We start from the raw sequence: 57,671 nt of genomic DNA, 5'->3' as shown, positions 1-57,671 counted from the left end.
ACTTATGGTTCATTTCGAGATTGGCCCGCCTATCAATACTCAATTGAACATTCTATTTATGTTAATAAACACCATAGAGGTAAAGGAATTGCTTCTCAATTACTCTCAGAAATCATTCAACAGGCACACAGCAATGGCTATAAAACATTAGTTGCGGGTATTGATGCTACAAATGATTATAGTATTTATTTACATAAGAAATTTAACTTTACGCATTCCGGCACCATACATAATGTAGGTTATAAATTTGATACGTGGCTTGATTTAGCCTTTTACCAATTAGATTTAAGTGCGCTTCCGTTGAAATAATACTATACATTTCAAATATTTGTTTTCGGCAACTTCATAAATAAAATTTAAATCTAACATATTATTTTTGTTTGAAAAGTCACATTGATTTGGGCCGACTCCTGACTAGTTAATAAAGCATCAGTTGAAGTATACAGGCTGAGGCTGTGATTGCAAAAGTCTGTACAAAATAATGCCGACAAAATCGTAAACTTTGCCGACACTCTGAACAGCCCTAAAATTTAGGGCTGTTTTATTATTATATTTATTTATTCATTTCTAACCATTTTGCCATTTCATTTAAATTATTCACTGTAATAGTTGGCGACTGACCGTTATTATCATATTGTTCACCTTTACGGTTTACCCATACGGTATCAAAACCAAAATTAGCTGCACCTGTTACATCCCAGGAGTTTGAAGACACAAACAAAATATCTTCTCTAGTCATTTTATAATATTCTAATATTAGCGCATAGCTTGCAGGACTTGGCTTATATTGTTTAATCTCATCTACACTAATTACAGTGTTTATATAGTCACTGATTTTGGAATTGTCGACTAATGGCATTAACATACTATCATTGCCATTGGATAGTACACCTATATCAAAACCTTTGGCATTCAAACTAGAAAGTACACGTGGTATTTCATTAAAATAATTTAAATCTAAAAAGGCATCAAATAATTGATTTACATCATCTCTATTATACTGTATTTTATGTTCATCCAGTACATATCGTAAAGCATCTTTAGTTAAATCATCAAATGGAATATAGCGCTGCATAATTTGTCTTAAAAACATATGGTTTAATTGTGTCTTTCGCCATAGCTTTGAAATTGATGCAGCTAATTCATCATCAAATTGAGTCATATCATTTTCTAAAGATGACATATCAAAGATTGTTCCATATACATCAAAGATAATAGCTTTATACATAGTGAACCTCCCCTTCTTGATAAAATCCAACTACTTACTCTTTAGCACAATATTGGTATGTTAAACAGTTTTGACCTAAAATTTAAAGTTATTTTATTAAATTCTCACTTTTTCTTATACGGCATTTATATTGTTCACTATGACTCGCTTTATTATCCTTTTTGTAAAGTTTTGGTAAATTTATACATATTACTATTATTTATTGTTTAATCGGCTATAGAGAAATAAGAGAGGAGCTTGGTGACTATGAAAAAAATATTTGTATCTGATATATTAAATCTTTTTGTCATAGCTTTAATATACATGATCTTTATCACGTTAATACTGTTCTCCCTTGATTTGTTTGAAATCAAGACAAGTGGCTCCATATTTTTAGAAAAACTCAGTTCTATCACTATCTTTCAAATTTTCAGAAACACTTTATTTAATGGCTTATTCACTTTGTTTTTATTTATTACTTTTTCACTTTTACTTTTTAAATCTATAGACTTATATGCTAAGCAAAAATGATTCCACTAAAAATTTATTTCTCTCTCTTTATTTAGTGCTAACTTATTTTAATTTCAAAAAAGTTAAAGCATTTTAATCAATCCACTTTAAATTGTGCAATTTTTTATTGTTCATGCATTTTATATTGTAAGACTACATTATTAGTTATATAATATTTATAGAGAATGTGTTTGCGTTTTATATAAAGGCCCATAACCGTGCCGTTTATCATCATAGTTATATTCCATTCCCAGAATTAAACTTTATGCACCCGTTTTAATAAAGCGTATAAACATGATTCTCAGCAAATGAGCATATACTTCAATATAGGCCCTTTGCAAAGAGATCTAAAATCACTTTCAGGCTGTGGTTTTAGATCTTCTTATATTGTTCACGCTTCCCCTTACTATCCTTTTAAATAAATCATAAAGTTAGTACGTCATCTTTCTTCCTAATTGCAAGAAGCTCATTACTTTTTCATTATTTAATACTTTCTCTCACATTAATTTACAACACAAACCCTTATATCCTCACTTTTATGTTTATTGCATATATTTAGCTTATATTTAAAAATTATATACAAACCTATTTATTTTCAACTCATCTAGATTTTTTCTTTTTAAATGAAGTACCTTATTTGTTAATTTAGAACACAATAAATTTAATGAATTCCCACGCTTCTTTAAGAAGTCATTTATCTAAATGACTAATTATTACTTTAAGATATCCTTTTATTAATCTTATTTGATATTCGAACATTTTTTCATGTCACAGTTGTACAATAGCGTTATTACTATAAAGCAATCGGTTTATATTTAGGCAAAGGTGATATTTGTGATAAGTTCTTTATCTATTAGAAGTCATTACACAACTGAATTAACACGCTGTATAAATAAAGTAATTATACTTCTTCCATTAGGAAAGCCATGTAAAATTAATTTGAATGGCTCAATTATAACGATAGAAAATGGCGTTATAATTAACAATGCTGATTTATATCAAATGATTGATGTTCAAGATCTTCTTGAACTAAATATCCCATTACCTTTATTTATTGAAAAGGATACGTGTTTATCCCATGCATTTTTTGACTTTAATCAAATACGTTATGTCGAGCAATTCAAAAACTTAATTTTACAAAAGCTCCAAAATAATTTTCAAGACAAAAATGCAATGAATTATTATATTTCTAATATAATTGAGTTTTTACTAAGAGAAGCAAAAGTGACATTACAATATAATTATTTACCACCCCTATACACAAAGCACCCACTAGTTTATCGCCTAACGCAATATATCCATAAAAATATCTATGATGCTTTAACTACTAAACAAGTATCCAAAACATTTTTCATTTCGCAATCCTATATCTCTATTTTATTCTCAAAAATATTAACTATGAATTTTAAACACTATATAAGTTCATTAAAAATCGCTTTATCCATATTTGATTTAATACAGGGTAATAAAGCGATTCATGATGTAGCAACAAAATATAAGTTTATGAATGTAAGTACTTATTCAAAACATTTCAAACATTATATTGGTGTACCTCCTAAAAGATATATTTATCAATTTAGAAAAGGTTATTTCAACGATCCTTATCAAATAGCAATCAATGAGCCTAATTTGTCTAAATATTTTTCAGATATTTATAACTTTTCTCGTAATCAAACAGAAGTGCCCTATACTTTAAATCTATCTAGACTATCTTTTGACCAACACTTCGAAGATACTTTTATGGTTATTCGGTTAGATAATTTACAAGACTTATTAAAATTTAATTACCATGCTATACAAAATGATATTTATTCCAACTTCTCTAAAGTAAATTTTTTAATTAAAAATACAGACTTTGTGTACTTAAATGATTTAGATACTCAACAGTTATTCGATACAATTAAATATTTAATTACTCAAGGGTATGATTTAACATTTAAAATCACTACTTTAAATTTAGTAGAAACATTTGATTATCATGTACTTAAAGTATTGAAAGAAACCCTTAATACTAAAAATTTCTTAGAACAAATAACGCTATTGTTTGAACTTGAAACCAGTTCTATTAAAGATATGCCATTGCTCATCAAAAGATTAAATCACCAGTTTCCTTTGTTAAAAACAGGAATTGTTATAGATCCTTTTATTGAATATGGTCATAATCTCACTCACATCATTAAGAAAATTAATACATTACACGTAGATTATTTTTACGTTAATTATGACTTGATTACATTTGGAAATTTAATTTCAAAAAAATTAACTTATTCTAAATCAGAAAATACTTTAAAACAAAATATAGCGCTATTTCTTCATCAAATGGGAAGAAAACAATCAAAAAAATTAATCTTCAGTAAAATAACGCATAACGCATTGAAAGTTTATTTCAATAATGAGACTGATGACACACATATATTATTGACTGAACTATTGATTGAACTGAATCAACAAATCGCTGGCTTTGGCTATGCATATTATACAGATGATAAAACACACTTTATGCTTATCAATCACCACCAAAGCGCAATGCCTATCGTTCATGTTTATAGTTTATTAAAGCCTTTTCTCAACAATCAAGTTGTATTACTTTCTTATGGCATCATAGCTAAAACAAAAAACCATTATCATTTTTTACTGTTTAATAATCAAAGTAATAAGACTCATAGATCCGTAGAAGTCAATATTAGCCATAACTTCTCTAATGATTTCCCTGTATTTACACGGCTACTCAACCGTGATCATGGTATAGTTTCACACTTGGTACCTCACAAGCTCAACCAAAAATATATTAATCCTGCAATACTGAAACAGATAAATAATACCAACTATCCATTAGCAAAATTAAATATGCATGCTCATAAAGGACCTATGGTATTAACAGTTTCTAATTCTTCAATTTTATATTTCATGATCCCCATAAAATAATTATATTGTTAAATAAAAAATGACTGTTAGATTTCCGTAGAATTCTAACAGTCATCTATTCAATTTTGAGTTTATGCTTAGATATCTTTAAAGATAGACTAATATATAATTAATACTTTAAAATTAAGTGCGGCGTTTCAATTCTAAAATTCTTTTGAAGTTCATTTGCTTTTACTTTCTCTTGAATAGTTAAATGATATGTCATCTTATCATTTGTTGCTAGACTGTTTAAATAACCATACGTGAAGCGTTTAGACAACATAAGTGCTGTCATACCTTCTGATAATAAGTAATTGAATTTTAAGCTACGTAATTGTATTGTTTTACTGTCTTTAGAAGTAACTTCTAACATGTCATAAAGTTTATTGTTAGTTACATAGAATGACAGGTTATCAAAATCTTTTGTAAAGTATGGCGTAAAGCGATAATATTTATTATTATTTTCTGCAATTGTACTTGTCTCTACCTCATAAGGGTATTTTGCACGTTTACTACCAATACGTTTTTCAACAATCATGTTATCTACTCTCATCTCTAAAAAGGCATCCCAAACTTTTTCTTTCACCAAGTATGGGATTATATCATTCATCGACGCACTAAATTTAAAGTGAGATTGATCATTAATTGCTAATGGTACATAAATCAGCTCTTTTTTATTTCGAGAAACAAGTTTTAATTGAATCATTGTCGCAACATGATTAGGATTAATAATTGATTTTAAGAATTCTAGTTCTATTTCAAATCCTTTATCATTAAATTTAAACTGTGACATTCTTAAATCAGGTTTAATCAATTGTTTGAATGTGAAAAACGGCTCATTTTCACCAAATTGTATTTCTAGCTCTCCTTGATGTGCATTATAGTTATAAAAGCGACCATTTTTATAACTTTCTTCAACCTTTTGGTAATGTTTCATATCTTTTAGACGTGCATAATACAACAATGGTTTCAACGCATCGTTTACTAATTCATCTACTTCAGAAGGTACTTTTTGAATAAAGTCACCTAATGCATCCATCCATACTTCTTTTTTATCATCTGCTATTTTTAGAGAAAAATTATTAGTTCTTGAGAAAGAGAAATGACGATCTATAAAATAACCTAGCACCTTATGTTTATTATCTAAAGGACTGTCTAAAATTGCTTCTGTTATCAATGACATGACCTTGTAAAAATCTTCTGGTGAAACATAAGCTGAACTCATATGTTCGCCTTCACGTTTTGTAGCATAGTAATAAGGTTTATCAGCTAATACGGCTATTTTATCTGCATTGAGATAAGCTTTCATTGTAAATAGTTGGTCTTCAGCGCTACGCAAATCTTCTGGAAAATTAATATTATTATTGCGTAATAATGAGGTTCTATAAAACTTAGTAGGACCTAGTGTATATATGATCCTCGAATTTTCCAGTGTCACAGAGTCGCTCGTTTCTTTAAACATAGACCTTGGAACACCACGACCATTTACACCTTCCATTCTTACTAATACCACATCTGCATTATTGTTATCTACAAATTTAGACACATCTTTTAACGTATCGTTATTAATATAATCATCAGAGTCTACAAAAAATACATATTCTCCTTGAGCAATTTGTAGTGCTGTATTTCTTGGTTTACCTGGACCACCTGAATTTGCATCAAGTTTTTTCACAATCAAATTCATTTTGTCTTTATATGGTTCTACAATTTTTAGAGTGTCATCTGTTGAACAATCGTCAACAAGTATCACTTCAAAATCTTTTTTATCATACTTTTGATTTTTTAAACTGTTTAATAACTCTTCAATATATTTTTCTGAGTTATAGCTTGGTACTATAATTGAAAATTTCACTTTATTTCACCTCATAAAAAGTGAGTTAAGATACAATGCAATATACTTAGTTTAATAGCAATTAAAATATACGCTATATCTTACCATCAGTCTATTTATCATTGTACTTAACTCACTATATTCACCTTATTATTTTAGTTGTTCTATAAGTTAACTTCCAAATACATTTCTTACTAAACGTTCACTTGATCGCCCATCTTGATATTTAAAGTGTTTGTCTAAGAAAGGTGATACTTTTTCTACTTCGTAATCGTTATTATCTAATGCTGTAATTAAATCATCAAATGATTCAATAATTTTACCTGGAACAAAAGTTTCATATGGTTCATAAAAATCACGTGAAGTAATATAGTCTTCAAGGTCGAATGCATAAAAGAGCATTGGACGTTTAAATACTGCAAATTCATATACTAGAGAAGAATAATCACTAATCAATATATCTGTAACAAATAGAATGTCGTTAACTTCTCTAAAATCTGATACATCTACAAAATATTGTTCATATTCTCTAGGTATATTCAATCTGTTTTTTACAAATGGATGCATTTTGAACAGTACAACAGCATTATTTTCACGACAATAGCGAGCAAATCTCGCAAAGTCTATTTTAAAGAATGGGTAATGTGCTGTGTGGTGGCCGCTGCCTCTAAATGTTGGTGCAAATAGAATAACTTTTTTACCTTTAATGATAGGTAAATCTTGCTCCATTTCAGCTACAATTTCTCTTTCATAATTTTCATCGAAAAGAATGTCTGTTCTAGGCACGCCTGTTGGTATAATATTCTGTTCTTTAATGCCAAATGCTTCCCCATAAAAAGGGATGTCTGTTTCAGAGGATACAAAAGCTTTTGTATAGTTTCTGTGATTAACGGAGTTAAAGAACGGACCGCCTTTTTTACCAGTACGGCTATATCCAACTGTTTTAAATGCCCCAACTGCATGCCAAACCTGTATAATTTCTTGGCTTTTTCTAAACTTCACTGTATATAGTAGTGGATGAAAATCATCTACGAAAATATAATCTGCTTTACCTAATAAAAACGGAAACTTAAATTTATCAATGAAATTTCTTCTAGCTGAAATATTAGATTTAAACAAGGCATGAATTTTATAATTTTCATCTAAATTTTGACGCAGCATTTCGTTATATACATATTCAAAGTTACCTGACATATATTCTCTTGAATCAGAAGTGAATAATACTGTTTTCCCTTTTTTCAAGTGGAAAAATTTAGTAACTTTAAATATAGATTGAAATACAAAATTACGCACATTAAAAGAGTATCTATTGTATTTTAAACGCAAATCCATCATTTTTTTCTTAATTGGATTTACTTTCGGTTCAGGCGCTTTAAAATCAATATTTAATACAAATTCATTTACTTCACTCGAAATCATGGGCTGAACGGCATATTCTGTTTTCTTAGAATTGCCACCTTTTTTAAATACAAACTCATAATGGGTCAAAAGGTAATTATTTTTTCCATTTTGTGTTTCTTCTGCTTCATATTCTTCTAGTTGGATATCATCTAATTCATAACTATTAGGATTCAGTAACGCTTCATTGATATGGGCAATATAATCAAAATCATCTTTGTAGACAATGAGATATTCACCAGATGGAAGATAGTTTCCATCATCTAAAATCGCCACATTAAAACGTGCTTTAAATTTATTCCCTTCAATTTTCACATCATTTGCTGCTAATTCTTTAGTTTCAGTCAAATTTCGCAAAACAAAATTTTTCTTGTTAAGCTCAATATCATTAACGTGACCTTCAATAAACAATTGAATTCGCTCCCAATAGATGTCATCAATTATTATTTTAGATTTGCTCAATTTTAAAAACCCTCTCTTGTTCAATTAATTAGATTTAAAACCGTAAAATCGATATTAATAACTAATTTAAAATAATTGAAAATAAATATAAATTGAATTTTCAGTTATCTTTATATATATAACTGTTCTTTACATTGTCCATTTAAGCACAGTCTTACCCCATGATGTGGATAAATCTGTTTCAAATGCCTTTACAGCATCATTAATGGTTTTAATATCAACTTCATTACCTTTTAGAAGTGCTAATTTTTCAACGACATCAGGATTGTCTTTATAAAATTGAGCGACGTCTCTGAAATCTTGTACACCACTTCTACTACTACCAAACATCGTTATGCCTTTTTCTAGTACAAGACGTGTATTTACTTCTATTGGATATTCACTTACACCTAACAAACTAATTGTCCCTTCTGGGGAGATCAAATCAATAATCTGATTCACTGCTGACTGGCTTCCTTTACCGCCTACACATTCGAAACCATGGTCAAATGAGACATCTTCTGGAACTTCATGAATATGATATATATGTTCTACAAATGAAAAATGACTTAATTTGTAATCCGTTTTACCAAAAACATAAATTTTAGCGTCTGGATATAGTTTATGGAGTAAAATAGCTGTTATATAACCTAAATTCCCATCTCCCCATACGCCAAAACTATTTTTATATGAAATTGATTTACGTTCAAAACGTTGAATTGCATGCCAGGCTACGCTCACTAATTCTGAATAAGCAATTGTACTTAAATCTTCGATACTATCATCTATTTCAACGACTCTATCGTGATCCATAAATACATAATCTTGCATAAACCCATCAAATCCACTCGATCTAAATTTACTGCTTGGTAAATAATTTTCAGCTATAACATCATCTTTTTCCACAGGTGTATTAGGCACCATAATGACTCTCGTACCAATCTCAAACACACCTTTATTGTCATAAACAACTTCACCAACACCTTCATGAATCAATGACATTGGCAATTTGTTTTTCAGCACTTTTTCATTTCTGCTACCTGTGTAATATCTTTGATCTGCAGCGCAAATTGACAAATACAATGGTCTTATAATAACTTTATCGCTTTTAATGTCTTCATTATTATATGTTACTTCAAATTGTCTCGGAGCAACGAGCTGATATACTTGATTAATCACTCGACATCCCACCTTTTATGATTGAGTTAGCAACTTTAAGATCATAAGGTGTCGTTATTTTTATATTGTATAATTCTCCCATAACTAGTCTTACAGATTTGTTTGCTACAACTAGTATCTTACAGGCATCTGTCATAATTTTCTTATCATCGCTTGAGAGCTCATTATAACTATTTCTTAACAAATTAATATTAAATGATTGAGGCGTTTGACCTTGATACATTTCACTTCTAACTGGTATAGACTTTATAGACTCACCATCTTCTGATGTGATGATTGTGTCAGTCGCAGTTATTACAGTATCTACTGCACCATATTTTAAAACACTTGCTATGTTCTCTTTAATAATGCGATGTGTTAAAAATGGTCTAACTGCATCATGTGTAACGATAACATCTTCATCAGTAATACCATTTTCGACTTCTGCTGCTTCTATAATACTCATAATCGTTTCATTACGGTCCTCGCCGCCTCGAACAACTTTAATTCTATCATCATTAATATTATGTTTACGTAAAGTATCTTTTGTATGAGAAATCCATTTTTGAGGTGTAGCAATATAGATTTTATCGAATTCACTTGTTAATAAGAATTTCTCTACTGTATGAATAAGAATAGGTTTCCCATCTAAATCTAAAAATTGTTTTGGTAATGGAACATTTCCCATTCTTGATCCAATACCTCCAGCCAAAATACCAGCATATATCATATATTTCCCTCCTATATAATTGTTGTTGTTACTTTTTCATTTTTATTTTATTATTAAATATCTTGCTATATAAACATATTTTATAAGCCCATTTTTATATTGCACTCATAAAATGCATTATATAAACATTATATTACCAACTATTATGGTCTTTTTCTACTTATACCCATCCCCGTACAAGTTAATACAGTTTTTTTCTAATTTCAAACCATATCTTTACTTTTATAATAAATATTACAGAACTTTATAAAATTTATTTCCGACTAACATCTTAAACTTATTTAATATTGATATGACAAAAAAGCAGACTTCCTTAAATTGGAAATCTACCTTTTCACTTTTTGTCATCAAATTTGTGTTGTTTCCTAGACTCATCAATTTAGCTTGCGCCTTATGTTATCTATTACCAACATCGTGTCCTATTTCTACAGTCTTATCATTTTTATTGTAAAGTGCTGCTTGCACACTACCAAAGTTAGGATCATTTCGTTTTTCTTCTACTTTAAAACCTAAACTTTTGAAAATAGCAACATCTGCCTTACTCATAGCATTTTCATAAAACACTGTACCGCCATCATTGTAAAAGCGTGGCTTATCTATTGACTCTTGAAGCGTGCCATTACCTTTTAAGTAATCTATCAGGACTTCATTGGTTGTGGTAGGAATCTTATTACCTCCTGGCGTCCCAATACCCATATAATAATCAGGACCCACGACTATACTTGGAGCTGTATATGATCTAGGTGTTTTATGTTTTCCGCCATGGTTAGGGCTTAACGGATCAGAAGAAAAGTTTGATAAAGAGTTGTTCATATAGAAACCTTCCTTCATAAATTCACCTGAACCAAAGAAACTTGATAATGTATTAGTCGTACTTGTTACTTTGCCCTCTTTATCAACTACAACAAAGTGTGTTGTACTTGTATTATCTACATTATTTGTATTGAAATTACTTTCAAAGTTCACTTCATTTAGTTTGCCTAGTAAATAATCTTGAGATAAGTATTCATCATAATCTTCATCTTGGCCATTGACTATATCTCTATTTCGATACATAAGTGCTCTCGATTTTAAAATACCAGTAATATAATCTAAACGGTTATTAGGGGTAGTTTGATTATTTGGATCTATTTGATCATTTGCTGGCGCAGACTGGGTATTTTGTGGCACTTGATTGTTTGTTGCTTCATCTATTTCTAAACCTTGAAGCATCAATGTGCCACCTAATGGATTAGATGCAGAATATACTTTAGTATTTAAATAATCTGTGCTAACCGGTTCTTTTTTCGTGGTTTTATAACTATTAAAATCTTTTTCAGTTATTTCTTCATCTACTTGATCAGAAACACTTTCGCCCACTTTATCATAGAAATAGTCTGGCCCATGATCTCTAATTCCTTTAATTGTTTTAGCTAATTCTGGCTGTTTAACTACTTCGCCTTCTCTTTTAGTTTTATCACCTTCAAAGAATGGTGAGTTTCTATCAACATCAGAACCATATAATTTTAAACTGCGTTCTAATTCCGAATCCACTTCAAATCCATCTTCTGCTAAAGGAATCACATAGTTTAAGATTTTCTCTTCATCCATTTTACCCGCTTCTTTATGGGCATCATGTATCCCTCGTACAAAACCTGGTGTGCCTATTTCGTCTTTCTCATCATATTTAAACGATGAAATATCTTTGTATTGCCATTGCTTTGGCGCAACATTCGGTTTGCCATCATAGGATAACATCGCACCTCCTCCACCTAAGCCAGAGGAGTGAGGCTCGGTTATTGCCAATGCATATGAAACACCCATGGAAGCATCTACAGCATTCCCTCCATCTTTAATAATTTTCTCACCAACACGGCTTGCTATTGGGTTATTAGACGCAACACCATAATTTTCATCAGATGGGTTTTGATCATGATCAGCAATCTTATTTTCATATAATTCATCTTTATTATAATTATCTTCTTTGGTTGCTATAAAAAAGATAAAAGAAATGATTATAGTAAGGAGTAAGATTACGATGAGTGTTTTTTTATTATAAATACTCATACTTAAGCTCCTTTAGACAAATATTGGTGATGCGATGTTTTAAGTTCATTTTGTTCATATTGTTCTAAGCCTTCATTCGCACGAGCAAATACAATTAATAAAAAGATGACTAATACTATTGAAACTACTGTAATACTCACCCATTGTGTTTTAATGTTCATATACGTAACCTCCATTCTCTTTTTTAAGGTCTACACTCTTACTTTCAATATTGTTCAATAATTTAATTTCTTCCACTTTGTTAGGATTGGATTCTGTAATTTTTCCACCTTGTGATTTAATTGGTGTTACCATAAATTCTGAATCTTTACCATTCCAATTTTGCTGAACAGCTAAGCCTTGTTTATTTTTAGATAAAAAATCTTCAGAAGTTACGTTACCAAGGCTATAAAAAATACTCGTATCTTTGTATTTTTCTATCTGTTGAGTAACTGAGTTATGACCGATAATGACATCTGCACCAGCATCAACAAGTGAATGTGCATATTTCTTTTGTCTTGTTGTAACAGCGCGTTCATCCGTTATTCCCCAATCAACATTAGCCACAACGTAATCATTTTCCTCTTTTAACTTTTTAATTAATGGAATATAGATATTCGGTTCTAAACTCACCGATGTTGTGTTTTTCAAGGTGTCCGTGTAATCAGATTCAACGTCTGTAAACGAAACGTTGGCAATTTTTTTACCTTTAACTGTTTGCTGTACTGTTTTACTATTAATAGGATTCGAACCATTTCCAGTTAAATAATTATAACCAGCCTGCCCTTCTACCGCTCTACTGAACTCTCTCGCTGTTATATTATCGGTGACTTTGTTGATAATATTTAAACTTTTAATATTTAAACCCTTCAAAAACATGACGTTCTCTAAATTCATATTAATATTTGTCTTTCTATCATCTGAAAAATTGGTGAGTTTTAAACTTGCTGTTGAGTAATCACTCGCATTTAAAACACTTTCTATCGGACTAAAGGTGTCATTAATATTATTTTTCCTTATATGCTTATTCATTTCTATATTGCCTAAATAAGTCATCCTTATATCATCCTTGGCTTTCTTCATAGCTTGAACTGGTTCAACTTTTTGTGATGACATAGTGAATATTAAAAGTGCAATTGCCCCTATTAAAATAATGCCGGTGTATATAGAGTTGCGTTTTTTGTGACGTTTCGTCCATTTTAATACCCGTTCCTCTATAGTAAATCGTTTAGATTGTTTCATATTTATGCTCCTTACTAATTGATAAAGCTATAAAAGAATAAGATGACATAAGTAATACATGTTAATAACATACATGTAGATAAAGTAATAATGACACCTTGTTTTTGAATTGTATTTGCTATGATACCTGGAATAACAACGCCAATCCCTGACATCTCCACCATTTCAAAAGGAGTTAAGGGATAAATGATGTCAAATACAAACTTTAATACCATACCAGTAAGTATCATTGCCGCAAATTTTCTACGACCATATAAAATTACGATTTTGCTTACACCATGATTAACAATGAAATATGTAATGCAACTAATAATGAGTACAGATAGTAACATAATTGGCTGATCAAAAATCAGTGCTAAATATCCTGGTACTACTAATCCAGCTGGACTAATACCAAATTTTTCGGCAAAGATGAGACTTAGTACAATGCCCACAAATAATGAAAAATATAACTCTGAACCTATCATATTATTTGATCCCTTCTATATATTGCGCTATTTCTTTACCTGGTCCGTGAATGTTACCAACACAGAAAATCAAGGCATTTTGAGATTCTTTATATAATGCGCGCTCAACTTCTTTTATATCTTTACCTTCGAAGTTTAAATACTTCTTATTCGGCTGGCCTTTCATTACATCGTTGACCATTTGAGTACTTTTACCAGTACAAATTAATGTATCGAATTCGACATCCTTTAAAAAATCTTCACAAAATTGTCTCGTTCTGTCGATCCTGTCAGAACGACAATTTAATATAAGTACAATTTTTTTATATGGATAATTATAGGTTTCAACTTTGTCTAATATTGCTTTTGAAGATTTTGGCTCATTTGCAGCAAATGCATTAACATAAACGTTAGTTGAATTGTTAGCGTTAAAGTATTTAACTTCAACCGCTCCAACATCAGGTGGCGCATTTAACATGCCACTCAGAGCTGTATCTCGATCTATGCCCATTGCTTCGGCAACGCCCATAGCAATTGCAACATTATCTGGGAATACAATGTAACCGAACTTTCTGAGATAGGATTCAGGCACCTCTTCTTTATCAACAACAATTAATTTTGTTTTACGTTTTTTAGCAACTTTAGCAAAAAATTTAGTATAATCATCTTTCATCACTACAAGATGTCCTTTGTATGGAATAGTCGCGGTAAATGCTTCGGCTACCTCATCTAACGTTGGACCTAACACATCCATATGATCTTCCATCACATTCACAATCACACCAATATTTGCTTTCACTAAGTCTTTTTGGAATGTAATTTGATAATCTGGATTAACTGCCATACATTCATTTACTAACGCATTGGCTTTTTGTTTTACAACTTTGCGAATAATGTCACGTTGTTCGCCGATATTTGCTCCTTGAGGCTTCCTATAAACTGGATACTCTCTTGGTGTAAACCAATACAGCATACGTGCATCTGTCCCTGTTGTTTTACCTATAACTCGGTAGTTATCCTCACGCAGTGTACTGTAAATCAATCTAGTTATAGTAGATTTACCTCTTATACCATTTATATTTATGCGTATTGGTACTTTTTCTAATCTGTAGGAATGTTGTTTTTTCTCAACAATACCTAGCCAAAGAATGAGACCTACACATATGATGATGAGTAGCAAATTTTATCCCTCTTTTCAGCAGCGTATTTAATTTTATGTATATATCAAAGCAGGTTAATCATGTTCTTAATACATAGTGAAGATGTATCAACTAAAAATAGCATTCACAACGTTTAAACAATTCCTACCTATCAATACCGTTATGCTACCATGCAGTTATTGATTTAATATAAATTGTTTGAATTATTGATTAATATTTCGTAAATTCAAATTTACAATACATGTAATATTCATCTTTTATCTTTATAAACCCTTATTTAATGGCATTTATATTTTTAGAAAAAATAAATATTTTTTATTGAAAAATTTAAATTTAATTTAGTATTGCGGTTTATTTTGCCATAAACAAATATATAATATTTACTGCTTCTTAACATATTATTAAAAATTAAATGTTATCTTATGTGTGTAGGGAACAATAAATCTATATAGGAGGCAGTTTATGAGTAAATCTGTTAAATTAGTAGTTTCTATATATCTTGGTGTTGTATTTCTTATCACTTGTAGCTATCTCATTATGATTTTGGTTGGAAGTATGCAAGGTAATGATATGAAGGGTGCAGTAATAGATACTGATAAGCCTACAAACATTGAAAATGTAGAATACAATAATGAAGCTTCATCTGAAAAGACAACAACTGAAAGTAATCGCGTACCCGATGAATTACAATCTAATTTTACTAATTCATTAAAAACAGAAACTTTATCACACAATGTTAATACTCATACAAGGTCCCTAGATCGTACTTCATCTATGAGCCATGTATGATTTTTTTGTTAAACATACGATATGGGCTCAAAATATAAATAAAAACTCAAATAAATTTCACTTTCATTATTCATCCCCTATTTCAATACGTTAAAATTCAATTAGTCGGAATCTTCAGATATAATTAAGTTGATAGATGGTTATTATTTAAAGAAAAGGGGTTTTATTAAGATGAGTAAATTTTCAGAAGCAGAAAAAGTTCAAGTACTAGAAGATTTAGTAAGTATTAAATCTGTAAATGACCACGAAATTGAAGTATGTGAATATCTTAAAGATTTATTATCTAAACATGGTATCGACTCCAAAATAATTAAAATCAACGATACACGTGCAAATTTAATAGCAGAAATTGGTGAAGATGGCCCAGTTCTAGGTATTTCAGGGCATATGGATGTCGTTTCAGAAGGCGATAAAAATAAATGGACATATGACCCATTCAAATTAACTGAAGTAGATAATAAATTTTATGGACGTGGTTCTGCAGATATGAAATCAGGACTTGCTGCATTGGTTATCAGCTTGATTGATATCAAAGAACAAGGGTTATTAGACCATGGAAGAATTCGTTTACTCGCAACTGCAGGCGAAGAAATCGTCGGTGAGGGCGCAAAAGCTTTCCAAGAACAAGGTTATATGAAAGATGTAGAAGCACTTGTTATTGCCGAACCATCTCAAGATAGAATTGTATATGCACATAAAGGTTCAATGGACATTCGTGTTACTTCAAAAGGTAAAGCTTCACATAGTTCGATGCCACACCTTGGTTTTAATGCGATTTCGCCACTCGTGAAATTTGTTTATAAAGCAGATGAAGGTTTTGAAAAATTTAATAAAAGTAATACCCTTTTAGGTAATGCCATTATGAATGCTACTATCTTTAATGGCGGTAACCAAGTGAACTCCATTCCCGAACATGCTGAGTCAGAATTTAATATACGTACAATCCCAGAACATGATAACGAACAATTCATTTCCTATTTCAATGAAATTTTAAAACAAGTTGAAACTGATCATACAGATATTGAAATCGACACTTATATGTCTAGACCACCTGTTTATACAACAGGTCAAAATAAACTAGCAGAATTAGCACACGAAATGGGCACAAAATATTTAAATGCTGATTTACCTTTAGAAGCTTCTCCAGGTGTAACCGATGCTTCTGACCTACTTGTAGATAAGGACGAAGATTTTTCATTTATTATGTATGGTCCTGGTTTAGTCAGTCAAGCGCATCAAGTAGATGAATATGTAGAAAAAGATGTGTATTTATCATTTATTGACTTATTCACAGAATTTTTCCCAGCTTATTTAAAAAACAAATAATACTACTTACGTGCGTCGTTTCCCAAAATGACTCACGTAAGTAGTATTTTATATAATAAAGGACCTTCCAAAAATGAAAGGTCCTTTCAGTGTGTCGACAAAGTCTAGGACTTTGTTGGCAATTTTTTTGTACACACTTTCCGTAGTCACAGCCAAAGTCTTGTAGTCTTCGGCTCGTGATTTTCCACAGAAGTCGGCCCAAAACAGAGCCTTTTTTTAATGTTTATTGATAATTTGCTTTAGTTGTTCTAAAAATTGTTGTCTTTCTGGAATTGGAAAGATTGGATGAATATGGAATAAATTATAACCTGGTAAGAAATCATGTTCTATATTTTTTTCATTTAATAAGTTCGATAATTTCACTGCATCTGGATATAACGTTTCTTTTGTGCCTATTGAAATTGTAATGTGTCCTAAGCCATCTAATGCACCATTTATTGGAGAAACACGCCAATCTGTTAATGGTGTGTCGCCTGTCCACAATTCTATGAAATATTGCGTACCTTTAATGCCTAACATAGGATCTATTTTTTCATACACTGTTGCTTCAGGATTAGATAATGTTAGATCTAAAACAGGAGAAATCAGGACAATATTACTTGGCTGTTCTAAGCCTAATGTTTTGATATATTGCGCAAATGACAATGCAATTTGACCGCCCGCCGAATCACCCATGATAATCACTTGTTGTGGATGTTCTACTTGAGCAATTATATTATTATAGATTTCAGTAAGCAATTCAAAAGTTTCTTTGTAAGTTGCATGTGGGACTTTGGGATATACAGGCATAATGACTTTCGCATCCAATTCATCTGCAAGTATATCTATATACTCAAAGTGCATTTTAATGGGGTCTTGGAACCACGCACCTCCATGTAAATACAGTACAACTCGCTGCTGGCTATCTGCTTTATCATTCACTACATACGTCGTTGTATTTTGTATGTTTGTAGTTCGAACATCGTTACGAAAGCAATAGCCCGTGCCTTTATGTGGCCCTTCTGTATCTTTCATCACAATTTTCAACATTTTTTGCGCATTTTCTACACTTTCAAATGGCTTTTTCATTTGAGTAGCTCTTATCATTGCTTCATATAAAAAGCTTTTATAACTACGTTTTTCTTTTACTTTAGCATAAAAGTAGGAAGTTATTACACCAACACTCGTTAATGCTACAATTTTTTTCAACAAAATATATAACCTCCTTCAATTCGTCTGATATATATATTTTATAATAAAGTAGTTCACATTTTTAGTAAAAGCAATTACGCAAGCTTAATACTTTAATTTTATGTATATATCATTGATTGCTCAATCTTACCTTGTCTTTTCGCCAGATAACTACAACATGCGCATAGTATTAGGAATAATGTCTTGATCCAATATCATTGCCATATAGAGTTCATCATAGTAATGTTCATCCATATAAATCGATTCACGTTTAATACCTTCGATTTTAAACCCTAATTTCTCGTAAAAGTTTATAGCAGGTGTATTCGATGTGATCACATTTAATTCTAAGCGTCTTAACCCCTTGCGCTTCGCCCACCTAATTGTTTCACCAAACATTTTTGTTGATAAGCCTTGCTGCTGCTTGTTGTTAACGAGCCCTGTCACAATATAACCAATATGTTTCACCTTAGATAATGTACTAATATGTGCAGACAGATAGCCTAAGATTTCATTATCATCTGTTTTAACACCAATATAAAAATTGCGCTTAATATCATCAATAAATGCTTCTTTATCAAAACTACGTTCATCTGGCAAATACAACATATACTGCGTTTCTTGGTCGATTTTCTTCATACAAGTGTATAGTTCCTCTGCTTCATCAGGACAGATTCTTTCTATTCGCATATACATCCCCCTATTGCGCTATTAATATTCTTTATCATACATTAATTTTAAGAAACATGAAACTTTTAATCTAATTACCCACATTTTCATTTGAGACAATTTAATTATTTTGTGTTATTAAAAGTATCAACAACACAAATATGGGAACATGAAATCAAAATTTCAGTTTCCATTGGTAGTGTTAACTGAGTCATATTATAATTTTTATACATAAGACACCTCGTTTTAAAGTTATGTTAGAGTAACTTTAAAACGAGGTGTCTTATTTTTGTATTAATTTAAGAATGGCACTGACTTTTTAACCATTCTTGTCTGAAAATAGAAAAAATTACATGCTAAAATGTATTAATCTATACTTTGATACATCAAATTCAACTGATGTTCAAATCGTTGCATATCAATAAAACGACCTTGTCTGTGCATTTCTTTTCCATCTAAATATATTAAATCTACCGGCACAGTAAATATCGATAGTTCACCAGCGATAGCTTCTAAATTGCTTTGATTTATAACGCCTAGTGACACATTAGTGTATTCACCTACAAGTCCTTCTATTTGTGGTAAAACTGCATGACAAACGCTACAATTGTCTCTCATCACATGTATAACCGCTAATTTATGTTTGTTAACAAACGCGTGAAATGATTCTATCGTAGTCAATGTTTGCGTCATTTTAAACACCTTCCTCGTCACACAAATTGTATCTCATTATGAAACATTTTCAGAAGAATAATCAACGAATTTGCTCCAAAATACAATAATATAATATTTAAAAACAGCTCATATCCTTTGAGCAATTGTCCATTTTATATTTTTAAAACATCGCTTTCGACTATTATAGTGTCTACGTTTTATTTTACATCAATTAATTGTTCGATTCGCGTTCTTATTTCTTGTGTATAGCCTTGTAAACCACCTGTATGAATAAACAAAATGCATTGCTGATCATCATAATGACCTTGTTTTATTTCCTCAACAAGTCCTCGAAAAGCTTTTCCAGTATATGTGGGATCTAATATTATTCCTTCTTGTTGCGCGATGTCGATATAAAATTGGAGTTCTTCATCCGTTGCTTGACCATATCCTAAACCAATATATTCGTCGTTGATTAAAATGGATTCAAACGAGGGCGTCTCTTTGTCTAAATCTTTAATAATCTCAATGACTTTATTTTTAAAAGTTTCAGCATTTTTGTTTACAGCATATCCAATGATTTGAGTTTCTAAGTTATTACTCGTTTTGCCAAACCAAAGTCCAGCGTATGTTCCACCAGAACCTACAGCTAAATTAATAGAATCAAACTGAACGCCTAACGTGATTTCTTGTTCTAATATTTCTTCATAAGTATTGATATAACCATGAGCGCCTATCCAATCAGATGCGCCTGCAGGTATTTTAAATGGCGTTTTACCGCCTTCTTCTAATTCTATATACAATGAATCCATTGCTTCTTCTCTTGAAGCATTGGGTTCTATAAGATGTATATGAGCGCCTAACATCGTTGCCAAAAACAAATTTCCTTCATAGTATTTCTTTGTGCCTCTCAATATTAAATGACATTCTATATTATATTGTGCACAGACAGCAGCAGTTGCACGCGCATGATTAGATGTGATTGCTCCAATTGTAATGACTGTATCATAACCGTTATCTAATACATACTGTATTGTATATTCTAACTTCCTTACCTTATTACCTGAAATTTCGGTTCCTGTATAGTCATCTCTTTTAATATAGATGTCTTTACCTAGTGACTGACTTAGTGACTCTAATTTATGAATAGGTGTCTTTAAATTCGCGATATTTAATTTTCTTTGTAACATCATCGATTCCCCTTAGTTAAAGTTTTATATTTATTTTTTAGGTATAAACACTTCAGTTTCACTGTCATCTGGATAATAATAACCCTCAGGAATAGTTTGTAATTCAATTAAACTTCCCCATGGCGTGCGTATATATACGGTTTTATTATTTGCTGTATCTTCATATTTTGTATTACTGTGTGGTTCTGAAATCGGTTTGCCCCCTTCTTGTATCACTCGCTTAAAAGTAGTTTCAAAATCATCTACGTAAAATGAAATATGTGTAAAACCCATATCTTGTAACGATGCTGGACTTTGCTGAGCCGCATCTTTAAATTCAAACATTTCTATATTAGGTCCATTATGAAATACCATCATACGTTTCTTTATAATTTTTGCACCTTTCTCTATATCTAAGACATGTTCTACAAATTCACCTGATCGTGCATCATCGGCTTTTGTTTGACTATCATAGGCTACCTTTCCGTCCAAAGCTTTTTTGAAAAATATAGTTGCAACTTCAATATCTGGTACCGTTAATCCAATATGGTTTATGCCTCTTGTGATATCCATATCCATCCCCTTTCAAATTATTATTTTTAAAACGCGATGAAAGTGTTTAATTTATTTTAGTGAAAGTGTTCTTTTAATAATATATAACGGTTCATATCTCTAAATACTTCTCCATCGAATAGATCTTGATAATCAGTAGCAACAAAAGAAAAGCCAACTTTTTCAGCCACTTTATTGCTTGGTATATTTCGAACATCGGCTAAAATAGTCAATTTATTTAAACCTAATGTTTCAAATGCATAATGACACATATACTTCACGCACGTCGTTGTTATTTGCTTACCTGTATAATCTTCAGCAATCCAATAACCAATTTCTGCTTTGCGATTCTTCGTATCTATTTTATGTAAATCTATGGTGCCTATAAGATCATCTTCATAGTAAATAAGAAATAAGCGACCTGTATTGTCTGCATGCTGTTGAATCATCATTTTCAAATATGCACTTTCGTCTTGGACTGTAACATCTTCCGTAATAAATTCTAGAAATGGTTCTAAGTGTGAAAAATTTTCTTTAATTGTTTGATATAATGCCTCAGCCATATTTGACTCTGGTGGCACAAGTGTTACTTTAGGCATCACTTGCATTGATGGTCTATAGTTCATAATTTCACCCTCATTTTTAATATAATCATAACTCCTATGATATTTATAATTTCAGAATATTTCAACATTTTATCTTAAAAAATAAAAAACAGTTCGAATTTTTATTAATTCGAACTGTTTGAGTTGCTATATAACTACATTATTGCAGTTTCACTTAAAGTTTATATTTTTATGATTATTTAGTCTTGTTTAACTGTCATAATCAATTGTTCTGATTTCACGTCTGTTACTTCAGTTACTTCAAGTGTTCGGTTTTCTAAGTTTGTTAATATCAATGGCGTCACAATACTAGGCGCGTTTGCTTTAATATAGTCTAAATCAACGTGCATTAGCGTTTGTCCTTTTTTAATTGTGTCTCCTGTACTAACCATACTTTCAAAACCAGCACCATCTAATTTAACAGTATCAATACCAATATGGATAAGTAATTCTACACCTTCATCTGACTCAATACCAATGGCGTGTTTGGTAGGGAATATTGTTTTCACCGTACCGTCAAATGGTGCCACAATTTCTCCATCTTCAGGAACAAATCCTACACCATCGCCTATCATTTTTTGAGCGAAAACTTGATCAGGCACTTCTGATAAAGGTATGATTTGACCTTTACCTGGTGAATAAATTTCTACTTCATCCAAATCGTCCATCTGCGTTACTTTATTATCGTCCTCTACTGGCACTGTCGTTTCACTTGGTTTTGTAATTTCACCTTTCATAATCATAGCCATATCATGCTTGATTTGATCGGATTTAGGACCGAATATTGCCTGCATATTATTACCCACTTCAAGCACGCCAGAAGCACCCAATGCTTTCAATCCACCAACATCGACCTTACTCTTCTCTTTTACTTCAACACGTAGGCGTGTGATACAAGCATCAAGATGTTTAATATTCTCTTGACCACCCATTGCATCTAACACTTCAAATGGTAATTCACTTGCTGTTGCAGTAGAAGCTTCAACTTGCTTGTCTTCACGACCAGGCGTTTTGTAATTGAATTTTGTGATTAAGAATCGGAATACAAAGTAATAAATTACTGCGTATACCAGTCCTACTGGAATCACTAGCCACCAACTTGTTTGGTTCGGTAACACACCTAATAATACAAAGTCTATAAAACCACCTGAGAATGTATATCCTAAATGCACATCTAATAGATACATTGTTAAAAACGCTAAACCATCCAATATTGCATGAATAAAGAATAATAATGGCGCTACAAATAAGAATGAGAATTCTAATGGTTCCGTAATACCCGTTAAGAACGAAGTTAAAGCTGCAGAACCCATCAAACCAGCCACAATTTTCTTACTTCCAGGTTTCGCTGTATGATAAATAGCCAAAGAAGCTGCAGGTAAGCCAAACATCATTACTGGGAATTCACCCTGCATAAATTTACCAGCTGTTAAATGACTTCCTTCACGAATTTGTTCTATAAAGATACGTTGGTCACCACGAATAATATCTCCAGCTGCGTTTGTCCATGAACCAAATTCAAACCAAAATGGTGCATGGAAAATGTGATGTAAACCAAACGGTATTAATAAACGTTTGATAAACCCGAATAAGAATACAGATAATCCTGTATTAGAATCAAGTAATCCTTCACTAAATGCATTTAAACCCGTTTGAATATGTGGCCAAATTAAAGCCATCGGGAATGCTAATACAAACGAAGTTAGTGCCATCATAATAGGTACAAAACGTTTACCAGCAAAGAATCCTAAATATGATGGTAATGAAATGTTAAAGAATTTATTATAACACCAAGCAGCAAGCGCCCCAATGATAATACCGCCAAACACCCCTGTTTGTAATGTTGGTATACCTAATACACTCGCATAACCACTCGCAGCATCATTTACGTTATCTGGCGACACATGTAAAAATGCACCCATCGTTTTATTCATAATGATATAGCCGACAAACGCAGCAATAGCTGCAACGCCGTCACCACCAGCTAAACCGATTGCAACACCCATTGCAAATATGATTGGCAAGTTATCAAATATAATACCACCCGCGCCAGCCATCATTTCACCGACACTTTGAATTCCTCCATTTTGTATAAATGGAAGGTATTGTTGTAAGGATTCCCCTTGAATTGCTGTACCAATTGCTAGTAATAAACCAGCGGCTGGTAAAATTGCAACTGGTAACATTAACGCTTTACCAATTCGTTGCAATTGTCCAAAAAACTTTTTAAACATATACAAAACATCCCTTCTCTATCTTTACCGTCAAAACGCACACAAAAAGGCATGAGCAAACAGACTATTCCCGATAGTCGCTTTGTTTGCTCATGCCTGCTTAACCAGTAACACGCAATATGACGATTTCTTTTAATTTAGTATATACTAAGTTAAAAATTTATACAATATCCATTCGCATTCTATTTTTCAAAATGCTATAACTTCTTTTCACTATGACGTGCAATTAGTAACCGATTATTAACGCGATAGACATCCCGATACTACAAATCACGACCCATATCACAATTAATTTCCACGCAAATTTAAGCCATTGTGTGTAAGTAATTTTCCCAACAGCTAATGCGCCCATCAGAATTGCGGACGTTGGGAATAAAACATTACTAATCGCATCGCCATATTGGAAGGCAAGCACAGTAACTTGTCTATTAATGTTTAATAAGTCAGATATAGGCACCATTAAGGGCATTGTTGTTAATGCTTGGCCTGAACCAGATGGTATAAAGAAATTCAAGCAAAATTGTAGTATAAACATTGCTATGATTACCATTGAAGAAGGTATATCTGCTAATAAAGTTGTCATGCCATATACAATTGTATCGATGACTTGACCATTCTCTAAAATTACAATAATACCTTTAGCAAAACCGACAATCATTGCTCCAAATAGTATATCTTTCATACCTTCAATCATTGCATCAAAAGTGCCATTCATCCCTAAGCCACCAATGAAACCTGCTAATAAACCAGCGAGTAAAAAGTTGGCACTCATTTCATTAAACGACCAACCATAAGTAAAAATACCATATACGTTTAATACAATCGCTGCAACAATTAAACCTAGACCCATTGCCTGTCTTTTCGTAAAGCGTGGCGTGGACATTTTAGCTTCCACATCACCTTCTGCTTGTTCCAATTCATAAACAAGACTTTTAGTTTTATCCTTCTTAACTTTTCTTGCATAAAGCATTACTGTCATTATCGCGGCTGCTAAAATAAATAGATAGATGATTGTCCGTAATCCCCAACCTGAAAACATGGGTAATTCAGCTACAGATTGCGCTACACCGACTGTAAATGGATTGAGCATACCACCTATAAATCCACTGGCTGCCCCAAGTATTACCATTGCAGCACCTGTAAGTGCGTCATAACCTAATGTTCGAGCTATAATGATACCGATTGGCACGAAAATAATCGTTTCTTCTGCCAATCCAATAGAAAACCCTAGGATAGAGAAGATAGTCATTGTTAAAGGAATCATAAGTCCTTTATATGTTCCTAATGCTTGCATCGCTTTATTGACACCATTTTCAAATGCGCCTGTCTTATGTACGATACCGAATGCGCCACCTACTAAAAAGATGTAGAATACAATTTCTCCACCACTGATTAATCCTTCAGGTATCGCTCTAAATATATCGAAAAATGATACACCATGTTGTTCAACTTCTTGATAAGATCCTGAAACAACCAAGGTTTGTCCATCTTTTTTCTCACGTTCAAACTCCACCGCCGGTATCAAGTAGGTAAGCAAACTTGAAAAGACAATAATTATTAATAATAATGCATATGTATGTGGCGTTTTAAAACGATTTGATTTGAAAAATGATTTGAACATCACGCTCTTCCTTTCTTCACCCAAACTAACGTCAGTCGCTATTTGTTATTTATATACATATATAGCCTATTTTTTGTGAAATAAGCTTTTCTGTTAATTGTTTTTTTATACAAAACGCCTACTATATATAGACGAGATACAGGGAACCCTGTAATCACTTCTGTTCATATTTTACGCTGTAATTGTATATAAAAAAGCTTAATCTCTCAACATCAAATTTGAGAAATTAAGCTTTTAACTTATATTTAGGGGGAATGGCTTTTCAGCCAAGAGTATGTACTTTCTCGAAAGTGTTCGATAATACTCGCTTTTATTGTTTGACGAAAAAATTGTCTACTTAATTGTTACTCATTTTCTTTAACTCGCATAAGTCTCATACCATTCAATGCCACAAGTAGCGTTGCACCCATATCTGAAAGTATCGCGATCCAAAGCGTTAGCCAGCCCGGAATAACTAAAAGCAATGCGATAATTTTTATTATTATCGCAAAAGTAATATTCGCTTTAATGATATTCAGCGTTTTACGGCTCAGTTTAATCGTAAATGGCAGCTTATTCAAATCATCTCCCATTAATACTACATCTGCCGTCTCAAGTGCTGCATCCGTGCCTGCTCCGCCCATAGCGACACCGACTGTCGAAGCTGCTAAAGCTGGCGCATCATTGACACCATCTCCAACCATAGCCACGCGTTTATATTTGGATTTTAATTGTTTGATTACCTTAAGTTTATCTTCAGGTAGAAGCTCTGCTTTTATATCTGTAACACCAACTTGATTACCAATCGCTCCCGCAGTATTCTGGTTATCACCTGTTAGCATAACAGTATTTTCAACATTTGCCTGATGTAGTTTGTGCAGTGCTTGCTGACTCGTTTCTCGCACTTCATCAGCCACAGCGATTACGGCTTCGACACCTTGATCCGTTCCTACTAGCATCACCGTTTTGCCTTGCTCTTGAAGAGAAGAAATTAAATTTCTAACTTTATTTTCATTGTTTGCAGTTAATAATTCTGAAAACATTTTTGAATTTCCAACGTAAGTCATACGACCATCTATGCTACCTTTTATACCTTTACCTGTAATAGAAGAGAAATCTTCTACAATAATATCTGAATAAGAGATGTGTTCAACATTCGCTTTACTCATAATTGCAGAAGCCAATGGATGTTGGGATCGATATTCTAATGCAGCAATAATGGACAGTATTTCACGTTCATTCACTCGATTATTGATAACTTTGAAATCAGTCACGACTGGAACACCTTTAGTCAAAGTACCAGTTTTATCAAATGCGATTGCTTTCAGTGCTCCGATTTCTTCTAAGTAAATGCCCCCTTTGACAAGTACACCTTTCTTCGCAGCATTACCGATTGCCGATACGATGGCTATTGGTGTAGAAATAACAAGGGCACATGGGCATCCAACCACAAGAACTGCAAGCCCTTGATATACCCATTTATCCCAACTTGCTTCAAAGAATAAGGGCGGCAATACAGTAACCATTGCCGCAATCGCTATGATGACAGGTGTATAGTATTTTGCGAATTTATCTACAAATGCCTGTGACGGTGCACGTTCTGCTTGTGCTTCCTCCACGAGATGTATAATTTTGGATATTGTAGTATCTTCAACTCGTTTTGTAATTTTTACTTCTAGAAATCCTTCTTCATTTAATGTGCCTGCAAACACATCATCATCTTTATACTTTTCAACTGGAACAGATTCACCAGTGATTGCTGATTGATTAATTGATGAGTAGCCATCAATTATAATACCGTCCATCGCAATTTTTTGACCTGGTTTTACAATCATAATGTCACCAACGACAATATCATCAACATGTACAGTCATTTCTTGATTATTACGTTTGATTAAAGCCTTGTTCGGCGCAACATCCATCAATGAAGTAATCGATGCTCTGGCTCGATCCATGGAGAATCGTTCTAATGATTCGCTAATTGAAAATAGAATCACCACAACTGATACCTCTGCCCATTCACCGATAAGGACACCACCTATAACAGCAATTGTCATCAATGTTCTCATATCGAACTCTAATTGAATCAAATTCTTGAGACCAGTTGTTATCATGGAAGCGCCACCAACAATCATTGATGTGATAAATAAAAGCGCCGTTACGATATTTTCATTTCCATTAATAAACATGGAAATGAAACCCAGCGTCATAAATAACGCCGAATAAATCAATGTACTATGTTTCTTATAAAACGGAATCTTTTCTTCTTGTTCATCCTTTGAATTCGAAGTTGTACGTGTTGTGGTTTTTGGTATTACTTTTAAATTTTCAAACGCACCGGCTTTTTCCAATTCCTCAATACTTGCTTCGCCTTGCACAGAGATTTGAGAGGCACCAAAATTAACGCTTGCATCGTGTACATTAGGCAGTTTTTTAACATTAGTTTCAAACTTGCCTGCGCAATTGGCACATGAAAAACCCTGTACTCGATATGTACTCCTTTCTTTATTTGTTACTTTGTCTTGCTGCTCAGACATTAGCGCTCACTTCTTTCCTATGCGTTAACGCCATCATCATAATCTGCTTGATATGTTCATCATCCAGCGAATAGAAAGCCATTTTCCCTTCTTTTCTAAACTTGAGTATTCCTTGTTTATTAAGCATACGAAGATGATGAGAGGCATTTGCGACCGTCACACCTATGATATTTGAGATATCGCATACACATAATTCTTCTTCCTGACATAAAGCATAAGTAATTTTAGCTCTATTTTCATCCGCGATTGCTTTCAAAAGTTGAGAAACACCGGAAATATCTATACTTTGTAAATCATGCTGTACTTTATCAACCTTTTTTTCGTCATAACAGAAAACTTCACACGTTTCATTTTTATTCATATCCTCCAACCTCTCATTAAAGTATATATTTGAATATTATTATACATTCAACTCAATAGTCATTCAAGTGCTCACTTTAATGTATAAGGATATGTAACACTAAAATTTTTATGTAACATACTAAATAAAATTACCACCACTGTTTAATTTAAATATATTATTTTATTTTATTTTCGTTTAAAAAATGGCAGTAATTTGTGCCGACTCTTGCGGGGAAAGCACTAGCCGAAGACTACAGGCTGAGGCTGTGCCCGCGGAAAGCGTGCACAAAAAAGTGCCAACAAAGTCGGAGACTTTGTCGACACTCTGAAAGCTACCAAGCATAAAATTGATTGGTAGCTTTAATATAATATATAAGTTTAGAAGAAACGTTTTACCGCTGTAGACATTGGAGGTAACTCCTCTAGGTCTAATTTTCCATCTTCTGTAATTGATCTAAATGCCCATTTACCATAATTCATTGCTTCATCCATCACAATCTTACCTGGTAAAGGCGCTGCAGTTTCATCAACGTACACATTGACAATTGTTGGACGGTCTTGTGACATTGCATCTTCAACTACTTCATCAATTCTATTTGGATCAGTTAATGTGTAACCAACGCCACCACAACTTTCAGCAAATTTTGCGTAATCAATATCTGTGAAATCAATTGCATATTCTAATTCGCCAGCTGCTTGTTGTTCATATTTAATAAATGAAAGTTGTTGGTTATTTAATACAAAGAATGTCATTGGTAAGTCATATTGTACTGCTGTTGCAAAGTCTTGCATTACCATTTGGAATGCACCATCACCGGCAATACCGACAACTTGACGGTTAGGATATGCAGTTTTAGCAGCAATGGCACCTGGCAATGCACAACCCATTGTACCTAACCAACTAGATACAATAAATTTATTGTTAACTGTTAAGTTTAAATAACGCGTTGACCATACTGTTGACGTACCCACATCAATAGAAAAGATTGCATCGTCTGTTCTCACTTGGTTAATCGCATCCATTAGACGTTCTGGTCTAATTGGCTTACTGTTATCTTCTATATCTTTTGCCATCCATGCATCCCAAGTTGCTTTTCTTTCTAATGTTTTAGTTAAGAAGTCACGCTCTGATACATGTTTAACTGAATCTGTTAATTGTAGCAATGACAATTTACTGTCACCAACAATACCCACATTCACATCGAAACGATGGCCAATATTTTCAGCATTGTTATCAATTTGAATTGCTTTAATATTTTTCTTAGGTAAATAATCCACATAAGGATAGTTCGTACCTATCATGATTAATAGGTCAGCATCTTGTATTGTTTGGTAAGATGTTTTCGTACCGATTTTACCTAGATTACCAATATTATAAGGATGCGCATCTGCTAATAAACCTTTCGCAGGTAGCGTAATAATTGAAGGGATTTTCACCGCTTCAATAAATTGAAGTAGTTCATCTTTGGCATGTTTAGCACCCATACCGACAAGTACTACTGGACGTTTACTTTTATTGATAAGCTTAGTTGCTTTTTTAATACTACGTGGTTTTGGTGTTACACGTGCTGGTGGTGCAGTGTCCACTTTTGTATTTGTTGTATCTTTAACTTTATTTGTTAATAAGTTATTCGGCAAGATTAATACGGCTACACCTTTTTTCTCATATGCAGTACGAATCGCTTCATTGACAATACCAAATATATCTTTGTCATTTTCAGATATTTGACGGTTATAAACTGACACGTCATCAACTAATTTGCTAATATCTGTTTCTTGGAATGCTTTCGTACCTAAAGCCGTGCTATCTGTTTGACCAGCTAAAATAAGTTGAGGTACATTGTCCATTTTTGCATCATACATACCATTAAGTAAGTGAATTACACCAGGACCACCAATACTCAATGCTACCCCAATTTTACCAGTCAATTTTGTATAACTTGAAGCAGTTAGACTTGCTACTTCTTCGTGTCTAACATTAACAAATTTAATATTATTTCTAACTGTTCTTAAACTATCTACGACTGCATCTATAGAATCTCCTGGAATACCATATAAATGATCAATATCCCATGCTTGCAACGCTTTTACTAATGCTTCATTTGCTTTTATTTTTGCCATTTTTAAAATAGCTCCTTTCAAATTTCAATCATTTTAAATCGTTGATTCTTTTGATGTTGTTTTCAGTAAAATATCTAGTTTGTTTTTAAAACTTAATATAATAAGAGGACGAGTATCGGTAAGACAATAGAACTTAATACGGCTGTTAAAATCATGCCGATAGAGCTAAAAGCACCCGACTCACCATCTATTTCAAATGCTTGTGCCGTACCAAATGCATGTGAAGCATTACCGTACGTTAAACCTTTTGCAATAGCGGTCTTAAATCTTCCCACTTTTAATAAATAAGACCCTAATATACTACCAATTAATCCTGTCGCGACGATAAACATAACAGTAATCGTATCTACCCCGCCCAGTTGATTTGAAACTTCTATACCAACTGCGGCAGTCATAGAGCGTGGTAACATCGTCATAATAACTTCTCTTGAATAGCCTAATATTTTCAACAAGCAGAAGATAAATACGAAGTTTAATATCACTGCTGAGAAGACACTACTGAATATGATATTGGCATGTTTTAATATTTTATGACGGTTCTGATATAACGGAAAAGCTAAACAAACCACTGTACAGTTTAATAGATAGTTAATCCATTGACCGCCAACCATATAACCTTGATAATCTACATTAAATAGAAGCAAGATAGCAATAATACCAATAGAAGATATGAGTGCTGGATTTAAAAAAGGGTTTTTAAATTTTTGCTGTAATTTTTTAGCTCCAACATACATAACAATTGTTAAGACAATCATTATCAAACCATTTAAAAGTGTCATCTAATCTTGTCCATTCCCATATTCCGTAGTTCTAACCATTTTCTCCGCTATAAACCCTGAAATTAAAGCAACACAGCAAGTTCCTAAAATAATCATTGCGAAGAATAAAATGAAATTTAAATTAATCTCAGATACGACATCCATGACGCCTACAACGGACGGTACAAAGAAAAATACCATAGTTGTTAAGAAAAAATTCGAACCTTTACTAACCCATTGTGATGGGATAATTTTAAATTGTAGTAAGAGAAAAAATAAGATTAAGCCTACGATGCTTCCTGCAATTGGAATGTGCAGAACACTTTGCAAGACATTTCCAGCATACGTAATAGCCATAATCATTAATATTTGAAATAAAACTCTAACTACCTTTAGTGACATCTGCATTTTTATCCTCCCTTTATCGTCATTTTTATTTGGTGTTTTGTTGATTACATATACTAGTATAAGCCCGTACGTAATATAATAAAAATATTGATTATCAATGAAACCTATTACTTTTATTCATGTAAGCGATTGAGTCTATTATATTTCATTATATTAAATACTAAAATTAAACTTTTAATATTTACCCTTTTCATTCAAAAGTCTTTGTTATCACAACACTTACATGACTTTGTATTTGATTATTTACGTTGTTGTAAACAAAACAAGGGCAGGAAGAAATCAAAATTTGATTTCTTCCTGCCCTCTCAAGACTGACTAGAAAAACGATAAGCTATGTAAGTACTTTTTATAATCGTTGTTTCATAAATTCAATCCACTTTTTAGTCGCATGGCTTAAATATTTATCCCTCTTCCATATAACGCCTAACTCCCAACGCATTGCTGGGTCATCAATTTTTATACTTTTAAAATTACCATCAAGTAAATTCACAATATTCTCTGGTAAGATACTCACACCAAGATGTGCACTTAATAAATTTTCAATAAAGTTCCACTGAGAAATTTTAGAAATTGTATTTGGCACAAATCCTGAATTTTTAGCCGATTCAATAATTTTGTCATTTAAATAGAAATCTTCATTAAATAGTATAAAGTCCTCATCTTTTAACATACTCATATCTACTTGTTCATAATTCGCCAATCTATGCTCTTTATTCAATACGAGTTTCAATTCTTCTTCGTATAGTAACACAGAATGAAAAATGGACTGATCTACTGGAATTGTGGTGATACCAATATCAAGCTCATCTTTAATTAACTGAGTCTCAATCATCTTCCCGCCATTTTCCACTAAATTGTATGTTACATTTGGATATTTCTGATGAAACTCACCAAGTATATGAATAAACTTATTCATGTTCATCACTGCAGATAAACCTATACTGATATGACCTGTTTCTAAACCAAGTAGACTATTAACCTCTCTAGGCAAATCATTATAGAGTGTTAAAATTTCTTTGCTTTTTTGATAAAACACTCTTCCTGCATCAGTCAATGCAAGTTGTCGTTTACTGCGATCGAAAAGTGTCATGTTCAATTCTTTTTCTAAATCTTTTATCGCTTTACTAATTGTTGGCTGAGCAATATATAAAGATTTGGAAGCGTTTGTCATACTATTTTGGTTTACAACTTCAACAAAATACTTCATCTGTTTAATATCCATGCACGTTCTCCTCTACTTGAAACATAATTAATACTTTCCAGTATACGTTTAAATTTCAATATTTCAATATTAACTCGTTACAAAAACGTTAACACACAGACCCTTATTATTTTTAAATACTTATCGAAAACGAACCCATAAACATAAAAAATGCACTCCTAAAAATTGAAACTACATTCAACTTTGGAGCGCATTTATTTTTCAATATATTCGGATAATTTTAATTAATCAGATATATATCTATAAACTGAGTTCATATTATATTATTTACCTTACTACACTGGTGTTAAATACAACTGTTACAAATCAACATGATGACTGATTTTAAAACACAATGCTGTATTATGTTAAGTTCGCTTCTTCTTCTTTTCTATTTTGTTCAATTTCTTCTTCACTTAATCCTATGATTTTAAAACCGATATATCCAAATATAATAGATATGATTGGTACTGTGTAATTTAAAATTGCATAAGGCGCATATTCTATAACAGACACACCTAATGTTGAAGCAATAAATACACCACATGTATTCCATGGTACAAATACAGACGTTAACGTACCGCCATCTTCTAAAGCTCTGGATAAATTTTTAGCATGTAAATTTTTCTTTTTAAATGCCCCAGCGTACATTCTAGATGGGACGATAATGGATATGTATTGTTCGGAACATGTAAAGTTTGTACCAATACATGACACTATTACAGATGCAATTAATGATCCAGTAGTTTTAGCAAATTTTAAAATAACTGAAATTAATGCAGTTAACATGCCTGAATATTCAAGTACGCCACCAAATGTCATTGCGACAAGTGTAAGTGAAATCGTATAGAACATCGATTCTAAACCACCACGGTTAAATAATTCATCAACCAGTGAATTGCCTGATTCAATCGTGTAACCTGTTTGTAGTGCTGTTAACCCCTCTACAATGGAATCACCTTGTATAAACAGTTGCGCGAAGAACCCTAATATAATACCTACGCAAATCGCCGGTATTGCTGGTACTTTGACTACTACAAGTGCGATAACTGCCAATGGTACTATGAGTAACCACGGTGTAATCACAAAACTATCTTGCATCGTAGTCAGTATTTCATCTATATTTTTGGTATCAAAATTTTTATCACCAAAACGTATACCGATAAAGAAAAATGCGACTAGTGATATTACCAAAGCTGGTATCGTCGTAAAAAACATGTGTTGGATATGTTCAAATAAATTAACACCAGACAAACCAGAAGCTAAATTTGTCGTATCAGATAATGGACTCATTTTATCTCCAAAGTAAGCACCACAGATGACTGCGCCTGCAACCATGCCTGGTGATATACCCATGCTCAGGCCAATACCCATAGATGCTACCCCTACTGTCGCCATCGTGGACCAACTACTACCTATAGCTAAAGCCACAATACCACACAGTACAATTACTACGACTAAGAAATATCTCGGGTCGATTAACTGCAGTCCGTAATAAATCATAGTAGCTACTACACCACTACCTATCCACGAACCAATAACTAAACCTACAAGAATAATGATTACAATAGCAGGTAACGCATGTCGAATCCCCTTATACATCATTTCTTCTACTTCGCTAAACGCGTATCCATGTAACATGGTTATAATAATCGCAACTGCCGTACCAATCATTAATGGTATATGAGGCTCTTTTTCAAGCACAGCTACCGTAAATAACATTGAAGTTATCATAATGATTAAAGTAATTAAAGCAGACGTAAGTCCTAATTCTTTCTTTGTCCTAATCTTTTCGCCATTATTTTTAGTTTTCTTATTAAAAATAGTAGGCACCCCCTTTGTTATTTTATATCATACTTAACTTTTTATGCGCTTTCAACAGCGTATTTATTATTTAAAGGTAGTTATTGTCACATTTGTAGTTATTTTATATTATCCAAATCACTTTTTTTATACACATAGGTCACTATTTTTTACAACTCGCTTTTTTTTATAAAATGATACGCCAAATTATATTTCCCGATTTTTATTAAAGGGCATTACTACGTATTAAGAACATTAATATAGAAAAAATGTAACTCCGAGTCGAAGTTACATTTTTTCTATATCTATTTATTCAGTTGAAAATTAATGAAATTGATAACTATGATGGCCTTTAGCAAAACCTTTAGCAGTAAATAACCAAGAGTCCCCACCCATTTCTATATCGTTCGCACTAATAATTAATTGATCTGTGCCAGGAATAAAGGCAGGATGCGTTGATCTCAACATGTGTCCTTGGTCACGTCCTGGTATCAAGATTTGACCTATTGGATAGCCTTTTTTATTAAAAACAAGTACTCTTCCTTGGCCATACATTGCCACATAAAGGTTGTCATCGCTATCAATGCAACAAGAGTCTGGGCCTTCATGTCCTGTGAAGTGATAAGGAATAGAGGCACCAAATGGCGCAATCGTAACACCATCATCCAATAAATCTATTCGATGTAATCGATTTGCATTTGTCTCTGTAACCCACAATGTTTTTTCATCAGTACTTAAGGCCACACCATTGGCCACAGCAAGATTCTGAATAACAGGTGTAATCGTTTTATAATCTGATGACACATAATATACGCCACCTTTAGGGTTTGTAGAATAACCACGGAAATCTGTAAAATAAAATCCACCTTTACTATCAAATACTAAATCGTCAACGCAATATTCAGTATCAATATCTGAAACAATTGGAACTTCTTGTTCTCCTTCTGAATCTACTGCGAAGATGCCTCCTGAGCTTTCAAAATCTCCCAAATAGCAAACAAAAAGCCTTCCATCTTTATGTATTTTAACTGCTGCTGGATTTTGTTTTTGTGATTGAAATAGTGTTGTCACTTTTTTCTCTGGTAAAGCTACGTGAAAGATTGTGCCCCCAAATACTTCACATAAAAGCAGATTCCCATCTTTATCAAAACATAGCCCTTCAAGTTGTAAACCCTCATCAGAGATTTTTAACCATTGTTCTGCCGTAACCGTTTGGATATCCGCTTCATGTGCAAGTATTGGCACAGCTGTACTTGCATTCCCTTTATACGATAATGTCGGAATGTTGTTGTTTTCCATTATTCATACCCCTTTTCTACTTTTTCTTATATCACAAGTATATGATAGTATTTTCTTAAAATAAAATCATAACCGTAGCATTGCGTAATAAAAATAACGTTATAACATTTTAATCAGGGACATCTATTTTTCTTCAGACTAAGCACGCTAAAAAGGGGGAGACATTATTGTGTCTCCCCCTAATATATCCAACTATGATTCAATGATAACTATCAAATTGAAAGTGCTTTATATACGCTACTTCTATTCGTTCTCTCTTAATTGATCTAACAATTGCTGTGCTGTAGCTGTATTGGCTCTTGGCTCATCTTTCAACATATCTGCGACTTGTGCGATTTCTTTACCTTCTGCACCCACGACAATGGCTAATGATTTATACTGTAAGCTCATATGTCCTTTTTGGATGCCTTCTGACACTAATGCACGACAAGCAGCAAAGTTTTGTGCCAAGCCAACAGCAGCAACTACATGTCCAAGTTGTTCAGCGGAATCTACTTTCATTAAATCTAGCGCTGTTTTAGCAATTGGTAACACTTTTGTACCGCCACCGACTGTCGCTAATGTCATAGGAACTTCAATCGTCCCAACTAATGTCTGACGTTGCTCATCATAATGCCATGTTGCTAAGCCACGATACTGCCCATCTTTGCTTGCATATGCATGTGCAGTTGCTTCAACACCACGTGTGTCATTACCTGTTGCTAAGACAACAGCGTGGATGCCATTCATTACACCTTTATTATGCGTCGCTGCACGGTGAATGTCTACTTGAGCTAATACAGAAGCACGTTCCATACGTTTCGCTACTGCTTGTCCATTGCGGCCACCCTTGGATAAAGCGGAAACTTCAATTTCACCTTGCACTTTAACTACAGACGCTGTCGCATGGTTAGATAAAATACTCATTAAAATATCAATATTGTCTAATTCATTTTTTAAATAAGCTGTAATACCTTCTAAAATTGTATTCAGCATGTTCGCGCCCATAGCATCTTTTGTATCTACAAATACTTTTAATGACAATAAGCCTTCCGCTGAAAACGTGTCGATTTCTATGCGGCGGTAGCCCCCGTCTCTTTCTATAATTGAAGGATATACTTCGTCAGCAATTTGTTTGATTTGTGGTTCTAGCTGATTAATTTTTTGTGCAAGTGCCTGTGTATCATTTACGCCATCAAAAACAATTTGGCCAATCATTAAGCGTTCACTAGATACCACTTTGAAACCGCCCGTTTGATTGACAAGTTTAGCGCCATAGCTTGCAGCCGCAACAACTGAAGGTTCTTCTACCATCATTGGCACGACATATGCTTTTTGATCAACAATAATTTCTGGTAGTAATCCTACAGGTAAAGAACCTTGGCCAATCACATTTTCAATTAGACTATTCGCAATCTCTTCAGGAATAAGTGGGTTATTTAGCAATACCGCTTTATTTTCATTACTTAACCAACCTTTTTGAACGAGTTGCTCTAATTTCTCTTCACGAGATAAATGACGAAATGACTTATCTAACGCTTCCATTATTTATTCCCCTTTTCAATTTCTAGTGCTATACCTAAGCCGCCGCCAATACAAGCAGTAGCGATACCACTTTGTTTACCCTCTTGAGACAATACATTCACAAGTGTCGTCACCAAGCGTGTACCAGTTGCACCGATTGGATGACCCAACGCAATCGCACCACCATATAGATTGAGTTTTTCTTCAGCTATGCCTAAATTATCTCGAACAGGAATACTTTGTGATGCAAATGCTTCAGTCATTTCAACAACATCTACATCATCAATATGTTTACCTGTCTTATCTAATAATTTTGTAACTGCATGATAGGGTGCATAACCCATATAATCGGGGTCACAACCTATTTCAGCATGCTCTCCTAGAAGTGCTAAAATTTCATGTCCTTGTTCTTTTGCATAAGCTGCGTCCATTAAGATAATCGTTGAACCACCATCATTAATACTAGAAGCATTACCACCAGTAACTGTGCCATTTTCTTTGAAAATTGTTTTTAAAGTTGCAAGTTTTTCTATACTCGTATTACCACGTATACCTTCATCACTTGTCATCCATTCACCATTTACGTCTTTTAACGGTACAATTTCATTATCAAATTTACCCTCTTCAGTCGCTTGATGTGCTTTTTGATGAGAATCATTTGCAAATTTATCTTGTTGTTCACGTGTCACATCGTATTTCTCAGCTATTTTTTCTGCTGTAATGCCCATTGGCACATTTGAAAAAGCATCTGTTAAACCGTCATGCATAAAGCTTTGAACAGGTGATTCTCCCTCTTTTAAAATAAGTTGTGGTGCGTTCGTCATACTTTCTACGCCACCAACTGCAACTACTTTCGCTTCTCCCAATTGGATCGCTTGTTTACCAAGGATAATTGATTTTAGTCCTGAGCCACAAACTTCATTAATTGTCATAGCTGGCGTTGTATTCGGTACACCTGCATTGATACTAATTTGACGCGCTGGATTTTGTCCACTTCCACTTTGTAACACATTGCCATAAATGACTTGATCTATTGTATTTGGATCCAATTTAATTGCTTCTATCGCTGCTTTTAATGTTTTCTTTCCGAGTTCAACTGCTGAATAATTACTTAACTTCCCTTTAAATCTTCCAATTGGTGTACGTTTTGCACTTACGATTGCTATTTTATTCATTTTCAATCTCCTTTATTTACAGTTAATTTTAAATCATTGTATTTTATAAGCGTGATTTGGTATGATACAGGTGCTTATTTATATATAGAAAGGTGTCGATACGCTTTATGACAATTGGTATTGATCAAATTAATTTTTACGTTCCAAGATTTTATGTAGATATGGCTAAACTTGCAGAATCACGCCAAGTTGACCCAAATAAATTTCTACTTGGCATTGGCCAAAATGAAATGGCAGTTAGTCCAGTAAGCCAAGATATTGTTACAATGGGCGCAAATGCCGCAAAAGACATCGTTACTGATGAAGATAAAAAACAAATCAGTATGGTTATTGTTGCAACAGAATCAGCAATAGATTCTGCGAAAGCTTCAGCAGTACAAATACATAACTTGCTTGGCATTCAACCATTTGCACGTTGTATTGAAATGAAAGAAGCTTGCTATGCTGCAACACCAGCAATTCAATTAGCTAAAGATTATTTAGCGCAACGTCCAGATGAAAAAGTATTAGTTATCGCTAGCGATACTGCACGTTACGGTTTAAACTCTGGTGGCGAACCTACACAAGGTGCAGGTGCAGTTGCTATGATAATATCACAAAACCCACGTATTCTTGAACTAAATGATGACGCAGTTGCCTTCACTGAAGATGTCTATGATTTTTGGCGTCCAAGTGGCCAACCATATCCTCTCGTTGATGGTGCATTATCTAAAGATGCTTACATTCATTCGTTCCAAGAAAGCTGGAATGAATATGCTCGTCGCTACAATAAAACATTAGATAATTTTAAATCATTATGTTTCCACGTACCATTTACTAAAATGGGTAAAAAAGCACTTGACTCAATTTTAACAGATTCTGTTGATGAACAAACAAAAGCGCGCTTAACTTCTGGTTATGAAGATGCTACATATTATAATCGTTATGTAGGTAACATCTATACTGGCTCTTTATACTTAAGTTTGATTTCATTATTAGAAACACATGACCTGTCTGCAGATGATACAATCGGACTATTCAGTTATGGTTCTGGTTCTGTAGGCGAGTTCTTTAGTGGTAAAATTGTAAAAGGCTACCAAGATGCACTTGATATTCAAGGACATAAAGACCTTTTAAACAACCGTACTGAAGTTTCAGTTGAAACATATGAATCTTTCTTCAAACGTTTTGATAATTTAGAATTCGATCACGAAACTGAATTAGCTGATGAGCAAAAGAATATTTTCTATCTTGAAAGTATTAATGATCATATCCGTAATTATAATACCTTAAATTAAATCTGAAATCACTTAATCGTATCATGATTAAGTGATTTCAGATTTAAATTATCATATTTAGCTTATGCCTTTAAATTATGTGCTGAGACGTCTTAACTGAATTTAGATAAATTTATGTATATAAAAAAGCACATTCATCAAAATGAATGTGCTTTCAGAACGTAGACAAACCATTTGCTGTAAAGGCATTTGGTTTATTTTTTTATAAATATAACTTAATTTTAAAAATAAAAGTGGTCTTTCAGACCATTTCTGGCCCTTTTATGAGCCACATTGCCATTTTCTTAAGATTCATGGCAGCACAAATCAGCGTGGTATCCATGGAAACTTTTTTGATACCTCTATATCGTGTCCATCTCATACCATGCTGTTCTTTTGCATCTCCAAATCTTCTTTCAATTGTTTGGCTTCGCAATTTATATTGAGTTTTTATAGTATCAACAAATCTCAAATCTTCAACTATATCTAAATCATTTTGCCATACGTGTCGTCTTATTTGTTTGATAGCATCTTTACTCTCTGTACATTGATTTAACAAAGGACAATGACGGCATTTATTAGGATTGGATACATACAATCTGTGACCTGTTGGCATTGTTCGTTTAAATATCAATGTTTCATCGTTAGGACAAATATAATTATCATAGTATTCATCGTAGATGAAATCCTTAGTTCTAAAATAACCTGGTTTTCCTTTAGGTCTCGTGTAAGGCATTGCTGGGATAATCGTTTTTTCAAGTAAGTAATGCGCGTTAAAAGGTGTTTTGTATCCAGAATCAACAGCTAATGTGATGGGCAACATATTTTTCACTTCTAATCTTTCAATCATTGTTTTGAGTTGTGTACTATCATGAACATTACCAGGTGTCACGTGTTTATCTATGATAAAGCCGTTTCTATCTACGCAAGCATGTAAGCTATAAGCAAATTGTTTTTCGCGTTCTCCTTTTACATAGTAACCAGAGTCTGGATCAGTCGTACTTATTTTTTTACTTTTGTATTCCTTCTTCTTTTTCTTTTTTATAGGCTTTTTTCCTTGAGTTAATCTTTGTTCATTAATTTCATTATCTAATTCTTCTTGGAAATGAAGAGAATCTTTTTTCACTAATTCAGTTATATATTTATTTTTATTTGCGTTTGCCTTTATATGTGTTGAATCAATGAATAAAGATGTATGATCTATTAAATTATTTTTGATTGCGATTTTAAGAATTCTTTCAAATATTTGTTCAAATAAATCTGTATCATGAAAACGACGTGTATAGTTTTTACTAAATGTACCGAAATGAGGTACTTTATCTAAAAAGCTATAACCTAAATACCAACGGTAAGCTACGTTCGTTTCTATTTCTTTTATCGTTTGTCTCATTGACTTTATTCCAAATAATCTTTGAATAAGTAATATCTTAACTAAAATTACAGGATCAATTGATGGTCTTCCATTATCAAGACAATATTTGTCTTCGACAAGTTCATAAATGAAATTTAAATCCAATATATTATCTACTCTACGTAATAAGTGATTACTAGGAACTAATTCCGATATTGAAATCATTTCATATTGATCTCTTTTATCGATTGATTTATTCAACATTACAAACACCACCACTGTTTAATTTAAATATATTATATTATTTTTGTTTAAAAAACGGCAGTAATTTGTGCCGACTCCTGCGGGAAAAGCACTAGCCGAAGACTACAGGCTGAGGCTGTGCCCGCGGAAAGCGTGCACAAAAAAGTGCCAACAAAGTCGGAGACTTTGTCGACACTCTGAAAGCACATTCATCAAAATGAATGTGCTTTTCTTTTTATTCAATAAACAAAATCAGAGGAGATATTTGTCAATTTACGACTGTATCTCCTCTGTTTTATGTACGTATCATGTTATAACGTAATTATTTTTCTGCTTGTTGTTGTTGTTCTTGTTCAATCTTACGAGTATATGCTTCGTATCGCTCTTTATTGGGCTGTAATGTCAAACCTAGATATTTCCGTTCTTTGTTTGCATCTTTATATAAAGCAATCATCATTAATATCACTACAAAACTAAACGGCAGTGCGGATATAATGGCAGCTGATTGTAAGGCGTCTAAACCAGTATCCCCACCAGCTAATAATAAGACATATGCAATAGCTGCTAATGCTAAGCCCCAGACAATTTTAACAAAACCTGAAGGGTTTAACGTACCATGTGCAGTCTGCATACCTAATACATAAGTCGCTGAATCTGCAGAGGTAATAAAGAATGATGCAATAAGCGCTAAAGCAATGATTGAAAGGATAAACCCAAAGGGTAACTCATTAAAGATTCCAAAGAGTTGAGTCTCAGGCGGCATTTCAAATATTTTAGAGTGTGATTGACCCACTGTGATACCTGTTACACCAAAAGCACTGAACCATATAATACTGATTACTGTAGGTACACCTAATACTGCAATAATAAATTCTCTAATACTACGTCCTTTTGAAATTCGAGCGATAAATATACCAACGAATGGACTCCAACTCAACCACCAACCCCAATAATATATCGTCCAAGATTGTAACCAAGTCGCCTTTTGTTCGTTTAATGGAGCAACATCAAAACTGTTAAATACAATGGTATTTAAATAGTCTCCTGTACTGCTTGTCATCATATTTAAAATGAGTAGTGTTGGTCCCACTATAAAAACGATTACAAGTAGTAAGCCTGCTAATACCATATTTAAATTACTTAAATATTGGATACCTTTACTTAAACCACTCCACGCACTATATAAAAATAAGACAGTAACCACTGCAATAATAATACCTTGAACTAATGAATTAGCTGGTATGCCAAATAAATAATTTAGACCACCGTTAATTTGAATCGCACCTATACCTAACGAAACCGCAACACCAATTACTGTTGCAAAAACTGCTAATACATCAACAAAAGTTCCAATAGGTCCATCTACTTTATCCCCTAAGATAGGACGCAACGTTTTTGAAATTAGACCATTTTCTCCTTTACGAAACTGGGAATACGCTAGTGCTAACGCAACAATACCGTACACAGCCCAAGGATGAAAACCGTAATCCATTAACGTGCCTTGAAATGCTTCACCCATTGCAGCTTTCGTTTCTGGATCTGCTGTTGGTGGCGCTAAATAATGTGAAATAGGTTCTGACGCGCCATAAAATACTAAACCTATCCCCATACCTGCACTAAATAACATTGCTAACCATGACACCGTATGAAACTCAGGTTTGTCAGATGGCTTACCTAGCTTTAATTTACCGATTGGGCTAAATGCTAGAAACACACAAAAGCCTAATATTACAGTATATAACAACATATAATACCAACCGAATGTATCTGAAACCCAAGTAGACACACTACCTGTAATACTCCCAAATTGTTGTGGGAAAATTGCGCCAACCAAAACAAGTAATCCTATGATGGCAGCTGAATATATAAATACACTTGAAAATTGTTTTTTCTCTTTTGGCAAAATGCTCACCATCCCTTAAATTTTTAGCAAAGACGTGTAATAGAATACCATACTGAGTTAAATTATCAACTTAGTTAGAGATTTTTTACAACTTACAAGCGTATTTAAGAGTGGTTTTTGAAAAAAATAATTTACTTCTCAATACCACGGGCTCAAGGCTTCGTACTGTATTTCGGTCTATAAAATGCATCCATATCCATTTTTTCTAATTTAAGTAACTCGATTTTGGTATCAATGCCGCCACCATAACCTGTTAAGCTACCATCTTTACCAACAACTCTATGACAGGGAATGATAATTGAAATTGGATTGTTGCCTACTGCACCACCCACTGCTTGTGACGACATTTGGGTTTTACCTCTTTTTTTCCCTATTATTTGTGCGATTTCTCCATAAGTTACTGTCTTGCCATAGGGTATTTCTAAAAGTGCTGCCCAGACTTGTTCACGAAATTCCGTACCTGACGCTTTTAAAGGAAAATCAATTTCCGGAATATTTCCTGAGAAATACGCGTCTAACCAACGTTCTACTTTATCAAAGATCGGTTGTTCTGTTTCAACTAACTTATCATCATATTTTAATTCGAAATCGGTTTGATTGGGTAGCCACAAGCCAGTGATATGCTCTCCGTCAGATGTTATTGCAATGCGTCCGATAGGTGCTTGATAGTATCTTTTATAATGCATGATGCTCCCCTCTTTCTGTCCTTCTGAATTTGTTTTATCATAAATCTTTCTTGGTTTTATGTAAACCATTAAGGGAATGAGTAAGACAACTCAAGATATGTATGGGAGGCCTTTTCTATGTCTAAATCAAATCAACAAAACCCTATTAATAAAAGTGCTGATTTAAATTTTAATACACCTCAAAGATCTGAACGTCTCACAATGATTTATAAGGCACTATACCAATTAAACGATGTTGTTCTTGGCATCATATTCTTAATAGGTAGTTTTTTATTTTTTAGTGATTCTACTGTCACATTAGGTACAATACTGTTTGTAATCGGTAGTGTACAGATGACGGTTAGACCGCTTATTGCATTGTCGCATGATCTACATTTGGCACATAAATATAAAAAATCAGAAATGCATGATGAATAGTGTATTTTATCATTCAACATAACAAAGACCATTGCAACGATAACGTTACAATGGTCTTTAATTTTAATATTTACGTATTTATTTTACGTGTTGGTATGATTAATGCACTTGCTAGAACACCACAACCAACGATACAAGCACCAACGATAAAACCTGTTGTTGCCGCTGTATGTACGCTTTGTCCGCTTTGCGTAATCGCTGTGTAAATAGAAGTCATAATCGCAATACCAAAGGCGCCACCAAGTGTTGAGCCCATTTTAAATATACCAGAAGCGACGCCCACTTTTTCTGGTGGTGTAGTTGAAACTGCAGTGCTCAATGCAGGTGTTGCAAAGAGACCTGTACCCCCACCAAAAAAGACTGATGCAATTAACGCTACAACGATATATCCTGAGGTACCAAAGAACGTTAAACTAAATAATAATATACCTATTGCTGTAAATATTGGTCCGATAACCAACGCACGTTTCGCACCAAATCTTTTAATACTCTTTTCACCTAAACGCACAACAATAAGAAGTGTAATTAAGTACGGTAAAGTAAGTAAACCTGCCTGGAACGCACTAAATTTCAATCCACCTTGCGCATACATATTAAATAAAGCAATGACGCCAACGCCTGTGTTAAGTAAGAAGTTTGCAAGTACTGCGCCTATATAAGGTTTGTTTTTAAATAATTCCAAATCGATAAACGGCACTTTTTTGCCACGTTCTACTTTGAAGAACATAAATACACATATGATAAAGACAGCTAATAATACTAATGTCGGTGTACTCAGCCACCCCATTTTATACCCTTGCGTAATGACAAAACTAATACTCGCGATCATAATCACAAATATTGTCAGTCCAACATAATCAAAACGATTTGTTTTGTCTTTAATTAATTCACTTTCTGGTAAATGTTTTAATAACATCATCGCTACAAGCGATAATATAATCGACAAAATAAAAATAGATTGCCATGATATAAACGTTGCCATCGCTCCTGCAAAGAAGGATGATAAACCTGTACCACCAAACGCACCAATTGACCAAAAACTCAATGCTTTTTGTCTTTCGTCCCCTTCAAAAAAGTCATTGACGATGGAAATCGTCGCTGGCATGATAATTGCTGCTGATAAACCTTGCACAACTCTACCTAGAATCAGTAATACAACGTTACCTGAGACGATAAGCATAAGTGAACCAACGATACTTAGTATGAGTGCAATACGTGTCATCTTTACCTTACCAAATTTATCTGAAATATTACCAGCTACTACCATAAACACACCGGTAACAAATGACGTTAAACTTATAGAAATATTGACTATACCTGGACTAGCTCCAAAAGTTGACTGGATTTGAGGGCCAATATTTAAAAATGATTGGGCAAATAACCAATAAGTTAATATTGATAATACAATACCCGTCAACAATTTACCCCCTGAAATTTGTTTCATTTTTTCTACCATAAAAGCATCCCCTATGTTTGTTAATAATATAAAGTTAGAATTTCAAAAGACACTTGTATTCGTATTTTACAAATGAGATTATTACACATTTTAGTGCACGATGATTTCTTTTAAAATTTCTTACACTTTAAATATTATCATTAATTAAACATAAAGGTCAGAATTTACATGCCGTTATTTTGAATTTTCTGATAACTAATGACTATAATTTGTCATATTTTCGTGGGTATATTAACTAAAATAATTTTTTTACCGCTTTATTAAAGTATTTTTTAAAATACATTTTCTGATGTAGCCCTTTACTACTTGTAACGAAGTGAAATGACATTTGTTCAGAAATTAAGAGTTCATTTAAAATGTCTACGCCTTGCTCAGTTTGAGCTAAGATATTGGTATTGATATCTGGATGTTGCTCATCTTCAAGCATGCCAATGTACCAGTAAACATGTTCTTCTGCTTTAATAATATGTTGTTGCTTCATAAATGTTAGAAAGCCTGGATACCATATTGAAGGTGAAAGCAGTATATATGTGCCAAAAGCATCAGGTTTCTTGAATAAAGCATAAAGCGCAACTAATCCACCTAGTGACGCCCCAGCAATACTTATATCCCTACGTTGTTCAGATATATGGAAACATTTTTTTAAATAAGGCAACAATTCATCAGAAATCCATAAGATATAATCATCCGCTGCTCTATAAAATGCTTCATCCTTAACTACATCTTGCCAAGGCGCATAAATTGTATCATCATCATTTGGCAGTAACCCAACAAATATGACTTCTCGTTCAATATCCTTAAATAAATCATCGCTATCTTGAACAACGACTAAAGGATATGGACCAGCTTTACGCTTAAAATATCCTTTAGGTAATTTCACTTTAATATCATGGTGTTGAAAACGAATATTGAAATTTCTTATATTCATAGCAATCAACCCTCTTCCTATTCACCGCTTTGACCTCAGGTGATTTTATAGAAAATTATATAATTCGACATCATTTTCTTTCGCATATTCTAAAGCAAGTATTTCCAAGATATTAATGAGTGCTGGGTTACCTTTAACTTTAATATATTGGAATTTCAAATTATGTTCTTCAGCTTTAATATTTTTTAATTCTGATTCATCTAAATTTTGTTGTGCTACATAGGCTTTTCTAAATTTTGCTGTACCAGCATCTGATTTCACATTGAATTGTGCCAGCTTATCATTTAAATCTTTTTGAGTAAGTTTATATCCCGTCATAAATCCACCTGCTTGTCCTACATATAATGGTTTTTTATTTTTAAAGATAACAAAAATACCTTTTTGTTCTTGGACTGCACTTCTACTTTCTTTATCAAATGTAAGTGCCTTTGACTTATCATATTTGAATAATTTTTTTAATGGCTTATTATAATCTTCAAGCAATTCACTTAATTTTTTATCCGCATTCATTTTAATCATCCTTTTTCATTTTTTTTATTATTCTATATATACACTTTAATGTGACTACATAAACTACATGTAAAATAAGAATAAAATCATAGGCGCACAAAAATAAAGGTTGTAGCCCAGTATAATAAGCTACAACCTTTATTTGATGTTTTAATAATTTATTTTAAGTAATTGAATACCGTAACGCCTACTGCTTCAGCTGCTACGCGTAATGATTTTTCACTGATATCAAATTTAGGATGGTGATGAGGATGAATGTCACCGTTGTCAGGGGCAGCACCCGCATAAATAAATGTGCTAGGTATAGCTTTAGCATAATATGCAAAATCTTCAGATGGTGGTTGTGCTTCACATCTTTCTATACCTTTAATCGCATCTGTATCAGCATTTTCAATAGATTCTGCAACAAATTTTGTGAACTCTGGATCATTGTATAATGCAGGATAATCATCATTATATTCTAATTCGCATGTCACACCAAACATTGCCTCTAAGCCTTCAGTTAAACGTTTAACCTCTTTTTTAATCGTATGTTTGGTATCATCAGTCAAAGCACGTACATCGCCTTCTACTTCAATACTATCTTTAATCACATTAAATTGTCCTTTGCCATCAAATGAACCAATCGTTACGACGCCCGTTTCAAAAGGATTTAAGCGTCTCGAAACAATCGTTTGTAAAGCATTAACAAAATATGCACCAGCTACTATACTGTCGTTTGCCGTATGTGGTGAAGAACCATGTCCTCCTTGCCCATTCACTTTAAGTTTAAAGAAATCTCTACCTGTTTGTACATTGCCTTCACGATAATATACGTTACCAGATGGCATATGACTCATCACATGGACGCCTAATACATGGTCGACTCCATCTAAGACACCATCTTTAATCATCGCTTGTGCACCGCCTGGAGGCACTTCTTCAGCAGGTTGATGAATAACAACAACTTTACCTTTAAATTGATCCTTCAGTTCGATAAGTGTTTCAGCAAGAATTAACATGTATGCTGTATGTGCATCATGACCACAAGCATGCATCACGCCTTCATTTTTTGAAGCAAATGCTAACCCCGTGTCCTCTTGAATTGGTAGAGCATCAAAATCAGCACGTATTGCTATCGTCTTACCAGGTTTCCCACTATCGATTGTCACCTTCAAACCATTCGGACCTACATTCGTTTCCACTTCACAATCTTTATCTTTATAAAAATCTTCAATATACTTAGGCGTTTCTTCTTCGTGGAAAGATAACTCAGGATATTGATGAAGATAGCGGCGTATCTCAATCATTCGGTTTTCTTTCTCTTTCAATATATCTATTAATTGTTTCACCATGACAATTCCTCCTATATTAAATATATTTAACTTATTTATATTATATACTTTTTGAGTGTAATTTATGTGTTAGACCCTTTGGTAAATGACGTAGATGTGATGCTTCTTTAAATGATAGAAGCATAATCAATATAATCATCAACAATAAAAATATCACCTTTCTGGTATCCATATATTTCATTCTATTTCCATACCGTCAATCTACTTCTCAGCACTAACACAAAGCGTAATCCATCCTTTATGCTGCTGTTACATTGTTTGGTTCATTAAAAATTAAAAAATAAAAATCCGGCTATAATCTATGCTATTTTATTGATCTTTGGACAAAAAAACTGCCAACAAAATCCGGGATTTTGTTGGCAGTAAGAGATGCTCTTAATAATTAAGCATCTTAATATAATTAAACTTATTTTTTATTAATCGTTTTCTCGATTAATTCATTCAACTTGTTAATGTTTTTACTTTGTTGTGCTAACAGTGACATAACGTCTTCATCTTTGTTTTCTGTACTTGATGTTGTATGACGTTCTGTACTGTTATCTACATTGTTAGCATCATTATTATCGCTGTAATAATGCGGTTGTTTTTTACCTGCTTGATAGTCTTCTAATGCTTGATATAAGAAATCTGTCTGCGCCGTTTGTTGCGCAATCTCGTCATATAACATTTTAGTTTTTCTATCAACTGGAATTTCATTGTTATTTTTAGTTGTTGTAGTTGATTGTTGGTGAATGTTGAATGTACGATCATAACTTTCTTTTGATGCGCTGAATTTTTGAGCAGGCATCATACTTTGTAATTCATGACCTTCAATATCTACACTTGGTAAAATTCTGTTTAACCACGCTGGCATATACCAAGATGCTTTACCAAACAACTGTGTAAGTGCAGGTATCAATAGTAAACGCACGATAAATGCATCGAATAACACACCGAAACCGAGTGCTATACCCATTGATTTAATCATCACGTCATCTTGGAAGACAAATGCGATGAACACACTGAACATAATCAATGCTGCAGCTACCACAACTGGGCCACTTTCTTTAATACCTACTTTGATAGCATGTTCATTGTTTCGTGTCTTACTGTATTCTTCATGAATACGTGACATTAGGAACACTTCATAATCCATTGCGAGACCAAATAATAAACCGATTGTTATCACTGGTAAGAATGCGAGTAATGGTCCTGTAGTGTCAACACCAAATAGACCAGACATAAATCCTTCTTGCATAATTAATGTCGTAAAGCCAAGTGTTGCTACTAATGATAATACAAACCCTAGTACTGCTTTCAATGGAATAATGATTGAGCGGAATACTACCATTAATAGAATAAATGCTAACGCTACAATGACACTCGCAAATAATGGAATTGCTTCATTTAATTTTTGAGACATATCAATGTTGATTACACTTTGACCAGAGACTTCTGTTTTGAAATCATATTTATCTTTTGCATCATCATTATAATCTCTTAAATCATGGACTAAATCATTGGTAGATTGCGCGTTAGGTCCTTTTTCAGGAATTACAGCAACTAAGGCATAATCTTTACTATCACTTAGTTGTGGAGGCGTCGCCATATCCACGTTATCCATATCATTAATATCTTTTGTCATATCTTGTAAATCTTTTTGTAATGCTTGAGGATCATCTTTCTTATCTTTAACATTCACAAGCATAGCAATTTGACCATTATAGCCTTCGCCAAATTTGTCAGAAATAATATCATATGCTTTTTTCTGTGTTGTATCTTCCGATTTCATACCATCGTCTGGAATGCCTAAGCGCATATCACTAATTGGAATTGCTGCTACTACTAAAATAATAAGACCAATTAAGACTGCAGCTAAAGGTTTACCTACAACAAATTTTGACCAAGCTGTATCAACATCGCCTTCAAATTCTGATTTACTTTGTTTAGGCTTAATACTCTTATGGAAAATACTGATTATTGCAGGTAATAATGTTAATGCACTAATTACCGCTACTAATACGCTAATAGCTGATGCATAACCCATGACTGCTAAGAAGTCTATGCCAACGAGTGCTAACCCACAAACTGCAATAATTACAGTTACACCAGCAAAGATAACAGCACTACCTGCTGTGCCTACAGCTAAACCGATAGCTTTAATATGATCTGGTTCTGTCTTCACTATTTGACGATATCTAAATAGTATAAACAGTGCGTAATCTATACCTACTGCAAGTCCAATCATAACGGCTAACGTCAATGTAACGTTTGGAATATCAAACGCGTAAGTAAGTAATGAAATAATTCCTACACCTGTACCTAAGCCAAGTAATGCACTAATGATTGGCATACCTGCAGCAATAAATGAGCCAAAAGTAATTAATAGTACGACGAATGCTACGATAATGCCTATTACTTCTGAAGCACCACCAATTTCAGTAGATTCCATGCCTGTACCCATTAATTCAGCTTGTACGTTATGTTTGTCTTCTAATTTTTCAACTTCATCTTTCACATTATCTTTAGAATCTGCTTTTAAAGCTGTAGCAGACACATCATAATTGACATCTGCAAAAGCAGTTGTTTTATCTTTACTTATTTGTTTATTATCATAAGGATCTGAAACATTCTTGATATCATCATCATTGTCTTTGATGTCATTCAATGTGTCTTTGATATCTTTAGTCATGTCTTCCTTAACTATGCCGTTCTCAGAATCGCTTTTAAATACAATCCTTATTTGAGCTTTTTCACTATCCTGGTTAAATTCATCTTCAATTTTTTTGTTAGTATCGAGTGACTCTAAACCATTCATAGTGATGTCATTATCAAATTTAGGTGAACTTATTGTAAGCGGTATAATAATTGCTACGAGTAAAACGACCCATGCAACTACACTCCACCATTTATGTTTTGCAATAAACGAACCTAATTTATACAAAAACTTTGCCAAACTATTGCCTCCTAATTTAATCAACGTTATAGTTTATACATATAGTGTAGATTATTTATATTAACATTTTACAAGCTCAGCCGCATTATAAAAAGAACTAATTATGCGAATGTGTCTATTTAAACTACAAAAAAGGAGAAGTGTAGAATGAATGAAAAAGATCTTCGTGTTATTAAAACCAAACGCGCGCTGTCTAAGAGCTTTTATGATCTCTTAGAAAAACAACCCTTTTCAACAATTACTGTAAACCAAATTTGCAATGAAGCTTTGGTACATCGAACAACTTTTTATAAACATTTTTACGATAAATATGACTTACTCATTTATTTAATTACTTATTTAATGAAAGATTATTTTTCAATTGATTTTAAAGAACGTATTAACAATCCATTTACTATTATGGAAAAAACAATAACAGATATCGATGAACTTAACAAAGTTAAAGAAAAGCAAATAGAAGACAAAGATTTTGAACGAACGATTACAAATTATTTCATCCGTGTATTACAAAATGACATTAAAGATAATATGTCACGTATTTCTGTAGATCCGAGTGTTCCAATCGAACTGATTTTTTATGTATATGGCGCAAGTTTATTTGGTTTTATGGAGTGGATGCGCGACCACAATATCAAACGTCCCGCACACGAAATAGATGAAATCTTTCATAAAATGATTAATATCAAAGTAAAGACGTAAAACAATAAATTCACACCAAAAAGCCTCTCACTGCAAAGCAATGAGAGGCTTTTAAATTATTTTATAATTTTAATTAGAACATTTCTGAAGCGACTTTTTGTTCTAAGAAGTTTAATAGATAGTCTGGGCTACCTGTTTTAGCGTCAGTACCTGACATTTTGAAACCACCGAACGGGTGATAGCCAACAACTGCTGCAGTACATCCACGGTTAAGGTACAAATTACCTACATCGTATTCTTCAACTGCATGAATCCAGTTTTCACGATTATTAGTAATTACAGCACCTGTTAAGCCATAATCTGTATCGTTAGCAATGTCTAATAGTTCTTCAAAGTCATTACCTTTAACAAAGCCAACAACTGGGCCAAAGATTTCTTCTTGCATGATTTGGTCTCTTGATTTTAAGTCTGAGATGATTGTAGGTTCAATAAAGTATCCAGTAGTACCATCCGTACCACCACCGAACTCTAATTTACCTTCTTTACTGCCAATTTCAATATAATTTTTAATTTTGTCGAATTGTTTTTTATTAATAACTGGTCCCATGTTCGTGTTATTCTCAGTATTGCCTAATGTTAAATTCTTAGTTAATTCAACTGATTTTTTCAATACTTCATCATATACATCTTTGTGTACGATTGCACGAGAACATGCTGAACACTTCTGTCCTGAGAAACCAAATGCAGAACTTACAATAGATTCTGCTGCTAAATCAGTGTCGATATCTTTATCAACTACGATTGCATCTTTACCGCCCATTTCAGCAATAACACGTTTTAAGAACTTTTGTCCTTTTTGTACTTTTGCAGCTCTTTCAAAAATTCGAGTACCTGTAGCAAGTGAACCTGTGAAAGTTACAAAATGCGTGTGTACACTATCTACAAGATAGTCACCGATTTCTTTTGGATCGCCTGGTACAAAGTTAACAACACCTTTTGGTAATCCAGCTTCTTCTAAAATTTCAATTAATTTATATGCAGTTAATGGTGTATCTTCTGCTGGTTTTAAAAGTACTGTGTTTCCTGCAACTACTGGCGCTAATGTCGTACCAGCCATAATTGCAAACGGGAAGTTCCATGGTGGAATTGTAACGCCAGTACCAATTGGTTTATAGAAGTATTTATTATGTTCTCCTTCTCTATCCAATGTTGGTTTACCGTCCGCTAATTCCATCATTGATCTCGCATAGTATTCAATGAAATCAATACCTTCTGCTGCGTCACCTACAGCTTCATCCCATGGTTTACCTGCTTCGTAAACCATCACTGCTGAGATTTCTTCTTTACGACGTCTAATAATTGCCGATACTCTAAGTAAAAATTCAGCACGATCTTTGTGTGACCATTTCTTCCATGATTTATAAGCTTCATTTGCAGACTCAAATGCTTTATCTACATCTGATTGAGTTGCTCTTGAAACTTCTGCAATAACTTCAGTAGTATTGGCAGGGTTGATAGATTGATACGTATCTTTTGTGAATATTTCTTCCCCATTAATTACTAAAGGAATTTTTTGATTTAATTCACCTTTAACTTTCTTTAAAGCCTCTTTAAATGATTCTACATTTTTACTGTCTGTAAAATCGATACCTGGTTCATTCTGATAATTAACTACCATTTTTCTACCCCCATGTAAGTTTGTAAATAGAAAACACAAATGGAATTATTCCATTCTTAATTTTATTGTATATGTATCACACCACAAATGCAATCGCTTACAATCACTTTTTTTTAATTAAATCGTATCTAACCTATTTCGCATTATTCCCTAAAATTTGCTATTATATGCATTGATATTTATTGTTGTTATTGTATAAATAGTAAATGTTAATTTAATAAATTTTATTCTAATATTTACACTGAATTCTCATTACGTATGTTACTATTTAAACTTAAATATAATCATATCAATATTTATTTCAAAAATAAAAGAACAATCGAGAGGTTAAGCTATTTATGAAAACATATACGTCTGTTATTTTTTGGATGCGTACCATAGCTTGTTTAAGTATTGTTCTCATTCATTCGATTACAACCACGTTTTCCAAGATGGATTTTGTGGGACATGGCACTGCCATTAGAATATTTCAATTATTGCTAATGTTTAGTACGCCGTTATTTGTATTCATTTCAGAATTTTTATTAGCGAAAAATTATCATGTTAAAACAAAACCAGGTTTCTTTAAAAACAAATTGATTTATTTAGGTATCCCATATATCGTGGTTAATCTAGCTATCTCATATTTCTATTTTGAACCTAAGACATTAGAAGATTACTTTGGACATGTTTCAAATACGATGTTTTACGGTGGTGCTGTGACATACTTTATTGTAATTATTTTCCAATTCTATATATTACACATTCTCTTTGCTAAATACATCATCAAATGGAAACCTATTCCTGTAATTATTGGTGCAACAATATTCGCCACATTGTATTGGGCATTTAGAGAATTTGTACCCCCGTCAGAAAATCCAATTTTAGGATTGTTTTGGGGAAGAGAAGGTTGGATGCTCTTTTTAGGTTGGATTAGTTATTTCTTACTTGGTTTTTACACAGGCATATATTATGAGTCTCTCATGAAGAATATTAAAAAATATACTTGGCTTATTGTTTTTGGCACAATCTTGTCAGCGGGTATATTAATTAGTAACTATTTATTCGGTGTTAGTACTTGGGTAGAATATAAACGCTTTGATATACCATTTTATGTCACAATGGTGATCTTGCTATTTTTCTTATTCTCATCCTATGTAAAATATGTACCAAAATTCGTATTATTTATAAGTAACTACTCATTCTGTATATATTTAGTTCATTACTTCTTTGTCCATGATTTAGGTTTATTGAGAGCGGATAGTTCATTAAGAAACATTGCTTTCACTTTCATCCTCACAGTTACAATATCAGTTTGTTTAGCGTATGTATTCAACTTATTCAAACTCGGAAAATTTATGGTAGGTGGTATTGGACACATCAATTATGACAAAGTATACGAAAGTTATAAACACGGCAAAATGGATTAGTAAACTAACAAATTATAATGAAAAATTATATATAAAAATGCAATAATTAAAAGAGGACTAGCTAATTGTAAAATACAGCTAGTCCTCTTTCTTTATTTAATTATTCATAGTGTTACCGTTCATCAACTTACGTTCACCATGAAAGTCTCCCATTTAATTTCTTAAAATGACTTTGTTCCATTTTTATTTATCTTTACGATCTTGGCGACGTTGATACGTATGTTCACCAGAAGTCGATGCTTCTTCTTTATCATCGCCTAGTTCCCCTTGCTCTGTAAAGTCTCTGTCATCAGAATGTTGTTCAGGTGATTCATCTTTTAATTCAGCATTTCGCTCTTGATAATGATTGTCTGTATTGCTTCTATTATTTGAATGATTAACGCCTTCATAGTTTGGTTTATGGGCTTTTCTTACTAATAATAAAATACCAGCTACTAACCACAATAATGCGGTAATCCAATTAAATGTAAATACTGTAACAATTGCAATTAATATCAGTACTACACCTGATACCTTAGGAATTTTATTGATTAATAATGCAAATATAATTGCGATAATTGTACATACGATAACGGCCCCTAAAGCTATAATAAACAAACTACTCGCCATCTCTAATAATTGTGACGGTGTCATTTGACTTGATAACTGGTTAAATTCTTGACTATTATTCATTGATTGTATGAGTGAGTCTTTCACACTCGCATCATTTAAAAATGGCGTTACGATAGCCATTAAAAATATTAAGATAAACTGTAAGATAATGCCTACCCAGGTTAATATTTTTTCCACAGTTCTTTTCATAATTTTCCTCCTCAGGAATTTACTTCTTGCTTCATTGATTCTATACCCCACACAAATAACGTTATGCAATCTTATGACTACTCAATCTATTCTATTGTATTTAAACCTTAAAACAAACAAATTTAGTCCAATGAATATCAAGATAATAATAAGGGTATCTAATTATTACCTAAATAAACAAAGGAATGATTAGAAAACGCCATGAATAATAAACATAAAAGAAAAACAAAAAATCGTAATTTGGTCTATATTATCTCAGTAGCTATCATTTTACTCATCACTTTAGTTGCTGGTATTTTCCCAAAGGGGTTTGGAACATACGCACAACAAGTTTATGACTACATATCAAATTCTTTCGGATGGTTATTCTTAGTTATTATTTTTATTTTAGATATCTTTTTAATAGCGCTAGCTGTATCGCGTTACGGACGCTTTAAATTAGGTAAAGATGATGAAGAACCTGAGTTTTCTATGCATTCTTGGATTGGGATGTTATTTTCAGCAGGCTTAGGTGTAGGGATTGTCTTTTGGGGCGTGGCTGAACCATTAAGTCATTATTTACATTCCCCCTTCCCAGGTACGGTCGCAGATGAGTCCGCCGAGTCTACAAGAGTAGCAATGGGTTATACATTCTTCCATTGGGGGATTTCACAATGGTCTATATTCGCAATTGCCGGACTCACGGTTGCTTATTTCCAATTCAGAAAAAATCGTGACGGACTCATTTCAACAGCGATGGAGCCTGTATTTGGCGAAGCATATAAGCGTCCTTACAGAAACATCATCGATATTTTAGCTATTATTGCGACAGTGATGGGTATCGCAACTTCAATAGGATTAGGTATTATGCAAATTAGCGGCGGGTTAGAACATGTCTTCAACGTACCTAATAATAATATTACTAAAATCACAATTACTGTTTTAATGGTAGCTATTTTCTTAACTTCGGCAGTAACTGGTTTAAATAGAGGCGTTAAATGGCTAAGTAACATAAATATAGGCTTAGGTGCCTTACTCCTTATCTTTATGTTCATTTTTGGTGATTTAAAATTTATTTTCGAATCATACACTTTAGCAATTGGTGATTATTTGCGCCATTTTATTGAATATAGTTTACGTATTAGCCCATACACTGGAGACAATGGCTGGATTCAA

47 protein-coding genes (2 of these 47 running past the window's edge) are annotated in these 57,671 nt (G+C 33.0%); 9 read left to right on the top strand and 38 right to left on the bottom strand.

From position 1 onward, the window contains the following. Positions 1 to 309 carry the 3' portion of a GNAT family N-acetyltransferase gene (locus ACP3TL_RS14005; RefSeq protein WP_069833206.1) on the top strand. 195 nt of this gene lie to the left of the window's left edge, so only the last 309 of its 504 coding nucleotides appear in the window; its start codon lies off the left edge, out of view; its stop codon occupies positions 307 to 309. 244 nt (positions 310 to 553) lie between these two features. Here the strand turns inward: ACP3TL_RS14005 and ACP3TL_RS14000 are convergent, their stop codons facing one another. Continuing rightward, positions 554 to 1,228 (bottom strand): haloacid dehalogenase type II, encoded by a 675-nt coding sequence (locus tag ACP3TL_RS14000; protein ID WP_069817170.1) that lies wholly within the window; start codon positions 1,226 to 1,228, stop codon positions 554 to 556. 1,323 nt (positions 1,229 to 2,551) lie between these two features. Between ACP3TL_RS14000 and ACP3TL_RS13995 the strand changes: the two genes are divergently transcribed. Continuing rightward, positions 2,552 to 4,642: a helix-turn-helix domain-containing protein gene (locus ACP3TL_RS13995; protein WP_285325725.1), complete on the top strand. Its 2,091-nt coding sequence runs from the start codon at positions 2,552 to 2,554 to the stop codon at positions 4,640 to 4,642. Between the two features lie 109 nt (positions 4,643 to 4,751). Here the strand turns inward: ACP3TL_RS13995 and ACP3TL_RS13990 are convergent, their stop codons facing one another. The 9 genes from ACP3TL_RS13990 to pgsB all read right to left on the bottom strand — a co-directional run bounded on the left by ACP3TL_RS13990 (position 4,752) and on the right by pgsB (position 15,075). Then, positions 4,752 to 6,476, bottom strand: coding sequence for a glycosyltransferase family 2 protein (locus ACP3TL_RS13990; RefSeq protein ID WP_069833203.1), 1,725 nt, complete (start codon positions 6,474 to 6,476; stop codon positions 4,752 to 4,754). Between the two features lie 150 nt (positions 6,477 to 6,626). After that, positions 6,627 to 8,315 carry a teichoic acid ribitol-phosphate polymerase TarL gene (tarL, locus tag ACP3TL_RS13985; protein ID WP_069833202.1) on the bottom strand — a complete coding sequence of 563 codons (1,689 nt, stop codon included), beginning with the start codon at positions 8,313 to 8,315 and terminating at the stop codon, positions 6,627 to 6,629. A gap of 129 nt (positions 8,316 to 8,444) precedes the next feature. Next, the gene (locus ACP3TL_RS13980; protein WP_069833201.1) at positions 8,445 to 9,473 is read right to left on the bottom strand and encodes an alcohol dehydrogenase catalytic domain-containing protein; all 1,029 of its coding nucleotides are present in this window, start codon (positions 9,471 to 9,473) and stop codon (positions 8,445 to 8,447) included. Then, positions 9,466 to 10,182, bottom strand: coding sequence for a D-ribitol-5-phosphate cytidylyltransferase (locus ACP3TL_RS13975; RefSeq protein WP_069817182.1), 717 nt, complete (start codon positions 10,180 to 10,182; stop codon positions 9,466 to 9,468). The genes ACP3TL_RS13980 and ACP3TL_RS13975 overlap by 8 nt, the downstream gene beginning before the upstream one ends. 396 nt (positions 10,183 to 10,578) lie before the next feature. Further along, positions 10,579 to 12,228 (bottom strand): gamma-glutamyltransferase, encoded by a 1,650-nt coding sequence (locus ACP3TL_RS13970; RefSeq protein WP_069833200.1) that lies wholly within the window; start codon positions 12,226 to 12,228, stop codon positions 10,579 to 10,581. A gap of 2 nt (positions 12,229 to 12,230) precedes the next feature. Then, a complete protein-coding gene (locus tag ACP3TL_RS13965; RefSeq protein WP_176723000.1) occupies positions 12,231 to 12,389 on the bottom strand; it encodes a hypothetical protein in 159 nt (52 codons plus the stop codon). After that, positions 12,379 to 13,449 (bottom strand): CapA family protein, encoded by a 1,071-nt coding sequence (locus tag ACP3TL_RS13960; protein WP_285336800.1) that lies wholly within the window; start codon positions 13,447 to 13,449, stop codon positions 12,379 to 12,381. Before ACP3TL_RS13960 ends, ACP3TL_RS13965 begins: the two co-directional genes overlap by 11 nt. 14 nt (positions 13,450 to 13,463) lie before the next feature. Further along, positions 13,464 to 13,916: a poly-gamma-glutamate biosynthesis protein PgsC gene (pgsC, locus tag ACP3TL_RS13955; protein ID WP_002506667.1), complete on the bottom strand. Its 453-nt coding sequence runs from the start codon at positions 13,914 to 13,916 to the stop codon at positions 13,464 to 13,466. Position 13,917: 1 nt separating this feature from the next. Continuing rightward, positions 13,918 to 15,075, bottom strand: a complete 1,158-nt coding sequence (pgsB, locus tag ACP3TL_RS13950) for a poly-gamma-glutamate synthase PgsB (RefSeq protein ID WP_069817188.1) — start codon at positions 15,073 to 15,075, stop codon at positions 13,918 to 13,920. Positions 15,076 to 15,517: 442 nt separating this feature from the next. Between pgsB and ACP3TL_RS13945 the strand changes: the two genes are divergently transcribed. Then, entirely contained in the window at positions 15,518 to 15,844 is a 327-nt protein-coding gene (locus ACP3TL_RS13945) for a hypothetical protein (RefSeq protein WP_069817190.1), read from the top strand. A gap of 171 nt (positions 15,845 to 16,015) precedes the next feature. After that, a complete protein-coding gene (locus tag ACP3TL_RS13940) occupies positions 16,016 to 17,170 on the top strand; it encodes an ArgE/DapE family deacylase (protein ID WP_069817192.1) in 1,155 nt (384 codons plus the stop codon). Between the two features lie 216 nt (positions 17,171 to 17,386). Here the strand turns inward: ACP3TL_RS13940 and ACP3TL_RS13935 are convergent, their stop codons facing one another. The 18 genes from ACP3TL_RS13935 to ACP3TL_RS13850 all read right to left on the bottom strand — a co-directional run bounded on the left by ACP3TL_RS13935 (position 17,387) and on the right by ACP3TL_RS13850 (position 38,970). Continuing rightward, positions 17,387 to 18,361 carry an alpha/beta hydrolase fold domain-containing protein gene (locus ACP3TL_RS13935; protein WP_069833199.1) on the bottom strand — a complete coding sequence of 325 codons (975 nt, stop codon included), beginning with the start codon at positions 18,359 to 18,361 and terminating at the stop codon, positions 17,387 to 17,389. A 150-nt stretch (positions 18,362 to 18,511) separates the two neighbouring features. Further along, positions 18,512 to 19,030, bottom strand: coding sequence for a GNAT family N-acetyltransferase (locus ACP3TL_RS13930; protein ID WP_069833198.1), 519 nt, complete (start codon positions 19,028 to 19,030; stop codon positions 18,512 to 18,514). Positions 19,031 to 19,375: 345 nt separating this feature from the next. Beyond that, positions 19,376 to 19,702 (bottom strand): thioredoxin family protein, encoded by a 327-nt coding sequence (locus ACP3TL_RS13925; protein ID WP_069817197.1) that lies wholly within the window; start codon positions 19,700 to 19,702, stop codon positions 19,376 to 19,378. Positions 19,703 to 19,881: 179 nt separating this feature from the next. Then, positions 19,882 to 20,853: a D-cysteine desulfhydrase family protein gene (locus tag ACP3TL_RS13920; RefSeq protein WP_069833197.1), complete on the bottom strand. Its 972-nt coding sequence runs from the start codon at positions 20,851 to 20,853 to the stop codon at positions 19,882 to 19,884. 30 nt (positions 20,854 to 20,883) lie between these two features. After that, a complete protein-coding gene (locus ACP3TL_RS13915; RefSeq protein WP_285325726.1) occupies positions 20,884 to 21,405 on the bottom strand; it encodes a VOC family protein in 522 nt (173 codons plus the stop codon). Positions 21,406 to 21,461: 56 nt separating this feature from the next. After that, positions 21,462 to 22,010: a GNAT family N-acetyltransferase gene (locus tag ACP3TL_RS13910; protein ID WP_069833195.1), complete on the bottom strand. Its 549-nt coding sequence runs from the start codon at positions 22,008 to 22,010 to the stop codon at positions 21,462 to 21,464. Between the two features lie 179 nt (positions 22,011 to 22,189). Beyond that, positions 22,190 to 24,223 (bottom strand): glucose-specific PTS transporter subunit IIBC, encoded by a 2,034-nt coding sequence (gene ptsG / locus ACP3TL_RS13905; RefSeq protein WP_285325727.1) that lies wholly within the window; start codon positions 24,221 to 24,223, stop codon positions 22,190 to 22,192. A 226-nt stretch (positions 24,224 to 24,449) separates the two neighbouring features. Further along, positions 24,450 to 25,844 carry a YfcC family protein gene (locus tag ACP3TL_RS13900; protein ID WP_285325728.1) on the bottom strand — a complete coding sequence of 465 codons (1,395 nt, stop codon included), beginning with the start codon at positions 25,842 to 25,844 and terminating at the stop codon, positions 24,450 to 24,452. 344 nt (positions 25,845 to 26,188) lie between these two features. Next, positions 26,189 to 28,360: a heavy metal translocating P-type ATPase gene (locus ACP3TL_RS13895; RefSeq protein ID WP_069833192.1), complete on the bottom strand. Its 2,172-nt coding sequence runs from the start codon at positions 28,358 to 28,360 to the stop codon at positions 26,189 to 26,191. Beyond that, entirely contained in the window at positions 28,353 to 28,721 is a 369-nt protein-coding gene (locus tag ACP3TL_RS13890) for an ArsR/SmtB family transcription factor (RefSeq protein WP_069833191.1), read from the bottom strand. Before ACP3TL_RS13890 ends, ACP3TL_RS13895 begins: the two co-directional genes overlap by 8 nt. A gap of 359 nt (positions 28,722 to 29,080) precedes the next feature. Beyond that, positions 29,081 to 30,823: a pyruvate oxidase gene (locus tag ACP3TL_RS13885; protein ID WP_069818244.1), complete on the bottom strand. Its 1,743-nt coding sequence runs from the start codon at positions 30,821 to 30,823 to the stop codon at positions 29,081 to 29,083. A 92-nt stretch (positions 30,824 to 30,915) separates the two neighbouring features. After that, positions 30,916 to 31,602, bottom strand: a complete 687-nt coding sequence (locus ACP3TL_RS13880; protein WP_069818243.1) for an LrgB family protein — start codon at positions 31,600 to 31,602, stop codon at positions 30,916 to 30,918. Next, positions 31,603 to 31,989 carry a CidA/LrgA family protein gene (locus ACP3TL_RS13875; protein ID WP_002511542.1) on the bottom strand — a complete coding sequence of 129 codons (387 nt, stop codon included), beginning with the start codon at positions 31,987 to 31,989 and terminating at the stop codon, positions 31,603 to 31,605. Positions 31,990 to 32,335: 346 nt separating this feature from the next. After that, entirely contained in the window at positions 32,336 to 33,211 is an 876-nt protein-coding gene (cidR, locus tag ACP3TL_RS13870) for a cidABC operon transcriptional activator CidR (RefSeq protein WP_069832828.1), read from the bottom strand. Positions 33,212 to 33,553: 342 nt separating this feature from the next. Beyond that, positions 33,554 to 35,023 (bottom strand): Na+/H+ antiporter NhaC, encoded by a 1,470-nt coding sequence (gene nhaC / locus ACP3TL_RS13865; RefSeq protein WP_069832827.1) that lies wholly within the window; start codon positions 35,021 to 35,023, stop codon positions 33,554 to 33,556. Positions 35,024 to 35,317: 294 nt separating this feature from the next. Further along, on the bottom strand, positions 35,318 to 36,292 hold the full coding sequence (locus ACP3TL_RS13860; protein WP_069832826.1) for an SMP-30/gluconolactonase/LRE family protein: 975 nt from the start codon (positions 36,290 to 36,292) through the stop codon (positions 35,318 to 35,320). 243 nt (positions 36,293 to 36,535) lie between these two features. Then, the gene (locus tag ACP3TL_RS13855; protein ID WP_069832825.1) at positions 36,536 to 37,816 is read right to left on the bottom strand and encodes a hydroxymethylglutaryl-CoA reductase, degradative; all 1,281 of its coding nucleotides are present in this window, start codon (positions 37,814 to 37,816) and stop codon (positions 36,536 to 36,538) included. Beyond that, positions 37,816 to 38,970 (bottom strand): thiolase family protein, encoded by a 1,155-nt coding sequence (locus ACP3TL_RS13850; RefSeq protein WP_069832824.1) that lies wholly within the window; start codon positions 38,968 to 38,970, stop codon positions 37,816 to 37,818. Before ACP3TL_RS13850 ends, ACP3TL_RS13855 begins: the two co-directional genes overlap by 1 nt. A 107-nt stretch (positions 38,971 to 39,077) precedes the next feature. Here ACP3TL_RS13850 and ACP3TL_RS13845 point away from each other — a divergent pair, with 107 nt between their 5' ends. Continuing rightward, positions 39,078 to 40,247 carry a hydroxymethylglutaryl-CoA synthase gene (locus ACP3TL_RS13845; RefSeq protein WP_069818237.1) on the top strand — a complete coding sequence of 390 codons (1,170 nt, stop codon included), beginning with the start codon at positions 39,078 to 39,080 and terminating at the stop codon, positions 40,245 to 40,247. Between the two features lie 241 nt (positions 40,248 to 40,488). Here ACP3TL_RS13845 and ACP3TL_RS13840 read toward each other — a convergent pair whose 3' ends face one another. The 3 genes from ACP3TL_RS13840 to ACP3TL_RS13830 all read right to left on the bottom strand — a co-directional run bounded on the left by ACP3TL_RS13840 (position 40,489) and on the right by ACP3TL_RS13830 (position 44,409). Further along, the gene (locus tag ACP3TL_RS13840; protein ID WP_277575647.1) at positions 40,489 to 41,841 is read right to left on the bottom strand and encodes an IS1182 family transposase; all 1,353 of its coding nucleotides are present in this window, start codon (positions 41,839 to 41,841) and stop codon (positions 40,489 to 40,491) included. 301 nt (positions 41,842 to 42,142) lie between these two features. Beyond that, positions 42,143 to 43,735: a BCCT family transporter gene (locus ACP3TL_RS13835; protein WP_176722999.1), complete on the bottom strand. Its 1,593-nt coding sequence runs from the start codon at positions 43,733 to 43,735 to the stop codon at positions 42,143 to 42,145. Between the two features lie 140 nt (positions 43,736 to 43,875). Next, a complete protein-coding gene (locus ACP3TL_RS13830) occupies positions 43,876 to 44,409 on the bottom strand; it encodes a methylated-DNA--[protein]-cysteine S-methyltransferase (RefSeq protein WP_069818177.1) in 534 nt (177 codons plus the stop codon). 117 nt (positions 44,410 to 44,526) lie between these two features. On the opposite strand from ACP3TL_RS13830, the gene ACP3TL_RS13825 reads away from it, so the two are divergent. After that, complete coding sequence (locus ACP3TL_RS13825; RefSeq protein ID WP_069818176.1) at positions 44,527 to 44,826, top strand: YrhK family protein; 300 nt, start codon at positions 44,527 to 44,529, stop codon at positions 44,824 to 44,826. A 70-nt stretch (positions 44,827 to 44,896) separates the two neighbouring features. On the opposite strand, the gene ACP3TL_RS13820 is transcribed toward ACP3TL_RS13825, so the two are convergent. The 5 genes from ACP3TL_RS13820 to ACP3TL_RS13800 all read right to left on the bottom strand — a co-directional run bounded on the left by ACP3TL_RS13820 (position 44,897) and on the right by ACP3TL_RS13800 (position 51,989). Continuing rightward, positions 44,897 to 46,282, bottom strand: coding sequence for an MFS transporter (locus ACP3TL_RS13820; protein ID WP_285325730.1), 1,386 nt, complete (start codon positions 46,280 to 46,282; stop codon positions 44,897 to 44,899). Positions 46,283 to 46,517: 235 nt separating this feature from the next. Beyond that, positions 46,518 to 47,210, bottom strand: coding sequence for an alpha/beta hydrolase (locus ACP3TL_RS13815; RefSeq protein ID WP_069833187.1), 693 nt, complete (start codon positions 47,208 to 47,210; stop codon positions 46,518 to 46,520). Positions 47,211 to 47,255: 45 nt separating this feature from the next. Then, positions 47,256 to 47,720, bottom strand: coding sequence for a hypothetical protein (locus ACP3TL_RS13810; RefSeq protein ID WP_069818173.1), 465 nt, complete (start codon positions 47,718 to 47,720; stop codon positions 47,256 to 47,258). Between the two features lie 158 nt (positions 47,721 to 47,878). Then, complete coding sequence (locus tag ACP3TL_RS13805; protein WP_069833186.1) at positions 47,879 to 49,054, bottom strand: M20 family metallopeptidase; 1,176 nt, start codon at positions 49,052 to 49,054, stop codon at positions 47,879 to 47,881. Between the two features lie 406 nt (positions 49,055 to 49,460). After that, entirely contained in the window at positions 49,461 to 51,989 is a 2,529-nt protein-coding gene (locus tag ACP3TL_RS13800) for an MMPL family transporter (protein ID WP_069818171.1), read from the bottom strand. Positions 51,990 to 52,136: 147 nt separating this feature from the next. Between ACP3TL_RS13800 and ACP3TL_RS13795 the strand changes: the two genes are divergently transcribed. After that, complete coding sequence (locus ACP3TL_RS13795) at positions 52,137 to 52,688, top strand: TetR/AcrR family transcriptional regulator (RefSeq protein ID WP_069818170.1); 552 nt, start codon at positions 52,137 to 52,139, stop codon at positions 52,686 to 52,688. A 73-nt stretch (positions 52,689 to 52,761) separates the two neighbouring features. On the opposite strand, the gene pruA is transcribed toward ACP3TL_RS13795, so the two are convergent. Continuing rightward, positions 52,762 to 54,306, bottom strand: coding sequence for an L-glutamate gamma-semialdehyde dehydrogenase (gene pruA / locus ACP3TL_RS13790; RefSeq protein WP_069818169.1), 1,545 nt, complete (start codon positions 54,304 to 54,306; stop codon positions 52,762 to 52,764). A 338-nt stretch (positions 54,307 to 54,644) separates the two neighbouring features. Here pruA and ACP3TL_RS13785 point away from each other — a divergent pair, with 338 nt between their 5' ends. Continuing rightward, complete coding sequence (locus ACP3TL_RS13785) at positions 54,645 to 55,715, top strand: acyltransferase family protein (protein ID WP_285336799.1); 1,071 nt, start codon at positions 54,645 to 54,647, stop codon at positions 55,713 to 55,715. Positions 55,716 to 55,898: 183 nt separating this feature from the next. Here ACP3TL_RS13785 and ACP3TL_RS13780 read toward each other — a convergent pair whose 3' ends face one another. Beyond that, positions 55,899 to 56,516 carry a DUF4064 domain-containing protein gene (locus ACP3TL_RS13780; protein ID WP_069833184.1) on the bottom strand — a complete coding sequence of 206 codons (618 nt, stop codon included), beginning with the start codon at positions 56,514 to 56,516 and terminating at the stop codon, positions 55,899 to 55,901. 201 nt (positions 56,517 to 56,717) lie between these two features. Here ACP3TL_RS13780 and ACP3TL_RS13775 point away from each other — a divergent pair, with 201 nt between their 5' ends. Beyond that, positions 56,718 to 57,671, top strand: the 5' portion of a protein-coding gene (locus ACP3TL_RS13775; RefSeq protein WP_069833183.1) for a BCCT family transporter. Its footprint extends 753 nt past the window's final position; only the first 954 of its 1,707 coding nucleotides appear in the window; it begins with the start codon at positions 56,718 to 56,720; its stop codon lies beyond the right edge, outside the window.

Source organism: Staphylococcus caseorum (assembly GCF_049943195.1).
Classification (GTDB): Bacteria; Bacillota; Bacilli; order Staphylococcales; family Staphylococcaceae; genus Staphylococcus; species Staphylococcus equorum_A.
This window is presented reverse-complemented; position numbering and strand designations above follow the sequence as displayed.

What these genes read in the sequence shown, in the direction of transcription:
- ACP3TL_RS13890 (WP_069833191.1), bottom strand. Translation starts at nt 28,721, where the DNA reads ATGAATAAAAATGAAACGTGTGAAGTTTTCTGTTATGACGAAAAAAAG.
- ACP3TL_RS13925 (WP_069817197.1), bottom strand. Translation starts at nt 19,702, where the DNA reads ATGACGCAAACATTGACTACGATAGAATCATTTCACGCGTTTGTTAAC.
- pgsC (WP_002506667.1), bottom strand. Translation starts at nt 13,916, where the DNA reads ATGATAGGTTCAGAGTTATATTTTTCATTATTTGTGGGCATTGTACTA.
- ACP3TL_RS13975 (WP_069817182.1), bottom strand. Translation starts at nt 10,182, where the DNA reads ATGATATATGCTGGTATTTTGGCTGGAGGTATTGGATCAAGAATGGGA.
- ACP3TL_RS13885 (WP_069818244.1), bottom strand. Translation starts at nt 30,823, where the DNA reads ATGGCAAAAATAAAAGCAAATGAAGCATTAGTAAAAGCGTTGCAAGCA.
- ACP3TL_RS13910 (WP_069833195.1), bottom strand. Translation starts at nt 22,010, where the DNA reads ATGAACTATAGACCATCAATGCAAGTGATGCCTAAAGTAACACTTGTG.
- ACP3TL_RS13880 (WP_069818243.1), bottom strand. Translation starts at nt 31,602, where the DNA reads ATGACACTTTTAAATGGTTTGATAATGATTGTCTTAACAATTGTTATG.
- ACP3TL_RS13815 (WP_069833187.1), bottom strand. Translation starts at nt 47,210, where the DNA reads ATGAATATAAGAAATTTCAATATTCGTTTTCAACACCATGATATTAAA.
- ACP3TL_RS13875 (WP_002511542.1), bottom strand. Translation starts at nt 31,989, where the DNA reads ATGCAGATGTCACTAAAGGTAGTTAGAGTTTTATTTCAAATATTAATG.
- ACP3TL_RS13855 (WP_069832825.1), bottom strand. Translation starts at nt 37,816, where the DNA reads ATGGAAGCGTTAGATAAGTCATTTCGTCATTTATCTCGTGAAGAGAAA.
- ACP3TL_RS13940 (WP_069817192.1), top strand. Translation starts at nt 16,016, where the DNA reads ATGAGTAAATTTTCAGAAGCAGAAAAAGTTCAAGTACTAGAAGATTTA.
- ACP3TL_RS13845 (WP_069818237.1), top strand. Translation starts at nt 39,078, where the DNA reads ATGACAATTGGTATTGATCAAATTAATTTTTACGTTCCAAGATTTTAT.
- ACP3TL_RS13960 (WP_285336800.1), bottom strand. Translation starts at nt 13,449, where the DNA reads ATGAAACAATCTAAACGATTTACTATAGAGGAACGGGTATTAAAATGG.
- ACP3TL_RS13930 (WP_069833198.1), bottom strand. Translation starts at nt 19,030, where the DNA reads ATGCGAATAGAAAGAATCTGTCCTGATGAAGCAGAGGAACTATACACT.
- ACP3TL_RS13785 (WP_285336799.1), top strand. Translation starts at nt 54,645, where the DNA reads ATGAAAACATATACGTCTGTTATTTTTTGGATGCGTACCATAGCTTGT.
- ACP3TL_RS13895 (WP_069833192.1), bottom strand. Translation starts at nt 28,360, where the DNA reads ATGTCTGAGCAGCAAGACAAAGTAACAAATAAAGAAAGGAGTACATAT.
- ACP3TL_RS14000 (WP_069817170.1), bottom strand. Translation starts at nt 1,228, where the DNA reads ATGTATAAAGCTATTATCTTTGATGTATATGGAACAATCTTTGATATG.
- ACP3TL_RS13840 (WP_277575647.1), bottom strand. Translation starts at nt 41,841, where the DNA reads ATGTTGAATAAATCAATCGATAAAAGAGATCAATATGAAATGATTTCA.
- ACP3TL_RS13825 (WP_069818176.1), top strand. Translation starts at nt 44,527, where the DNA reads ATGTCTAAATCAAATCAACAAAACCCTATTAATAAAAGTGCTGATTTA.
- ACP3TL_RS13945 (WP_069817190.1), top strand. Translation starts at nt 15,518, where the DNA reads ATGAGTAAATCTGTTAAATTAGTAGTTTCTATATATCTTGGTGTTGTA.
- ACP3TL_RS13900 (WP_285325728.1), bottom strand. Translation starts at nt 25,844, where the DNA reads ATGTTCAAATCATTTTTCAAATCAAATCGTTTTAAAACGCCACATACA.
- ACP3TL_RS13965 (WP_176723000.1), bottom strand. Translation starts at nt 12,389, where the DNA reads ATGAACATTAAAACACAATGGGTGAGTATTACAGTAGTTTCAATAGTA.
- ACP3TL_RS13915 (WP_285325726.1), bottom strand. Translation starts at nt 21,405, where the DNA reads ATGGATATCACAAGAGGCATAAACCATATTGGATTAACGGTACCAGAT.
- ACP3TL_RS13850 (WP_069832824.1), bottom strand. Translation starts at nt 38,970, where the DNA reads ATGAATAAAATAGCAATCGTAAGTGCAAAACGTACACCAATTGGAAGA.
- ACP3TL_RS13805 (WP_069833186.1), bottom strand. Translation starts at nt 49,054, where the DNA reads ATGGTGAAACAATTAATAGATATATTGAAAGAGAAAGAAAACCGAATG.
- ACP3TL_RS13810 (WP_069818173.1), bottom strand. Translation starts at nt 47,720, where the DNA reads ATGAATGCGGATAAAAAATTAAGTGAATTGCTTGAAGATTATAATAAG.
- pruA (WP_069818169.1), bottom strand. Translation starts at nt 54,306, where the DNA reads ATGGTAGTTAATTATCAGAATGAACCAGGTATCGATTTTACAGACAGT.
- ACP3TL_RS13835 (WP_176722999.1), bottom strand. Translation starts at nt 43,735, where the DNA reads ATGGTGAGCATTTTGCCAAAAGAGAAAAAACAATTTTCAAGTGTATTT.
- ACP3TL_RS13860 (WP_069832826.1), bottom strand. Translation starts at nt 36,292, where the DNA reads ATGGAAAACAACAACATTCCGACATTATCGTATAAAGGGAATGCAAGT.
- ACP3TL_RS13970 (WP_069833200.1), bottom strand. Translation starts at nt 12,228, where the DNA reads ATGAGTATTTATAATAAAAAAACACTCATCGTAATCTTACTCCTTACT.
- cidR (WP_069832828.1), bottom strand. Translation starts at nt 33,211, where the DNA reads ATGGATATTAAACAGATGAAGTATTTTGTTGAAGTTGTAAACCAAAAT.
- ACP3TL_RS13795 (WP_069818170.1), top strand. Translation starts at nt 52,137, where the DNA reads ATGAATGAAAAAGATCTTCGTGTTATTAAAACCAAACGCGCGCTGTCT.
- ptsG (WP_285325727.1), bottom strand. Translation starts at nt 24,223, where the DNA reads ATGTTTAAAAAGTTTTTTGGACAATTGCAACGAATTGGTAAAGCGTTA.
- ACP3TL_RS13820 (WP_285325730.1), bottom strand. Translation starts at nt 46,282, where the DNA reads ATGGTAGAAAAAATGAAACAAATTTCAGGGGGTAAATTGTTGACGGGT.
- ACP3TL_RS13780 (WP_069833184.1), bottom strand. Translation starts at nt 56,516, where the DNA reads ATGAAAAGAACTGTGGAAAAAATATTAACCTGGGTAGGCATTATCTTA.
- ACP3TL_RS13920 (WP_069833197.1), bottom strand. Translation starts at nt 20,853, where the DNA reads ATGTTACAAAGAAAATTAAATATCGCGAATTTAAAGACACCTATTCAT.
- ACP3TL_RS13830 (WP_069818177.1), bottom strand. Translation starts at nt 44,409, where the DNA reads ATGCATTATAAAAGATACTATCAAGCACCTATCGGACGCATTGCAATA.